The sequence below is a fragment of the Zoogloea sp. GW822-FHT05C07 genome (assembly GCF_058800215.1).
This window is the reverse complement of the sequence record NZ_CM179510.1, coordinates 2246583-2301502: the sequence shown is the minus strand read 5'-3', so window position 1 is coordinate 2301502 and position 54920 is coordinate 2246583. Positions and strand designations below refer to the sequence as shown.

General features: G+C 66.3%; 54 protein-coding genes (2 of these 54 cut by a window edge). 15 read left to right on the top strand and 39 right to left on the bottom strand.

Going from position 1 to position 54920, the window contains the following annotated elements; all coding sequences use genetic code 11:
* On the top strand, window positions 1-317 hold the 3' portion of the coding sequence (locus AC3QL2_RS10840) for a MarR family winged helix-turn-helix transcriptional regulator (protein ID WP_493234399.1). It extends 118 nt beyond the left edge of the window; only the last 317 of its 435 coding nucleotides appear in the window; the start codon falls outside the window, past its left edge; the stop codon is at window positions 315-317.
* Between the two features lie 83 nt (window positions 318-400).
* Here AC3QL2_RS10840 and AC3QL2_RS10835 read toward each other — a convergent pair whose 3' ends face one another.
* The 12 genes from AC3QL2_RS10835 to AC3QL2_RS10780 all read right to left on the bottom strand — a co-directional run bounded on the left by AC3QL2_RS10835 (window position 401) and on the right by AC3QL2_RS10780 (window position 11426).
* Window positions 401-964: a hypoxanthine-guanine phosphoribosyltransferase gene (locus AC3QL2_RS10835; RefSeq protein WP_493234398.1), complete on the bottom strand. Its 564-nt coding sequence runs from the start codon at window positions 962-964 to the stop codon at window positions 401-403.
* 11 nt (window positions 965-975) lie between these two features.
* Entirely contained in the window at window positions 976-1260 is a 285-nt protein-coding gene (locus tag AC3QL2_RS10830) for a YqjK-like family protein (protein WP_493234397.1), read from the bottom strand.
* Window positions 1257-1640, bottom strand: coding sequence for a phage holin family protein (locus tag AC3QL2_RS10825; protein WP_493240387.1), 384 nt, complete (start codon window positions 1638-1640; stop codon window positions 1257-1259). Before AC3QL2_RS10825 ends, AC3QL2_RS10830 begins: the two co-directional genes overlap by 4 nt.
* Window positions 1641-1652: 12 nt before the next feature.
* Complete coding sequence (locus tag AC3QL2_RS10820; RefSeq protein ID WP_493234395.1) at window positions 1653-1961, bottom strand: ElaB/YgaM/YqjD family protein; 309 nt, start codon at window positions 1959-1961, stop codon at window positions 1653-1655.
* A gap of 109 nt (window positions 1962-2070) precedes the next feature.
* Window positions 2071-5154 carry an efflux RND transporter permease subunit gene (locus AC3QL2_RS10815; protein ID WP_493234394.1) on the bottom strand — a complete coding sequence of 1028 codons (3084 nt, stop codon included), beginning with the start codon at window positions 5152-5154 and terminating at the stop codon, window positions 2071-2073.
* Window positions 5155-5164: 10 nt separating this feature from the next.
* Window positions 5165-6301 (bottom strand): efflux RND transporter periplasmic adaptor subunit, encoded by a 1137-nt coding sequence (locus tag AC3QL2_RS10810; protein ID WP_493234393.1) that lies wholly within the window; start codon window positions 6299-6301, stop codon window positions 5165-5167.
* Window positions 6298-7752 (bottom strand): efflux transporter outer membrane subunit, encoded by a 1455-nt coding sequence (locus AC3QL2_RS10805; RefSeq protein WP_493234392.1) that lies wholly within the window; start codon window positions 7750-7752, stop codon window positions 6298-6300. The genes AC3QL2_RS10810 and AC3QL2_RS10805 overlap by 4 nt, the downstream gene beginning before the upstream one ends.
* Window positions 7749-8429 carry a CerR family C-terminal domain-containing protein gene (locus AC3QL2_RS10800; protein ID WP_493234391.1) on the bottom strand — a complete coding sequence of 227 codons (681 nt, stop codon included), beginning with the start codon at window positions 8427-8429 and terminating at the stop codon, window positions 7749-7751. The genes AC3QL2_RS10805 and AC3QL2_RS10800 overlap by 4 nt, the downstream gene beginning before the upstream one ends.
* A 114-nt stretch (window positions 8430-8543) precedes the next feature.
* On the bottom strand, window positions 8544-9704 hold the full coding sequence (locus AC3QL2_RS10795; protein ID WP_493234390.1) for an NAD(P)/FAD-dependent oxidoreductase: 1161 nt from the start codon (window positions 9702-9704) through the stop codon (window positions 8544-8546).
* A gap of 77 nt (window positions 9705-9781) precedes the next feature.
* A complete protein-coding gene (locus AC3QL2_RS10790; protein WP_493234389.1) occupies window positions 9782-9946 on the bottom strand; it encodes a rubredoxin in 165 nt (54 codons plus the stop codon).
* Window positions 9947-10000: 54 nt separating this feature from the next.
* Complete coding sequence (locus AC3QL2_RS10785) at window positions 10001-10486, bottom strand: rubrerythrin family protein (RefSeq protein ID WP_493234388.1); 486 nt, start codon at window positions 10484-10486, stop codon at window positions 10001-10003.
* Between the two features lie 151 nt (window positions 10487-10637).
* Window positions 10638-11426 (bottom strand): exodeoxyribonuclease III, encoded by a 789-nt coding sequence (locus AC3QL2_RS10780; protein WP_493234387.1) that lies wholly within the window; start codon window positions 11424-11426, stop codon window positions 10638-10640.
* Window positions 11427-11460: 34 nt separating this feature from the next.
* Here AC3QL2_RS10780 and pyrE point away from each other — a divergent pair, with 34 nt between their 5' ends.
* The 4 genes from pyrE to AC3QL2_RS10760 are packed head-to-tail and all read left to right on the top strand — an operon-like array spanning window position 11461 to window position 14207.
* Entirely contained in the window at window positions 11461-12108 is a 648-nt protein-coding gene (gene pyrE / locus AC3QL2_RS10775; protein WP_493234386.1) for an orotate phosphoribosyltransferase, read from the top strand.
* Between the two features lie 4 nt (window positions 12109-12112).
* Window positions 12113-12751, top strand: a complete 639-nt coding sequence (locus AC3QL2_RS10770; protein WP_493234385.1) for a hypothetical protein — start codon at window positions 12113-12115, stop codon at window positions 12749-12751.
* Between the two features lie 38 nt (window positions 12752-12789).
* A complete protein-coding gene (locus AC3QL2_RS10765) occupies window positions 12790-13431 on the top strand; it encodes an MBL fold metallo-hydrolase (RefSeq protein ID WP_493234384.1) in 642 nt (213 codons plus the stop codon).
* A gap of 59 nt (window positions 13432-13490) precedes the next feature.
* Window positions 13491-14207, top strand: a complete 717-nt coding sequence (locus AC3QL2_RS10760) for a response regulator transcription factor (protein ID WP_493234383.1) — start codon at window positions 13491-13493, stop codon at window positions 14205-14207.
* 29 nt (window positions 14208-14236) lie between these two features.
* On the opposite strand, the gene mscL is transcribed toward AC3QL2_RS10760, so the two are convergent.
* Window positions 14237-14665, bottom strand: coding sequence for a large conductance mechanosensitive channel protein MscL (gene mscL, locus AC3QL2_RS10755; RefSeq protein WP_493234382.1), 429 nt, complete (start codon window positions 14663-14665; stop codon window positions 14237-14239).
* Window positions 14666-14866: 201 nt separating this feature from the next.
* Here mscL and AC3QL2_RS10750 point away from each other — a divergent pair, with 201 nt between their 5' ends.
* Window positions 14867-17185, top strand: a complete 2319-nt coding sequence (locus AC3QL2_RS10750) for a CHASE2 domain-containing protein (RefSeq protein ID WP_493234381.1) — start codon at window positions 14867-14869, stop codon at window positions 17183-17185.
* A gap of 150 nt (window positions 17186-17335) precedes the next feature.
* Here AC3QL2_RS10750 and AC3QL2_RS10745 read toward each other — a convergent pair whose 3' ends face one another.
* The 6 genes from AC3QL2_RS10745 to AC3QL2_RS10720 all read right to left on the bottom strand — a co-directional run bounded on the left by AC3QL2_RS10745 (window position 17336) and on the right by AC3QL2_RS10720 (window position 21821).
* Entirely contained in the window at window positions 17336-18667 is a 1332-nt protein-coding gene (locus AC3QL2_RS10745) for a diguanylate cyclase domain-containing protein (protein WP_493234380.1), read from the bottom strand.
* Complete coding sequence (locus tag AC3QL2_RS10740; protein WP_493234379.1) at window positions 18664-19311, bottom strand: hypothetical protein; 648 nt, start codon at window positions 19309-19311, stop codon at window positions 18664-18666. The genes AC3QL2_RS10745 and AC3QL2_RS10740 overlap by 4 nt, the downstream gene beginning before the upstream one ends.
* A 4-nt stretch (window positions 19312-19315) precedes the next feature.
* Window positions 19316-19681 (bottom strand): response regulator transcription factor, encoded by a 366-nt coding sequence (locus AC3QL2_RS10735; RefSeq protein WP_493234378.1) that lies wholly within the window; start codon window positions 19679-19681, stop codon window positions 19316-19318.
* Window positions 19682-19807: 126 nt separating this feature from the next.
* Complete coding sequence (locus AC3QL2_RS10730; protein WP_493234377.1) at window positions 19808-21085, bottom strand: DUF2325 domain-containing protein; 1278 nt, start codon at window positions 21083-21085, stop codon at window positions 19808-19810.
* Complete coding sequence (locus AC3QL2_RS10725; RefSeq protein ID WP_493234376.1) at window positions 21069-21311, bottom strand: hypothetical protein; 243 nt, start codon at window positions 21309-21311, stop codon at window positions 21069-21071. Before AC3QL2_RS10725 ends, AC3QL2_RS10730 begins: the two co-directional genes overlap by 17 nt.
* Before the next feature lie 189 nt (window positions 21312-21500).
* On the bottom strand, window positions 21501-21821 hold the full coding sequence (locus AC3QL2_RS10720; RefSeq protein ID WP_493234375.1) for an amine oxidase: 321 nt from the start codon (window positions 21819-21821) through the stop codon (window positions 21501-21503).
* A gap of 332 nt (window positions 21822-22153) precedes the next feature.
* Between AC3QL2_RS10720 and AC3QL2_RS10715 the strand changes: the two genes are divergently transcribed.
* Complete coding sequence (locus AC3QL2_RS10715; RefSeq protein WP_493234374.1) at window positions 22154-22702, top strand: CHRD domain-containing protein; 549 nt, start codon at window positions 22154-22156, stop codon at window positions 22700-22702.
* A 13-nt stretch (window positions 22703-22715) separates the two neighbouring features.
* Here the strand turns inward: AC3QL2_RS10715 and AC3QL2_RS10710 are convergent, their stop codons facing one another.
* The 11 genes from AC3QL2_RS10710 to AC3QL2_RS10660 all read right to left on the bottom strand — a co-directional run bounded on the left by AC3QL2_RS10710 (window position 22716) and on the right by AC3QL2_RS10660 (window position 35498).
* Window positions 22716-24887 carry a primosomal protein N' gene (locus AC3QL2_RS10710; RefSeq protein WP_493234373.1) on the bottom strand — a complete coding sequence of 724 codons (2172 nt, stop codon included), beginning with the start codon at window positions 24885-24887 and terminating at the stop codon, window positions 22716-22718.
* Window positions 24888-25381: 494 nt separating this feature from the next.
* The gene (gene hemE, locus AC3QL2_RS10705; RefSeq protein WP_493234372.1) at window positions 25382-26455 is read right to left on the bottom strand and encodes a uroporphyrinogen decarboxylase; all 1074 of its coding nucleotides are present in this window, start codon (window positions 26453-26455) and stop codon (window positions 25382-25384) included.
* A gap of 201 nt (window positions 26456-26656) precedes the next feature.
* A complete protein-coding gene (locus tag AC3QL2_RS10700; protein WP_481120268.1) occupies window positions 26657-27907 on the bottom strand; it encodes a sigma-54-dependent transcriptional regulator in 1251 nt (416 codons plus the stop codon).
* On the bottom strand, window positions 27900-30026 hold the full coding sequence (locus AC3QL2_RS10695) for a sensor histidine kinase (protein ID WP_493234371.1): 2127 nt from the start codon (window positions 30024-30026) through the stop codon (window positions 27900-27902). The genes AC3QL2_RS10700 and AC3QL2_RS10695 overlap by 8 nt, the downstream gene beginning before the upstream one ends.
* Entirely contained in the window at window positions 30023-30640 is a 618-nt protein-coding gene (locus tag AC3QL2_RS10690) for a DUF4390 domain-containing protein (protein ID WP_493234370.1), read from the bottom strand. The genes AC3QL2_RS10695 and AC3QL2_RS10690 overlap by 4 nt, the downstream gene beginning before the upstream one ends.
* Window positions 30600-31916, bottom strand: a complete 1317-nt coding sequence (gene rsmB / locus AC3QL2_RS10685; RefSeq protein WP_493234369.1) for a 16S rRNA (cytosine(967)-C(5))-methyltransferase RsmB — start codon at window positions 31914-31916, stop codon at window positions 30600-30602. The genes AC3QL2_RS10690 and rsmB overlap by 41 nt, the downstream gene beginning before the upstream one ends.
* A gap of 4 nt (window positions 31917-31920) precedes the next feature.
* Window positions 31921-32781: a spermine/spermidine synthase domain-containing protein gene (locus AC3QL2_RS10680; RefSeq protein ID WP_493234368.1), complete on the bottom strand. Its 861-nt coding sequence runs from the start codon at window positions 32779-32781 to the stop codon at window positions 31921-31923.
* Window positions 32782-32795: 14 nt separating this feature from the next.
* Entirely contained in the window at window positions 32796-33560 is a 765-nt protein-coding gene (locus tag AC3QL2_RS10675; protein WP_493234367.1) for a sulfite exporter TauE/SafE family protein, read from the bottom strand.
* A 30-nt stretch (window positions 33561-33590) separates the two neighbouring features.
* Entirely contained in the window at window positions 33591-34433 is an 843-nt protein-coding gene (locus AC3QL2_RS10670; protein ID WP_493236677.1) for an SIR2 family NAD-dependent protein deacylase, read from the bottom strand.
* The gene (locus tag AC3QL2_RS10665; RefSeq protein ID WP_493234365.1) at window positions 34430-35191 is read right to left on the bottom strand and encodes a methyltransferase domain-containing protein; all 762 of its coding nucleotides are present in this window, start codon (window positions 35189-35191) and stop codon (window positions 34430-34432) included. Before AC3QL2_RS10665 ends, AC3QL2_RS10670 begins: the two co-directional genes overlap by 4 nt.
* A gap of 76 nt (window positions 35192-35267) precedes the next feature.
* A complete protein-coding gene (locus tag AC3QL2_RS10660) occupies window positions 35268-35498 on the bottom strand; it encodes a hypothetical protein (protein WP_493234364.1) in 231 nt (76 codons plus the stop codon).
* A gap of 214 nt (window positions 35499-35712) precedes the next feature.
* Between AC3QL2_RS10660 and AC3QL2_RS10655 the strand changes: the two genes are divergently transcribed.
* Window positions 35713-35913 carry a hypothetical protein gene (locus AC3QL2_RS10655; RefSeq protein ID WP_493234363.1) on the top strand — a complete coding sequence of 67 codons (201 nt, stop codon included), beginning with the start codon at window positions 35713-35715 and terminating at the stop codon, window positions 35911-35913.
* Between the two features lie 91 nt (window positions 35914-36004).
* Here AC3QL2_RS10655 and mnmE read toward each other — a convergent pair whose 3' ends face one another.
* The 5 genes from mnmE to rpmH all read right to left on the bottom strand — a co-directional run bounded on the left by mnmE (window position 36005) and on the right by rpmH (window position 39795).
* Entirely contained in the window at window positions 36005-37351 is a 1347-nt protein-coding gene (gene mnmE / locus AC3QL2_RS10650; protein WP_493234362.1) for a tRNA uridine-5-carboxymethylaminomethyl(34) synthesis GTPase MnmE, read from the bottom strand.
* Window positions 37332-38975 carry a membrane protein insertase YidC gene (yidC, locus tag AC3QL2_RS10645; RefSeq protein ID WP_493234361.1) on the bottom strand — a complete coding sequence of 548 codons (1644 nt, stop codon included), beginning with the start codon at window positions 38973-38975 and terminating at the stop codon, window positions 37332-37334. Before yidC ends, mnmE begins: the two co-directional genes overlap by 20 nt.
* A 46-nt stretch (window positions 38976-39021) precedes the next feature.
* The gene (yidD, locus tag AC3QL2_RS10640; RefSeq protein ID WP_374480490.1) at window positions 39022-39231 is read right to left on the bottom strand and encodes a membrane protein insertion efficiency factor YidD; all 210 of its coding nucleotides are present in this window, start codon (window positions 39229-39231) and stop codon (window positions 39022-39024) included.
* On the bottom strand, window positions 39231-39572 hold the full coding sequence (rnpA, locus tag AC3QL2_RS10635) for a ribonuclease P protein component (protein ID WP_493234360.1): 342 nt from the start codon (window positions 39570-39572) through the stop codon (window positions 39231-39233). The genes yidD and rnpA overlap by 1 nt, the downstream gene beginning before the upstream one ends.
* A gap of 88 nt (window positions 39573-39660) precedes the next feature.
* On the bottom strand, window positions 39661-39795 hold the full coding sequence (rpmH, locus tag AC3QL2_RS10630; RefSeq protein ID WP_079434516.1) for a 50S ribosomal protein L34: 135 nt from the start codon (window positions 39793-39795) through the stop codon (window positions 39661-39663).
* Window positions 39796-40088: 293 nt separating this feature from the next.
* On the opposite strand from rpmH, the gene dnaA reads away from it, so the two are divergent.
* The 3 genes from dnaA to gyrB all read left to right on the top strand — a co-directional run bounded on the left by dnaA (window position 40089) and on the right by gyrB (window position 45287).
* The gene (gene dnaA / locus AC3QL2_RS10625) at window positions 40089-41543 is read left to right on the top strand and encodes a chromosomal replication initiator protein DnaA (RefSeq protein WP_493234359.1); all 1455 of its coding nucleotides are present in this window, start codon (window positions 40089-40091) and stop codon (window positions 41541-41543) included.
* A 77-nt stretch (window positions 41544-41620) separates the two neighbouring features.
* Window positions 41621-42727, top strand: coding sequence for a DNA polymerase III subunit beta (dnaN, locus tag AC3QL2_RS10620; protein ID WP_493234358.1), 1107 nt, complete (start codon window positions 41621-41623; stop codon window positions 42725-42727).
* A gap of 73 nt (window positions 42728-42800) precedes the next feature.
* Window positions 42801-45287, top strand: a complete 2487-nt coding sequence (gene gyrB, locus AC3QL2_RS10615) for a DNA topoisomerase (ATP-hydrolyzing) subunit B (RefSeq protein WP_493234357.1) — start codon at window positions 42801-42803, stop codon at window positions 45285-45287.
* A gap of 235 nt (window positions 45288-45522) precedes the next feature.
* Here gyrB and AC3QL2_RS10610 read toward each other — a convergent pair whose 3' ends face one another.
* Both AC3QL2_RS10610 and AC3QL2_RS10605 read right to left on the bottom strand, forming a co-directional pair.
* Window positions 45523-46284 (bottom strand): hypothetical protein, encoded by a 762-nt coding sequence (locus AC3QL2_RS10610; RefSeq protein ID WP_493234356.1) that lies wholly within the window; start codon window positions 46282-46284, stop codon window positions 45523-45525.
* A gap of 100 nt (window positions 46285-46384) precedes the next feature.
* Window positions 46385-46846, bottom strand: coding sequence for a hypothetical protein (locus tag AC3QL2_RS10605; protein ID WP_493234355.1), 462 nt, complete (start codon window positions 46844-46846; stop codon window positions 46385-46387).
* Window positions 46847-47200: 354 nt separating this feature from the next.
* Here AC3QL2_RS10605 and AC3QL2_RS10600 point away from each other — a divergent pair, with 354 nt between their 5' ends.
* Both AC3QL2_RS10600 and AC3QL2_RS10595 read left to right on the top strand, forming a co-directional pair.
* Window positions 47201-47677 carry a hypothetical protein gene (locus tag AC3QL2_RS10600; RefSeq protein ID WP_493234354.1) on the top strand — a complete coding sequence of 159 codons (477 nt, stop codon included), beginning with the start codon at window positions 47201-47203 and terminating at the stop codon, window positions 47675-47677.
* Window positions 47678-48480: 803 nt separating this feature from the next.
* Window positions 48481-48744 carry a hypothetical protein gene (locus tag AC3QL2_RS10595; RefSeq protein WP_481120224.1) on the top strand — a complete coding sequence of 88 codons (264 nt, stop codon included), beginning with the start codon at window positions 48481-48483 and terminating at the stop codon, window positions 48742-48744.
* Between the two features lie 120 nt (window positions 48745-48864).
* Here AC3QL2_RS10595 and AC3QL2_RS10590 read toward each other — a convergent pair whose 3' ends face one another.
* The gene (locus tag AC3QL2_RS10590; RefSeq protein WP_493234353.1) at window positions 48865-49419 is read right to left on the bottom strand and encodes a dihydrofolate reductase family protein; all 555 of its coding nucleotides are present in this window, start codon (window positions 49417-49419) and stop codon (window positions 48865-48867) included.
* A gap of 91 nt (window positions 49420-49510) precedes the next feature.
* On the opposite strand from AC3QL2_RS10590, the gene AC3QL2_RS10585 reads away from it, so the two are divergent.
* Together AC3QL2_RS10585 and AC3QL2_RS10580 are read left to right on the top strand one after the other, a co-directional pair.
* Window positions 49511-52771, top strand: a complete 3261-nt coding sequence (locus tag AC3QL2_RS10585; RefSeq protein WP_493234352.1) for a DUF2339 domain-containing protein — start codon at window positions 49511-49513, stop codon at window positions 52769-52771.
* A gap of 5 nt (window positions 52772-52776) precedes the next feature.
* Entirely contained in the window at window positions 52777-54252 is a 1476-nt protein-coding gene (locus AC3QL2_RS10580; RefSeq protein WP_493234351.1) for a DUF3999 family protein, read from the top strand.
* 19 nt (window positions 54253-54271) lie between these two features.
* Here the strand turns inward: AC3QL2_RS10580 and AC3QL2_RS10575 are convergent, their stop codons facing one another.
* Window positions 54272-54920, bottom strand: the 3' portion of a protein-coding gene (locus AC3QL2_RS10575; protein ID WP_493234350.1) for a metallophosphoesterase. The gene runs 527 nt beyond the window's last position; 649 of the gene's 1176 nt are visible here — the last part of the coding sequence; its start codon lies beyond the right edge, outside the window; the stop codon is at window positions 54272-54274.

The window sequence follows — 54920 nt, the reverse complement described above, 5'->3', positions numbered from 1 at the left end:
TGCATCACCGCATCTTGTATTTTGTCGGGCGGAATCCGGGGATCGCCGTGAATGCGCTGCTAACCACGCTGGGCGTCAGCAAGCAGGCGCTGCATGCGCCGCTGCGCCAGCTGGTGGACGATGGCCTGGTTGGGACCGCGGCTGCCGACAACGACCGGCGTGTGAAGCGTCTGCAGCTGACCGCCGAAGGGGCGGCGCTGGAGGCGCAGTTGTCGGGAACGCAGATGGAGATGCTGGAGAAGGTCTTCGCCGAGGCCGGCCTGGAGGCCGCCGACGGCTGGCGCCGCGCGATGGCGGCGCTGGTGAAGGGGGGCTGAGGCTGGGTTCCAGAGGAAACGTCGGGCTGCCCTAGGTTTCCTCCTCCCCGCGGGGGCTGGGCGTAGCCCGGCCCCGGGTGCGCTCAGTGGCCCTTCAGCGCGTAGATGCCCGGTGCATTGCGCCAGTAGCCCTTGTAGTCCATGCCGCCGCCGAACAGGAAGCGGTCGGCCACGTCGAGGCCGGTGAAGTCGGCGCGCATGCCGGGGTAGGCCTTGCGGTCGTGGACCTTGTGCACCAGCACCGCCGAATGCACGTCGCGGGCGCCTTCCTGCTTCAGGTAGTCGATGATGGCCGCCAGCGTGTGGCCCTCGTCGAGGATGTCGTCGAGCACCAGCACCGTGCGGTCGCGCAGGTCTTGGGTCGGGCGTACACGCCAGTCGAGCAGCGTGCCCTTCAGCGCGTGGCCGTAGCGGGTGGCGTGCAGGTAGGCCACTTCCAGCGGGAAGGGCAGGCGCGGCAGCAGGCGGCCGGCGAGGATCAGGCCGCCGTTCATCACCACGTAGACCAGCGGGTTCTTGTCCTGCAGGCGGACGGTGATGTCGGCGGCGAGCTGATTGAGGGCGGCGTCCACTTCGGCCGGCGTGCACAGGCAGTCGGCTTCTTCGCGGGCCCGGCGGATTTCCTCAAGGTCGACGGTGGTGGTCATGGCAATGGCAGTTAAGGGATGAGGTTGCGGACGCGGCGCAGCAGCTGCCAGCCGAGCCAGCCGCGGCGGGCCCAGCGGATTGCCGCACGGGGGCGGACGACCAGCGTGAACACCGCGAGGCCGCTCAGCAGCGGGGCGTTGTGGCGGGCCCAGCGCAGGCTGTCGCCGATACGGTCGATGCCGTGCAGTACCGGTGTGAAGGCCTGGGCGTGGTGGATCAGCGCGTCGCGTTGTTCGCTGCAGCGGATCTGCAGGCGCTGCTTGCGCAGCGCGAGTTCGACGAGTTCGGGGTTCATTCTTTCGGCCGCAGGGCTTCCCGGTCCTGGGCCAGTTCGGCCAGGCTGGAGGCGAACAGGCGCGAGCCGGCACGCAGCCGTGTGGCGGCCCGGGTGGCGGCCCACACGCCGGCGGCGAACAGCCCGGTGGTGGCGAGGCCGAGGGCCAGCAGGCGGTGGCTGTCCCACAGCAGCACGGTCAGGAAGGCCAGCAGGAAGACGAAGCCGAAGCCGATGAAGAGCGCGGCGAGCACGGTGTCGAAAAGGAAGCTGCCGGCACGCAGCTTCTCTTCCTTCAGCTCGACGGCGAAGAGTTCGAGCCGGGTCTGGACGGTGGCCAGACCCGAATCGGCGAGTCCCTTCAGGTACTCGCCGAGGCGCGAGGGCGAGGAATCGCTCATGCGCAACCGGGTTTAGCGGCGATTGACCAGCAGGCCCAGCAGGAAGCCGACGCCGGCGGCGACGCCGACGGCCTTCCAGGGGTTGTCATGCACGTAGTCGTCGGTGGCGCGGGCGGCCGCCTTGGTCTTCTGCACGACCGCGGCTTCGAGATCCTGCAGCTTGTACTTGGCGGTGGTGAGGCGGTCGCCGAGGCGGGCGCGGACGTCCGCCACCTTGTCGCCGGCCTGGCCGGCGGTCAGCTTGAGCAGCTCTTCGGTGTCGGCTACCACGGCTTTGAAATCGGAGACGAGTTTGTCCTTGGTCACTTGTGCATCGCTCATGGCTTTTCTCCCAATGATTGGCGGTATCGAAGATCGGTAAGCAGCTTGGAGGGCTTTTGCCGCCACTTGTTCCGGGCTTAGGCTAATCCCAATCGAAGTCCGTGGCAATTCATTCTGGCTGTGCGGCGGGCGCGGAACGGCGCAGGATGCGGGCCAGCCAGCCTTCGAGGTCGTCCACGTAGGTATACACGGCGGGTACCACCAGCAGGCTCAGTAGCGTCGAGCTGATCAGGCCGCCGATCACCGCGGTGGCCATCGGCGCGCGGAAGCTCGGATCGGCGCCGAGGCCGAGGGCGATCGGCAGCATGCCGGCACCCATCGCCAGCGAGGTCATGACGATCGGGCGGGCGCGCTTGCGGCAGGCATCCACCAGCGCGTCGTGGCGGCTGAGCGGCGTGCCGCCGCGGCCGTGGCGGGCCTCGATGGCGTATTCGACGAGCAGGATGGAGTTCTTGGTGACGATGCCCATCAGCATCAGGAGGCCGATCAGCGACGGCATCGAGAAGCTGTTGTGGGTGACCAGCAGCGCCACGAAGGCACCGCCGATGGCCAGCGGCAGCGCGGCCAGGATGGTCACCGGCTGCGTGAAGCCGCCGAACAGCAGCACCAGCACCATGTAGATGCACAGCACGCCGATGCCCATCGCCAGCCCGAAGCTGCCGAACAGTTCCTGCATGACTTCGGTGTCGCCGGAGTCGGCCAGCGTTACGCCGGGCGGCAGCTTGGACAGGCCGGGCAGGGCCAGGGCTTCCTTGTACACCGAGCCGAGTTCGCGCTGGCCGAGTTCCACTTCGAGGGTCACGTTGCGGCTGCGGTCGAGGCGGTTCACCTGGGCCGGGCCGCTGTCCATCGCGATGTCCGCCACGTTGGCGAGGAATACCGGGCCGCTCTTGCCGGGCACCTGCAGGCGGCCGATGGCGGCCAGGTCGGCCCGCTCGCCGTCCGGCAGGCGCACGCGGATCGGCACCTGACGGCGTTCCAGGTTGAGCTTGGCGAGGCCGACGTCGTAGTCGCCGGCGGTGGCGATGCGGATCGTGTCGGCGATGGCTTCGGCGGTGACGCCCAGGTCGGCGGCACGGGCGAAGTCGGGGCGGATCACCACTTCCGGGCGCACCAGGCTGGCGCTGGAGGTGATGTTGCCGATGCCCTGCAGCGTGCGCAGGTCGCGGGTGGCGGCCTGGGCGGCGATGGCCAGCGTGGCCGGGTCGTCGCTCTTCAGCACCAGCAGCATCTTGACGCCCGAGTCGGCCGGCCCGACGGTGACGCGCATGCCGGGCAGCACGGCGAGGCGCTGGCGCATCTCCACTTCGACGGCCTGCTGGTTGCGGTGGCGCTGGGTGCGGTGGCTGAGGGTCACGGTGAGTACCGCCCGGCGCACCTCGGCGGCGGCGCCGGGGTTGAAGCCGTCGCCGGCCGCCCCGCCGCCTACCGAGCTGAGCGCGGCCTTCACGTCGGGCATCACGGCGATGGCTGCGCGGGCCTGTTCGGCAGCGGTCCAGGTTTCCTTCAGCGTGCTGCCGGGCGGGAGTTCCACGTTGACCAGCGTCTGGGCGCGGTCGGCGGGCGGCACGAAGCCGGTCGGCAGTAGCGGGATCAGCATCACCGAGCCGACCAGGAAGGCGATCGCGCCGAGCAGGGTCAGGAAGCGGTGGCGCAGGCACCATTCCATCGCCGTCATGTAGCTGCGCATCAGGCGGCGCTCCGGCACCTCGCCGTGGGCCACGGGCTTCAGGAAGTAGGCCGCCATCATCGGCGTCAGCAGGCGCGCCACCACCAGGGAGGCGAGGATGGCCAGCACTGCGGTCCACCCGAACTGCTTGAAGAACTTGCCGGCGATGCCGGCCATGAAGGCGGTCGGCAGGAATACCGCGACCAGCGCGAAGGTGGTGGCGATGACCGCCATGCCGATCTCGTCGGCGGCCTCCATGGCGGCCTGCAGCGGCGTCTTGCCCATGCGCAGGTGGCGGGCGATGTTTTCGATCTCGACGATCGCATCGTCCACCAGGATGCCGACCACCAGCGCCAGCGATAGCAGCGTGACGGTGTTGAGGGTGAAGCCGAACCAGGCCATGCCGAGGAAGGTCGGGATCACCGACAGGGGCAGGGCCAGCGCGGCGACCAGCGTGGCGCGCCAGTCACGCAGGAACCACCACACCACCAGCACCGCCAGCAGTGCGCCCTCGTAGAGGAGCTGCATCGAGCCGTCGAAGTTTTCCTGCACCGGTGCGACGTTGTTGTAGGCGTGGGCGAAATGCACGCCGGGGTGGGCGGCTTCCAGTTCGGCGATGGCCTTGGCGACGCCGGCGGCGACGGTGATCTCGCTGGCGCCCTTGGTGCGCGAGACTTCGAAGCCGACCACCGGCTGGCCGTCGAAGAGGGCCACGACACGGCGCTCGGCGATGGTGTCGCTGATCTTGGCGATGCGCTCGAGGCGCACGCTGCGCCCCTCGGACAGCGGGATGTCGATGGCGCCCAGGTCGCGGGCGCTGGCCACGGTGGCGATGGTGCGCACGGCCTGTTCGCCGCCGCCCACGTCGCCGCGGCCGCCGGGGGCTTCCTGCTGGGTGCGGCGCAGCTGGCGGGACACGTCGGCGGCGCTGACGCCGAGGGCGGCCATCCGCTCGGCGTCGAGTTCGATGCGTACCTCGCGGCTGACGCCGCCGAGGCGCTTCACCGCGCCGACGCCCTTGACCGCCAGCAGGCGCCGGGTGACCGCGTCGTCCACCAGCCAGCTGAGGGATTCCTCGTCGTGGGTGTCGGCGCGGATCGTCCACGCGCCGAGGGGCCGGCCGGCGGTGACGATCTTGGCCACCACCGGGTCGCGCACGTCGGCGGGCAGGTCGGCGCGTACGCGGCTGACCGCGGCGCGCACCTCGGTCTCGGCCTCGTTGGTGTTCTTCTCGAGCTCGAACTCGATGGCCACCGTGACCTCGCCGTCGAGGATGGTGGTGTGCATGCGCTTGATCTGGGCGAGGGTCGCGATACTGTTCTCGAGCTTGCGGGCGACCTCGGTCTCCAGCGTGCCGGGGGCGGCGCCGGGCAGGCTCGCCTTGACGGTGACCACTGGCAGCTCGATGTCCGGGAAGTCCTGCACGCCGGTGCTCTTGAAGGCCAGCAGGCCGGCCAGGCTGAGCAGGATGAAGAGCAGGATCGCCGGGACCGGGTTGCGGATCGACAGGGCGGAAAAATTCATGGCGTGCCGCTCACTTGCCCGGGGCCTGGGGGGCAGGCGCCGTCACCTGGATCAGGTCGCCGTCGTCGAGGAAGCCGGCACCGCTGGCCACCACCCGCGCGTCGGCGGGCAGGCCGGACAGGATCTCGACGCGTTCGCCGTCGCGGCGGCCGACCTCGACCTTGGTCTGCACGACGCGGTTGCCGTCGCCGATGCGGAACACGTAGTTGAAGCCGTCGCGCAAGGCTATCGCCTGGCGCGGCAGGGTCAGGCCGCGGCTGGCGGCCAGCGCAAACTCGCCGCGGGCGAACATGCCGGCCTTGAACGGGGCCGTGGCGCCCTTGCCGGCGGCGGCCGGCAGATCCACATAGACCAGCGCGTTGCGGCTCTGCACATCGACGGTGGGGGCCAGCGTGCGAACCGTGCCGGTGACCCGTTCGCCGCCGGGGGCGGTGAGCTGCACCGGCTGGCCGACACGGACGCGGGCCAGCTCGGCGGCGGGGACTTCGGCCCGCCATTCGAGGCGCTGCTGGCGGATCAGGCGGAACAGTTCCTGGCCCTGGGGCACCACCGCGCCGAGGGTGGCGCCAGCGGCACGGAAGGAGATCACGCCGTCGTCGCTGGCCACTACGCGGGTGTGGCGCACGCGCAGCTCGGCGCTGGCGAGGCTGGCGCGGGCGGCCTGGCGGCGCGCGTCGGCGGTGGCTTCGGCGGTCAGGTATTGCTGGATCTGCTGCGGGCTGAGGCCGCCGCTGGCTTCCACCGAGCGGGCCCGGGCCGCGTTGGCGCGGGCTTCCTGCAGCGCGGCTTCCGCCTCGGCAAGGCTGGCGCGGGCCTGGGCCTGTTCGGCGAGGGGCACGTCGGCGGCGAATTCGGCGAGCAGTTCGCCGCGCTTGACCGGGCTGCCCACATTGACCTTCACGTCGGCGAGGCGCAGGCCGCCGGATTCGGTGCCGATGGAGGCTTCCTGCCAGGCGGCGACGCTGCCGTTGGCGACCAGGCCGCGGGGCAGCTCGCGGCCTTCGGGGCTGACGATGGTCACCGCGAGGGCCGGCTTGGCCGGCCCGGCGGTGGGCTTAGCGGCCTCGGGCGGCGGGGCCTCGGAGGAGCAGGCGGTGAGGAGGCCGGCCAGCAGGCTGGCGATCAGGGGGGCGCGGAGGGACATCATCGGGCGTCGTCCGGGGAGGGAACTTGGGTAGCTTGGGGGGCGGCCGTGGCGGTGGCAGTCCAGCCGCCGCCGATGGCCCGGTACAGGGCGATCCACGCGGAGGCCCGTTCCTGCTCCCAGCCGGCCACCGTGGTGTCGGCGGCGAGGAGGGTGCGGCGGGCGTCTTCGAGTTCGAGCAGGCTGGCGAAGCCGGCCCGCTGGCGGGCCTCGGTGGCGCCGTAGGCCTGGCGGTAGCCGTCGGCGGCGCGGCGCACGTCGGCCTCGCGGGTGGCGGCGGCGTCGAGGCGCACGAGGGCTTGTTCGACTTCGCTGACCGCTGTGCGCACGGTCTGGCGGTAGGCCGCTTCAGCGGCGGCGTAGTCGGCGCGGGCGGCCTCCACATTGGCGGCGACGCGGCCGCCGTCGAACAGCGGCATGGCCAGCGTGGGGCTGATCGACCAGGTGGTGGCAGACATGTGCTGGCCGTTGGTGTTGAGGCGCAGCGGGGTGAAGAAACCGGCCAGGGTCAGGCGCGGATAGCGCTCGGCGGCAGCGCTGCCGATGGCCGCGCTGGCGGCGGCGAGATCCCGTTCGGCGGCGGCCACGTCGGGGCGTTGGGCGAGCAGGCGGGCCGGTAGTGCATCGATGGCGAAGGCGGCCGGCGTCGGAAAGCGTCCGCTGGCGTTGGTGAGGCGTTGGCGCAGCGCGGTCTCGTCGAGCCCGGTGAGAGCCACCAGTGCTTTGATCTGGCGATCGCGGGCGGCGCGCAGGTCGGCCACCGTGGCGGCGCGGTCGGCGGCGCTGGCGCTGGCCAGGGCCACGTCGGCGGGGGCGTTGAAGCCGGCGCTGCCGAGCTTGCGGGTGAGCTCCGCGGTGGCGGAGCGGGAGGCGGCGTCGGCTTCGGCCTGAGCCAGGCGACGTTCCTGATAGCGCAGTTGCAGGTAGGCGTCGGCGGTTTCGGCGGCCACCGACACGCGGGCGGCGTGCCAGCGGGCGGCGCTGGCCGCGAGGCGGGCTTCGGCGCCCTGCTGGTCGCGGGCCAGACCGCCGAACAGGTCGATCTCCCAGTTGGCCATCACGGAGGCCTGGCGGGTGGTCTGGAAGGTGGTGGGGGCGCCGAAGGTGAAGGCGGCGCGCTTGGCGGCGAGGCTGCCATCGATGGTGGGCAGGCCGGCAACGTCGGCCGCCACTGCCGATGCGCGGGCCTGGGCGATGCGCGCGCGGGCCTGGGCGAGGCTGGCGCTTTCCCGCTCGGCGGCGTCGATCAGCTCGGGCAGCAGCGGGTCGTCGAGGCGCCGCCACCAATCGGTGAGTTCGGCGAGCTGGCCGTTGTGGGGCTGCGGCGCGTGCCAGCCGGCGGGGGCGGGGATGGCGGGGGCCTGGTAGTCGGGGCCGACGCGCGGCAGCACGCCGCAGGCGGACAGGCCGAGCAGTGCCAGCAGCGCGGCGGCGGTGTCTTGGCGCAGGCTCATGTGCCGCTCCCGGCCTGGCGGCGCTGCTGTTCGCTGGCGACCATCGCCAGGGCGTAGCCGGCGAGCCGGTCGGCGAGGGTGTCGACGGCTGCAGCATCGGCCAGCAGCGTGGCGCTGACCCGCTCGATCAGGTCACGCGCGACGTAGTAGGGCAGCGCCAGGCCGATGATGGAGTGGGCCAGGCGCTGGATGTCGGCGTCCACGCCGGAGAGGCCGAAGTGGCGGGCCAGCAGCTCGGCGAGGCTGGTGTAGACGGCGGCCAGTTCCGCGTCGTGCTCCTGCCCGAGGACGCCGCTGGGGTCGATCAGCTCGCGGAAATGCAGGCGTATCACGAGATGCACCGGCGCGCCGTTCTTCAGCGGGATCAGGAAGTTGCGGAAGAACTCGGCGAAGAGGGCTTCCAGCGGCAGGCCGGCGGCGTCGCCGAGGGGCGACGCGGACTTGGCGTTGGCGTCGGCGCACAGGGATTCGCTGAACACGGCCCGGTAGAGGCCGGCCTTGTCGCCGAAGTAGTAGTTGATGGCGGCGAGGTTGGCGCCGGCGGCGTCGGCGATCTCGCGGGTCGAGGTCTGCTGGTAGCCCTTGGCGGCGAACAGCGGCAGCGCGGCTTCCAGCAGGCGGCGGCGGGCCAGGATGCCGTCGGCGCGGGTCGGCTGGTGGGCGGAGGTGGCGGTCATGGCGCACACGCGCCGGAAGTCATGTCCGCTTCCGGCGCTAAGTTAATCAATCGACTGAATTTAGTCGATCGACATGAAGCGGTCAACTCCCTGGCGTCGACAGAGCGGCGCCCGTCAGCCCAGTGTGGGGGGCAACTGGGCGTTGAGTGCCTGCTTGCCGGCGGTTGCGCTGCCGAGCACCGCGAAGCCGCGCAGGCTGCCATCCGGGGCGACGAAGCGGGCCGTCAGGCCATCGGCGTCGCCGTCTACCTGCCATGTGCCGTCGCTGCCGGCGGCGGGCGGGGCGACGACCGTCGGGGCCGCCGGCGTCTTCACCAGCACCGGCATCGGCGGGTAGCGTACGTCGGTCGGCGTGCCGGCGAGGGTCTGGGCCAGCGCGCGGACCTGCTGCATGATCGGCATCACGAAGGGCAGGCTGAGGCCTTCCACCTCGGCGCAGTCGCCGATCGCGTAGACATGCGGCGCACTGGTGGCCAGGCGACGGCCTACGACGATGCCGCGCTGCGTGGCGAGCCCCGCAGCGGCGGCGAGGCCGGTGCGCGGGCGCAGGCCGACCGCCGACAGCACGAGGTCCACATCGAGTTGGCTGCCGTCGTCGAGTTCGAGGCGATAGCCGTCCGCGTGGCGGGCGACGTTGCGTGCCGCGCAGCCCATGCGGAAGCGAACGCCGGCGGCTTCGAGGTGCGCCTGGAACCACCGGCCGGCGGCTTCCGGCAGCAGGCGGCCGAGGGGCCATGGGGCGGGATCGAACACCGTCGGCACGATGCTGCGGGCCAGCAGGTCGTTGGCGAACTCGCAGCCGATCAGGCCGCCGCCGAGGATGGCGATGCGCTGCACGCCGTCGAGGCGGGCGCTGAAGCGGGCGAAGTCGTCCAGGTCATTCACCGACAGCACGTCGTCGACGCCGTCACCAGCGAGGGGCAGGCGGATCGGGTCGGCACCGACGGCCAGCACGAGGTCCCGGTAGGCCAGTTGCTCGCTATTGGCGAAGGTGACCTGCCGGGCCGCCGTGTCGATGGACGCAACCTGGGTGTGGGCGAGGATCCGGGCGCCGAGTTCTTCTGCCATCCGGTCGGCACTCTTCATCACCAACGACTCGGCGGTCTTGCCGCCGGCCAGCGCGTTGGACAGCATCGGCTTGGAATAGAAGGGCGCCGCATCGCGGCTGACCAGTACCAGCGGGACGGTCTTGTCGAGCTTGCGGATCTCGCGGGCCAGGTTGTAGCCGGCGAGGCCGGTGCCGAGGATGAGGATGGGCAAGTCAGGGTGGGACATCGGTAGGTCCTCGCGGAATGGGCTGGCGGGGGCGGCGCGGTGGGGAACGGGAAGGCGCGCCGCCCGGATGGGCATGGTCAGATCTCGACCATCTCGAAGTCCGACTTGGCCACGCCGCAGTCGGGGCAGGCCCAGTCGTCGGGGATGTCGGCCCAGCGGGTACCGGGGGCGATGCCTTCATCGGGGAGGCCGGCGGTTTCGTCGTAGATGAAGCCGCAAACGATGCACTGGAAGGTTTTCATGGCGTGTTTTCCTTTCTGGTCTGAATGCTGGGATTGAATGGGGTCGGGTTGCGTTCAGGCGCCGATCTTGTCGAGAGCGGCCTGGTAATGGGCGGCGTGGCGTTCCTCGACCTTGGCGAGGGCGGCGAAGCGCTTGGCGGCCTTTTCGAGCACCGCGCGGAACTGTTCCGCGTGTTCCTTCGACTCGGTGATCTGCTCGTCGATCTCCCGCACTGCGGCGTCGTTGCCTTCGGCGACCGCGGTGTGGCGGAAGGCCGGGTACATTTCGGTGTACTCGTAGGTCTCGCCTTCGATGGCGAACTGCAAGGCGCGGGCCGGGCTCATCCGGGCCTTCGGGTAGAGGAGGTCGAGGTGGCCGAAGGCGTGCATCACTTCCTGGTCGGCGGTGGCTTCGAAGGCCCTGGCGGTGTCCTCATCGCCCATTTCGCGGCACAACTTGGCGAAATAGCGGTACTTGATGTGGGCCATCGATTCGCCGGCGAAGGCGGCTTCGAGATTCTGGATGGTGGCCGAGGCGGGATTGTGGAAGGGGTTTGCCATGATGGTTCTCCTGATGGTTGTCGTGTCGATCGGGATTCGATGGAGACCATGGTACGGCGGCGGGAAAAATACTTTAAATTGATTGTTTAAAGAGTTTTGATAATTAAATACTATTTATGAGTGCTGCCGCCCCGCAGGGGGGCGGCGAGCTTCAGCCGGCGAAGGACAGGTCGTAGTCGACGGTCAGCGGCGCGTGGTCGCTGAAGCGCTCGTCCTTGTAAACCGCGCTGCGCACCGCGCGGGCACCGAGTTCCGGCGTGGCGATCTGGTAGTCGAGACGCCAGCCGACGTTCTTGGCCCAGGCCTGGCCACGGTTGGACCACCAGGTGTAGCAGGCGTCGGTGGCCTCGGGATGGAGGCGCCGGTAGGTGTCCACCCAGCCCTGTTCGTCGAACAGGCGGCTCAGCCAGGCCCGCTCTTCGGGCAGGAAGCCGGAGTTCTTCTGGTTGGAGCGCCAGTTCTTGAGGTCGATGGCCTGGTGGGCGATGTTCCAGTCGCCGCAGATCACCACGTCACGCCCGCTGGCCCGCAGTTCGGCCATGTGCGGCAGGAACAGGTCCATGAAACGGAACTTGGCGGCCTGGCGTTCCTCGGAGCTGGAGCCGGACGGCAGGTACAGGGAGACGACCGACAGATTGCCGAAGTCGGCCTGCAGGTAACGGCCCTCCAGGTCGAACTCCTCGTGGCCGAGACCCTCGACGATGCGGTCGGGCGCGTGGCGGGTGTAGATGCCGACGCCGCTGTAGCCTTTCTTGGCGGCGCAGTGAAAGTAGCCCGTCATGTCGGTTGGAGTGCTCATTTCGGGCGTAAGATCCGGCAGCTGTGCCTTCAACTCCTGTACACATACGACATCGGCATTCTGCTTGCCGAGCCAAGTGAGGAAGCCTTTCACGCTGGCGGAACGGATGCCATTGAGGTTGGCAGTAACGACGCGTAACATTTTGATCGATTTGGTCCATTTTTTTGGAAACGCCGTGGATTTTAGCCGTGATTTCATCGCCCTCTCCTGCGACAAGGGCGTACTGAGGTTTGGAGAGTTCGTCACCAAGGCAGGGCGTCTCTCCCCCTATTTCTTCAATGCCGGCCTGTTCAACGACGGCGCGTCCTTCGGCAAGCTGTGCGACTTCTATGCGCAGACCCTGCTGGCGGCGCAGCTGCCCTGCGACATGCTGTTCGGACCGGCCTACAAGGGCATTCCGCTGGTGGCCGGCACCGCGATGCGGATGGCCGAGCGTGGCCACAACCTGCCGTTCTGCTTCAACCGCAAGGAAGCCAAGGACCACGGCGAAGGCGGCACGCTGGTCGGTGCCCCGCTGACCGGCCGCGTGGCGATCCTCGACGACGTGATCTCGGCCGGTACCTCGGTGCGTGAATCGGTGGAGATCATCCGTGCCCACGGCGCCACGCCGTCGGCGGTGGTCATCGCCCTCGACCGCATGGAGCGCGGCACCGGCACGCTGTCGGCGGTGCAGGAAGTGCGCGACGCCTACGGGATTCCGGTGCTGGCGGTGGCCAACCTGACCGACCTGATCGGCTACCTGACCGATAGCCCTGCGCTGAACGCCAACCTGGAAGCCGTCCAGCGCTATCGCGACACCTATGGCGTGAGCGGAGAAAACTGACCCCATGCGACGGCTGGCTCTGCTGTGTGCGCTGTTGGCGACGTTGCCGGCGGGGGCGCAATCGCCCCCGCGGACGGTCTATTGCTGCTCGGACAATGGTCACCAGGTGTGTGGTGACGTGTTGCCGCCCCAGTGCTATGGCAAGAGCTACCGTGAAATGGGCCCGCAGGGCACCGTGCGCCGTCTGGTGGAGGCGCCGCTGACGCCCGAGCAGCTGGCCCGCAAGGAGGCCGAGGACCGTGCCCGCCGGGCCGAACAGCTCCGTTTGCGGGCTGAGCAGCGCCGCAACCAGTCGCTGCTCGAAACCTATTCCAGCGTCGCCGACATCGATGCGCGGCGCAATCGCGCGATCCAGGGCGTGGAGCTGGAACTCAAGCAGGCCGAGGCCGCCCGTGCCCAGTTGATGCAGAAGCGCGCCGGGCTGACCCGTGAGGCGGAGTTCTACCAGAAGCGCGGGTTGCCCCCCAGCCTGGCGGCCGCGCTGCGGGAGTCCGACAGCGAACTGGCCGCGCAGGGCGTGGTGATCGACTCGAAGAAGCGGGACATCGAGGCTATCCGTACCCGTTACGAGCAGGATCGCAGCCGCTATATCGCGCTGACCGAAGCATCGCGCCAGCTGGTGGCGCCGTCGTCACCCCGCTGAGTGCGAAGTCCCGTCCTTTCATCCTGATCCCGACCCCCATGCTCCGATACAAGATCGTTCCCGTTACGCCCTTCGAACAGAACTGCTCCGTGCTGTGGTGCGATGCGACGCATAAGGCGGCCGTCGTCGATCCGGGAGGGGACGTGGAGCGGATCACCGCCGCCCTCGAGCAGTTGGGCGTGACGGTGGAGAAGATCCTGCTGACCCACGGCCACATCGATCATGCCGGCGGCACCGCCGAACTGACCCGGCGCCTGGCCGTGCCGGTGGAGGGGCCCGAGCAGGAAGAGCGTTTCTGGATCGATGCGTTGCCGCAGCAGAGCAAGATGTTCGGCTTTCCACAGGTGGAGACCTTTGAGCCGGATCGCTGGCTGGCCGACGGGGACACCGTGACGGTGGGCCAGGAAACCCTGGACGTGCTGCATTGCCCCGGCCATACGCCGGGCCACGTGGTGTTCTTCAGCCCGACGGCGCGCCTGGCGGTGGTTGGCGACGTGCTGTTCGCCGGCTCGATCGGGCGCACCGACTTTCCGCGCGGCAACCATGCCGACCTCGTGAAGTCCATCCGCGGCAAGCTGTGGCCGCTGGGCAACGACGTCTCCTTCATCCCCGGCCATGGACCGATGTCCACCTTTGGCGAGGAACGCGATACCAACCCTTACGTGGGCGACTACGCCTGAGCGTCAGGCGATCCCGGATTACTGGCGACGAGCTTCAATTTCAGAAAAGGTAGGTCTGCGTGCGATTTGCGATTATCGAGGACGATCCAGCCCAGATGGAGGTGCTGACTGCCTGGCTCAAGGAGGCCGGACACGACGTGCATGGTTTTGCGCTGGCCCGTGAGTTCATGCGTGTGGCGAGTCGCGAGAGTTTCGACCTGTTGCTGGTGGACTGGATGCTGCCTGACCTGACCGGCGAGCAGGTGCTGCGCTGGCTGCGTGTCGAGCGCAGCAACGATACGCCGGCGATCTTCATCACCTCGCGGGATGCGGAAGAGGATATCGCCAATGCCTTCAGCGCCGGTGCCGACGACTACGTGGTCAAGCCGCCGCGGCGCATCGAGCTGCTGTCGCGCATCGAGGCGGTGTTGCGGCGCGCCCAGCCCAAGAGCCCCAACCAGACGCTGACGGTGGGTCTCTACCACTTCGACCTGGCCAAAAAGACCCTCGGTATCGACGGGGCCGGCGTGGATCTCACTGACAAGGAGTTCGAGCTGGCTGCCTTCCTGTTCCGCAATCTCGGCCGCCTGCTGTCCCGCGGGCACTTGCTCGAAGCCGTGTGGGGGCGCAACCCGTCCCTGGCGACGCGCACCGTGGATACCCACATCAGCCGGGTGCGCAGCAAGCTCAACCTGCGACCGGAAAACGGCTTCCGCCTGACCCCCACCTACAATTTCGGCTACCGCCTCGAGCGGATCGACCCGTCCGAACCGTCCGCCCTCGTCTCGCCCGACTGAGGGCGGGACGAGGGGCCGCGGCGCGCCTGCTACTTCTTCAGCGCGTCGCGGATCTCCCGCAGCAGCTTCACATCTTCCGGTTCCGGCGGCGGCTCTGCAGTGGCCGGTCCGGCAACCGGCTCATCGCGCTTCAGCTTGTTGATGGCCTTGATCGCCACGAAGATCGCCAGGGCGACGATCAGGAAGTCGATCACCGAGTTGATGAACACGCCGTACTTGAACAGCGGCGCACCGGCCTTCTCGGCGGCTTCCATCGATTCGTAGGTCTTGTCGCTGAGGTTGAGGTAGAAGTGCTTGAAGTCCATGCCACCCAGCAGTTTGCCGAGGACGGGCATCAGCATGTCCTTGACGAGGGAGTCGACGATCTTCTGGAAGGCGCCGCCGATGATCACACCGACAGCCAGGTCGACGACGTTGCCCTTGACGGCAAATTCCTTGAATTCCTCGATGAAGCTCATGGCTGCTCCTTTGTTGATGAGTCGATGAAAGCGCTGGCTTATCGATAAGGCGACCCGATAAGTGCAAGAAATGCGCAAATTTGACAATACCGCATGCCGCTCGGTCTAGATTTCTGCATGAAGATCGAGTTTGGGAAGTATTGCACTTCGAGTAAAACAATAACCTAATATAGTGGCCGCATTTCAATCAAGAGACGCGACTTGAAAAGCGTTGCCGCTTCCCTGCACCGGCCCACCCTTGAGTGGCTGGCGGTGACGTTCCTCTGCGCCGCGCTGGCTGTACTGTCGGCGTGCGAGGGCTGGTTGTGGCGTATCGATCAGACTCTCTATGACGATGCGCTTTCCAGCTGGTTGCGACCGCCGAGTTCCGACCTGGTGATCATCGCCATCGACGATGCCAGCCTGGCAAGTGTCGGGCGCTGGCCATGGTCGCGCCGTCTGTACGCCAGACTGATCGAGCAGGCGCGTTCGGCAGGGGCGGCCGGGGTTGTCCTGGATTTGCCGCTGGAAACGGCGAGCCGTGACGATCCGGAAGGGGACCGCCTGCTGGCGCGGGCGATGCGGGATTTCGGGCGGGTCGTGCTGCCCGTACACCAGGTGGGTTCCGGTATGGGTGAGGAGTTGCCCTTGCCGCTGTTTGCCAATGCGGCCGCCTCCGTCGGGCACGATCAGCTGGAGTTCGACCCGGACGGCATCGTGCGCAGCCTGTACCTGTGGGGTGGCTTCGGCGCGGCACGCAATCCCCATCTCGCGCTGGCCCTGCTGCGCCTGGTCGAGCCGGAAGCGGCGCGGCATTACCGGGAACCGCCCCTCGCCGACGGGCTCGACAACGTGTTGTGGCAGCGCGCCGACTGGCTACACATCCGCTTCGCGGGGCCGCCGGGCAGCTACACCCATCATTCCTTCCGCGCCGTGCTCAATGGCGACGTGCCGGACCCGGCGCTACGCGGCAAGATCCTGTTTGTCGGCTTGACAGCCACCGGCCTCGGCGAGGCGGTACCGACGCCGACTTCCGGCCTGCTCCGGCAGATGCAGGGCATCGAGGTACAGGCCAACGTCTTCGACGCGCTGCGCCGTGGCGCCACCGTGACGACCCTCTCCCCGTGGGCGGCGGCGGCCGTGGCGGCGGTACTCGTGGTGCTGCTGATGCTGTTCCTGCTGCATGCCGGGCCCAGTGCCGGCCTGATTGCCACTTTTCTGCTCGGTGGTTGGGCGGTGGTGCTGGCCTTCATCGGGCTTCACGTGGGGGGCTGGTGGTTCGGCCCGGCGCCGGCGGTGCTCGGTTGTGCGCTGGCCTATCCCTTGTGGAGCTGGCGGCGGCTGGAGTCGGCACAGCGCTACCTGGATGCGGAGCTGATTGCGCTGGAGCGCGAGGGCACGCCTTTCGGGGAGCCGCTGAAAGCGCTGGGTGCGCACAGCGCGGATCCGCTGGAGCGGCGCATCGGCATCGTCCGGCAGGTTGCCCAGCACCAGCGCGATGTGCGCCGTTTCATGGCGGCAACGCTCGAACATCTACCCATCGGCGTGGTCGTCATCGACTCGTATGACCGCGTGATCCTGCACAACGGCCAGGCGCGCGTGCTGCTCCATGCCAGCCGCGGCGAAGCGCTGCTCGAGGCGTTGCGGGCGCTGCCGTGGCCGGCCTATCTGCCGATGCGCGACGGTCTGCCCGACCTGGGGGGGGGCAAAGGTACTCGCCAGTTTGAATTGAGCAGTGGTGAGCGGCATTGCCTGCTGGTATCGGTGGCTGATTTGGTCCTCGAGTCGGGCGCGCCGCCGGGGCGGGTCATCGGCCTGGCTGATGTGACGGTGATGCACGAGGCGCGCCGCAGCCGCGAGGACACCATGCATTTCCTGTCCCATGACCTGCGGGCGCCGCTGGCGTCCATCCTGACCCTCATCGAGGGGTGTCATCCCTCGCAGGAACAGCAGGCGGCGCAGGTTCCGCGCATTGCCCGCTATGCCCGCTCGGCGCTCGACCTGGCCGACGGCCTGTTCCGCCTGGTGCGTGCGGAGGGGTCGGATCCCAGGGACTTTGTCGAACTCGACCTGGCCGGCCTAGTGGATTCGGCTGCCGATGAAGTGTGGCCCCAGGCCCACGCCCGGGGCATCCGCGTGGAAGTGGATACCCATGCCGCGGATAGTGAGGAGGCGGTTGTGCGCGGGGATTTCTCCCTGCTGCGGCGGGCGGTGATCAACCTGCTGACCAATGCGATCAAGTACGGTGCGCCGAACAGCAGCGTGTGCGTAAGCCTGCAGGCCGACGGCGGTGACTGGCTGATCCGCGTCTGCGACCAGGGGGCTGGGATTCCTCGTGAAGCGCTACCGCGCCTGTTCCGGCGCTTCAGTCGCATTGGTGGCGATGGGCCGGCGCAACCATCCGGGGTCGGCCTGGGCCTGCTGATCGTCAAGACGGTGGCCGAGCGCCATGGTGGCACGGTGATGGTGGACAGCACGCCAGGGCAGGGCAGTACCTTTGAAATGCGCCTGCCGCTGCGGGTCCCATTGTCGACGTCGTAGCCCGTCTGAGCAGGTGGTTGTGCCGGGGGATTGCGGTGGCGTGGCACCCCATGGCGTGAATTCGGTCCTGCGCGTTGCGGATTCGTAGTGGGAACTCGATCTGGCCCTGATCTGCCGGCGCAGGATGCCTTGCGTGATTACGGCGCCGTCTCAACGCCGGGGATCGCTGTGACGCCGCTTGGCGCTGTACATGCTCTTGTCGGAGTGGGTCAGCAGCGTGGCGGGATCGCGGCCGTGATCGGGATAGATGGCCAGGCCGATGGAGCAGCAGATGCGTACGTGGCAGTGGCCGAGGTTGATCGGCAGGGCCACGACCCGGGTGATCTTGGCGATGACGCCGTCGAGTGCCCGGCGATCGTGGGCGCCATTGAGCAGCACTGCGAATTCGTCGCCGCCGTAGCGGGCAACCCTATCTTCGTTGCGTAGCGTGCGACGCAGGCGGCTGGCGATGGTCTTCAGCACGGTGTCGCCGGCCTGGTGCCCGTGGGTGTCGTTGATCTGCTTGAAGTCGTCGAGGTCGATGAACAGCACCGCGACGCGCTCGCCGCTTGCGGCGGCGCCGGTGATGGCGGCGCACAGGTGGCGGTCGAAGCGGTCCCGGTTGAGCAGGGCGGTCAGGCTGTCGTGGTTGGCGCGGAATTCGTTGAGCGTGGCCCGTTCGTGGAATTCCGTGACGTCCACCATGGTGCCGATGAATCCGCTGATGCGTCCGAGTTCGTCGCGCAGCGGGCCCGCCTCGGCGCGCATGCGGCGCCGGCTGCCGTCGTCGGGGCGGATGAAGACGAATTCTTCGGCGAAGCGGGTCGCCGATGCGACGGCCAGGCGCCAGCTATCCCGTACCCGCGCTTGTTCGCTGCGCGGCAGCAGGTCGAGCCACGGGGTGTCGGTGACTTCGTGCAGGCTGCGGCCAAGAATCTGTTCGCAGCGTTCGTTGAGGAAGGTGCAGCGGGCGTAGCTGTCGGCCTCGAACAGGCCGGCCGGTGCCTGGCGGGCCAGTTCGCGGAAGCGCATCTCGCTGTGCTGGAGTTCAACCTGGGCGCGGGACAGGCGCTGGAGGTCGCTGCGCAGCTGGCGCGCCTGCTGTTTGAGGAGCGCTTCGCGGCGGACGGTTTCGGTGACGTCGCGGATCTGCAGCAGGCAGTGGCGGACACCGTCCACGTCCACCGGAATCACGTCGATGGCCTGCTTGACCCGTTCGTCCTGCCTGTTGCCGGGCGGAAAGAGCGGCAGCGGCATCGGATGCAACGCATGGGACAGGCGGGCTGACCAGCCGAAATCCAGGGTCTCACGGATGACCAGGGCCAGCCGTGGATCGATCGGAGCGCCGAAGGCCTCGGCCAGCGGGAGCTGGGCGACCCGGGCGGCGTCGAGGCCGCTGCGCTGTTCGATCCAGCGGTTCCACAGGCAGATGCGTCCCTCCCTGTTCAACAGGATCAGGCCGATGTCGACGCAGTCGGCGAGGAGGGAGTGGAAGCCGGTCATGGCGCGGGGGGGGGATCGTCGTGGCCGGGGAGGCGGAACAGGCGGCGGATCTGCCCCATGAAGCTGGTGATCGACGGCACGTCCATGATGAACAGCACGAAGCCTGACAGGTTGTGGGCCGCCATGTTCATCGAGATGCGGGCCACCAGGATCACGCTGTCGGCGTCCCGGTCGTCGAGCAGGGTGGCGGCGCTGCGCGACTGCACGCTCGGCAGCGAGCCGATCATTTCGGTGCCGAAGAGGTTGGCCAGGCTGGCCATGCAGCTGTTGATGATGATGTTGCCGATCTCGGCGAGGGCGTCCTGCTCGAGTTCGGTGATGTGCTGGACCGGCGTGTCGTCGCCGAGCATGCGGCGCACGATCTCGAGGCTGCCGTGTTCGGGGAACAGCAGCAGTGCGTCGGTCTGGAAGCCGTCGGCGGCGTTGAAGCGCTGGTTGATGCGGCACAGGCGGTCATTGCCGCTGTCGGGCCGGCCCTGGGTCAGGCGTTCGGTGAGGGCGTCACGGGACAGGATTTCGATGGTCGGCACCGACAGCTCAATCTCTTCGTGCACGATCGCCGAAAAGGTGGCCGCTGCCTCGCCGAGGGACAGGTTGAAGGCCTCGGTGAGTGCGTCGAGTTCGAGCTCGGTGAAGGCGTGCATTGCTTCAGTCCAGCAACTGCAGAATGTCGTTGATGACAGCTTCGCCGATCGGTTTGCGGAAGAAGCGGACGCCCAGTCCGGCTGCCCGCCGCTGAATGGCCTCCTGGACGTTGGCGGTGAGGAGGGCGAGGGTCATCTCCGGGTGGGAGGCGCGGATCTTCTCGGCCAGTTCGAGCCCCGAGATGCCGGGCATGTTCATGTCGAGTACGGCGAGGTCGGGCCGGGCCGTGGCCAGGATTTCGAGGGCGGCCTCGCCGTTGCCGGCCTCGAGCAGGTTCAGGTCGGGTCGCTGGCTGCGCATGACCGACGCGCAGAGCATCCGGGATGCGCGGCTGTCGTCGACGAGCAGGATCGTTGCAGGGGAGGGCATGGCGTCGCTCCGGTGGATGTCCTTGATTGCTAACGGAGGGCGGCATATGAACTTGAGTGAAGTTATTCACAGGGAATGAGTGCGCTGGAACCATGCTGCGCCGCCCACCACCCCTGCGGCTGATGCTCAGCCGGGCTCGCCGGTCAGGCTGTATTCGCCGCGCCCGATACGGGCCATCGCCACCGCGAAGCCGGAGATGCCGCTGCCCCGGTAGAACAGGCAGGGTTTGCCGACCCGTTTGCAGTGGGCCTTCACGTGGTAGTAGGCATTGTGGCTGACGTGATCGGTGGGGCACATCACCGCGTCGGCGCTGCGGATCAGCTCCGGCAGGCGTGACAGGGATTCCTCCTGGCCGCCGTCGTGGTGGATCAGCGTGATGCCCAGGCGCTCGGCGAGCTGGCGGTATTGGGCCAGCAGTGCGGCGCGGCCGCCCACGTACAGCACGCAGCGTGCGCCCAGGGCGTGTTCGCAGGCGGCACAGGCGTCGCAGGAGGACGCCGGTTCCATGGCCCGCAGCAGGTGTTCCAGTGCGTCCCGCTCGGCCAGCGCGGTGTCCCGTTCGGCGGCGATGCGCTGGGCGTCCTCGCGGATGTCCTTCAGGTTGCGCTCCAGTTCCCAGACCCGTCCCGAAGCGGTCAGCAGCTTGTCGTGGGAAGCCTGCATGGCCAGCAGGCGCTGGCCCATCTCGACGACGACCTGGCCGGATTCGAAGCGTTGCAGGCGCTTCTGCAGGGTGTCGATCTCGCTGCGCAGCGCATCCCGTTCGGCGCGCTCGGCTTCGGCGGCGGCGAGCTGGCGGCGCAGGGCTGCGAGTTCCCGTTTGAGGCCGCCTTTCAGTTCGGTGTTCTCTTTTTCCAGATGGACGAGGCGACGCGTGTCGGCGGCGAGGCCGGCGCCGACCTGGTGGGACAGCATGTGGATGTCGGCGTAGGCCTGTTGCAGCGTGGTCTGGGAGGCGCTCCTGTGGGTGCACAAGGCCCACAGGGGACCGGCGATGTCGCCGCGCTGCTGGCATTCGTGCCACAGGGCCAGCAGGTCCTTGTCGTCCTTGAGCTTGCCGAAGCGATCCATCCACAGCGCGTACTTGCGGTCCAGATGGCGCTGCATGGCTTCGGCAGCCGGGTTGCGGCTGCGGCACTGGGCGACGGCTTCCACGTGCAGCGCGAAATCGTCACCGGGGCGGGCGGCGAAGTGGAAGCGCTTGGCGAAGCGCTGCAGCTCGTCGATGGACAGGCAGGTGCCGATCAGCGGGCAGTGGTGCTTGTCGTCCAGGTCCCACAGCTTGGGACGCTTGCGGCCCGCGGTGACGCCGCCAGGCGCTTCGATGGCCACCAGGGCGTTGGCGTATTCGGCCCGCAGCAGGCTTTGCAGGCTCGGAGGCTGGTTTTCAGGGGCGAGGCACATGGCGCGCTCCCGTATCTGCGTCTTCCAGGCGATGGGCCGCGCGTTCGCACAGATCGCGGAAGCCCGGGTCCAGGTTCGGCTGGTCGGCCAGGCGGCTGAGCAGGTCGGCTGCGCGTCTGGCGGCGTGGTGGCAGCCGGTTTCATCGAAACGGAGGAGTTGGGCGAGGGTTCCGGCCCATATGCTGGGCGATTCGACCGTGGTTGCCGACAGGGCTGGAGCGTTCATCGATTCATCCATATGAGCTAATGAGAATAGATCTCAATTTAGTGCTGTTGGATTGAAAAGTAAACGAGAATTATTATCAAATGATTGCAGGCGATGTTCCAGGTTGCAGATGCCCCGGACAAAAGACCGTGGGGCGTGATCCGGATAACCGGACCACGCCCCACGAGAGCGGGTATCAGTACGGGCAGCTTACTTGGCAGCGGCGGGCGCGTCAGCGGCCTTGGTTTCCGCCTTGGCATCAGCCTTTGCCGTGTGCTTGGCGTGCTTCATGTGCTTCTCATGCTTTTCGTGCTTGGCACCTTCGGTCTTGGCCGGCTCGGCAGCCTTCGTCGTCTCGGTCTTCATCATGTCGCCAGCCTTGGGAGCTTCAGCCTTCGGCGCTTCGGTCTTCTTTTCGGCAGCGGCGGTGGCAGCAGCAGCGGGCTTGGCCGGGGTTGCGGCGGGCGCCTGCGCGAAGGAGGCGGAAGCGAAACCGGCGGCGATGGCGATGGCGATGATCTTGTTCAGCATTTGCGTTCTCCTGGATGACTGGGTCGTTTGTTCCGGGGCGGCGTAATTGCCTGCCCTTGTAGCGAATAACGCCTGCCATCGCCGGTGGTTGTCAGGGGAAATGTAAGCCCTTGTTCATTTGTAACAGGGGTGTTGCACGCATTTCGCAGGGCTTGCCGTCGACGTCAACTTTTGGGGTGCCCACCCCTGTGCTAAAAAAAATGCACCTGCGATGGTGTTGCCATCCTCGAAGGCATGCGTCGTGGATGTCCGGGATCTTTGACCGTTTCACTCAATGGGGAGGGAGAGCCGTGCGACTTAGACGAGCTGGAATGCGGTGGGGGGCGGCTGTGATGCTGGCCATGTCGTCATCGGTGGCGGGGGCTGCGGTATTGAGTTACTCGACTTCGCTCAGCGGTGCGGCGGAGGCGGTGCCGAATGCGTCGCCGGCCACGGGCACGGCGATGATCGTGCTCGATACGGTGCTGCACACCATGCAGGTGGATGTGGTGTTTTCCGGTCTGCTGGGGCCGACGACGGCTGCCCATATCCACTGCTGCGCCTTGCCGACGGGGGGCGTGGCGACGAGTGTGCCGACCTTTACCGGCTTCCCGTCAGGCGTCACATCCGGCAGTTACAGCCACCTGTTCGATCTGACGCTCGCTTCCAGCTGGAATCCGGTCTTCGTCGCCAACCAAGGCGGCATCCAGGCCGCCGAGGCAGCCCTGCTGGACGGTCTGAGCGATGGGCTGGCTTATTTGAACGTGCACAGCCAGGTATTTCCCGGCGGGGAGATCCGGGGGTTTCTGCAGGCGGTGCCCGAACCCGCATCCTTGTCCTTGCTCGGCGCGGCTGCGGGGATGATGGCGCTGGTACGCAGAAGGCGGATGGCGGTTGGCTAGCGGGTCTGCCCGTTCAGACTTCGGCGGGGTCCACGTCCAGGTGCCAGCGCAGTTCCCTGGGGGGGCGGAGGGCCCACAGCTGGCGGCTCCATTCGGTGAGGAAGGCCTGCAACGCCGGGCGGGTTTGCGCTTCGACCAGCAGCTGGGCGCGCTCCCGGCGGGCGAGGCGGACCATGCGCATCGGCACCGGATCGAAAACATGCACGCCGAAAGCCTGGGACAAGGGCTCGGCGGCGGCGCGGGCGGCCTTCAGCCAGTCGATGGCGGTGGCTAGTTCGGTGGCGTTGGCGCACAGCAGTGCGTTGGCCGCAAAGGGCGGAAAGCGGGCCTGCTTGCGCTCTTCGAGCTGCAGAGCGGCATAGCGGGCGAAGTCGTGGGCGGCGAGGCAGTGGTACAGAGGATGGTCAGGGTACTGGGTCTGCACCATCACTTCGCCGGGCAGTTCGCCGCGCCCGGCCCGGCCGCCGACCTGCATGAGCTGCTGGAACAGGCGTTCGGGGGCCCGGAAATCGGCGGCGAACAGCGACGAATCGGCGTTCAGCACGCCGACGAAGGTCAGCTTGGGGAAGTCGTGTCCCTTGGCCATCATCTGGGTGCCGACCAGGATGTCGGCCTCGCCGCGGCCGATCTGGTCGAGCAGCGCGTCCCACTGGCTGCGGGTGCGTGCGGCATCCCGGTCGACGCGCAGGATCCGGGCATCGGGGAAGCGCTCGCCGAGGGTTTCCTCGAGGCGTTGGGTGCCGCGCCCGAAAGGCTGGATGTCCTGGTCGCCGCAGTCGGGGCAGGCCAGCGGGATGGCGCTCTCGAAGCTGCAGTGGTGGCAGCGCAGGCGCCGGTCGGCCAGGTGCAGGACCATGTTGGCCGTGCAGTGCGGACAGCGGCTGACCCAGCCGCAGGACGGGCACGAGAGTACCGGCGCGTAGCCGCGGCGGTTGAGGAAGATCAGGCTCTGCTCGCCGCGCTGCAGGCGCGCGTCGATGGCCCGCAGCAGGTGTTCGGAGACGCCGTGCTGGAGCTTCTCGCGGCGGACGTCCACCGGGCGCACCCGCGGCAGCGTGGCGGCGACGGCGCGATTGGCCAGTTCGATGCGCCGGTAGCGGCCGCTGTCGGCGGCGTGCCAGCTCTCCAGGGACGGCGTGGCGGAGCCGAGGACGATCGGCACGCTGCGCTGGCGGGCGCGCCAGATGGCCAGGTCGCGGGCGTTGTAGCGCACGCCTTCGTGCTGCTTGTAGCTGGCGTCGTGTTCCTCGTCCACCACGATCAGCCCGAGACGGGGCAGCGGCGTGAACACCGACAGACGGGTGCCGAGGACGATTTCCGCACGCCCCTCCATGGCCTGCACGAAGCCTTGGGAGCGGGCGCCTTCGGCCAGCGCGGAATGCAGGCTGACCACCCGTGCGGCGGGGAATCGGCCGGCCACGCGCCCTTCCAGCTGCGGGGTGAGGGCGATTTCGGGAACCAGGATCAGTGCCTGCCCGCCCTGGGCGATGACTTGCTGGACGAGCCGCAGGTAGACCTCGGTCTTGCCGCTGCCGGTGACGCCGGCCAGAAGGAAGGTCTGGAAGCGGCCGAAGTTCGCCGACATCCCATCGACGGCCGCCTGCTGTTCCGCTGTGAGGGTCGGTGCGCTGGCCATCGCCGCTGGGTCGGCGGCTGCGGAAGGGGTAAGCCAGCCCCGTTTGAGGGCGTCGGTCACTGCCGGGTTGGCGCAGTTCCCTTCACGCAGTTGGGACTTGCGGCGCGGACCATGGGTAGCCAGATCGTGCAAAAGGGCTAGTGCACGGCTTTGCCGTTTGGTGTTGGTGATGGCCTCCCGGCCCGCGTCGGTCAGATCGAGTAGGGGGTCGGCTTCGTTGCCGCTGACGGCGTCCGCCCGGCGCAGGCGCGGGGGCAGGGCCATCGCGACGACTTCGCCGAGGGGATGCTGATAGTAGCGGGCGGCGAATTCGACCATCTCCAGCCAGTCTGCGGGTAGAGCGGGCGCCTCGCGCTGGATGGCGATGACGGGCTTCAGCTGATCCGGTGACAACTCAGTCGTTTCCGGAAGTGCGACGATCAGCCCGGTCTTCTCGCCCCGCCCGAAGGGGACGCGTACGCAGCGTCCCAGGTCGGCAGGGGATAGATCTTCGGCGATGTAGTCGAAGCTGCGGGGGAGGGGGACCGGCAGGGCGACGCGGACGATCACGGTGGGCTAAGGTGTGGAATGGTGACTGTTCTGGGAAAGTACCCGTAAATCAGCGTATTGCAACGTTTTTTTGAGATGGCGGATGGGCAAAGGGCCTGAACTCGTTGGCGTCGAATACGTATTTTTTCTTGTCCACAAAATCTGTGGATAACTTTGTGGGGAAAACCGGAAAATCACCCTTATAGCCACCCGCCATATGCTTTCCATTTTTCGGACGTGAATCTGGCACGGATAATATTCCATTTAAAAACAGTCTCTTGGAACGACCAAAAAGTCAGTTAGGAATTCATGTCAGAAAAATTACGGGAGGTGTGAAGCTGTGCACAAGTCAAGGGGTAAGTCGAAAATTTAGTGCTTGACGGGGCCGCTTTCCCGTCCGGGCGCCAGAGGGCACCGGGATGCTCCTGGAGGCTCAGGGGCGCAGGCGGAATCCGGGGGCCGGCAGTAAAAAGGCCGGCAAGCTGCCGGCCTTCACATGACTGCGCTGCGGAGCCTCAGGCGGCGTTCGCCTTGAGTTCACGGCTATAGCTGTGCACGGTGTTGACCAGCACTTCGACGTTTTCCGGCGGGGTGAACTGGGAAATCCCGTGGCCCAGGTTGAAGACATGGCCGTGGTGGGGGCCGAAGGCGTCGAGCACCTTCTTCGCTTCGGCGGCGACGGCTTCGGGGGTGCCGAACAGCACGGCCGGGTCGAGGTTGCCCTGCAGCGCAACCTTGTCGCCGACCAGGCGGCGGGCCGCGCCGATGTCCACGGTCCAGTCGAGGCCAACCGCGTCGGCGCCACTGTCGGCGATGTCGGCCAGCCACAGGCCACCGCCCTTGGTGAACACGATGCATGGCACCTTCTCACCATCCTTTTCGCGGGTGAGGCCGGCGACGATCTTGCGGATGTAGGCGAGGGAGAATTCCTTGTAGGCGCCGTGGGCGAGCACGCCACCCCAGGAGTCGAAGATCATCACGGCCTGGGCGCCGGCTTCGATCTGCGCATTGAGGTAGGCGATGACGGACTGGGCGGTGACGTCCAGGATGTGGTGCATCAGGTCGGGGCGGCTGTAGAGCAGGGCCTTGACCTTGCGGTAGTCGTCCGAGCCGCCGCCCTCCACCATGTAGCAGGCGAGCGTCCAGGGGCTGCCGGAGAAGCCGATCAGCGGCACAGAATCGCCAAGCGCGCGACGAATCTCGGCGACGGCATCCATCACGTAGCCGAGTTCGATGTTGGGATCGGGCACTGCAAGGTTGCGGATCTCCCATTCTTCCTTCAGCGGCCGCTCGAACTTCGGTCCTTCGCCTTCCGCGAAGTAGAGGCCGAGGCCCATCGCGTCGGGCACGGTGAGGATGTCGGAGAACAGGATCGCCGCGTCGAGGTTGTAGCGGGTGAGGGGTTGCAGCGTGACTTCGCAGGCCAGGCTGGGGTTCTTGCACAGGTCGAGGAAGCTGCCGGCGCGTTTGCGGGTTTCGCGGTACTCGGGCAGGTAGCGGCCGGCCTGGCGCATCAGCCAGAGAGGGGTGTAGTCGGTGGGCTGGCGCAGCAGGGCGCGCAGGAAGGTGTCGTTCTTCGGACGGCTCACGGTAATTCCTCGACGGGGACCGCACGGGGCGGCAAAGGCGGGATTATCCGCCATTTGTCGCTCCCGCGTGGATGGGGCAGATCAAGAAGGATTGAGGGTCGCTCGTGTCAAGGGTGACCGTGAGCCGAGGACCTGTCGAGCGTGTCCGCCGTCTCTTTGGCGGGCCGCAAACGTCAGGGATGTGGGGCCGTGGGCATGCGCTCAGGCGCTGCCTTCCTCATGCTTGCGGCCGACGCTGATGCCGAGTTGCTTGAGCTTGCGGTAGAGGTGGGTGCGTTCGAGGCCGGTCTTTTCCGCCAGGCGGGTCATGTTGCCGCCGTCCAGTTGCAAGTGGTGTTCGAAGTAGAGGCGCTCGAAGATCTCACGGGCTTCGCGCAGCGGAAGATCGAGGGGCAGGCCGAGGGCGGCGGTTGGCGTCTTGACCAGCAGGTGGGCGACGTCGTCCATGCCGATCTCTTCCTCCAGCGTGCCGAGGGACAGGGATTTGATGGCCGCCTTCAGTTCGCCGTAGCCGCCCGGCCAGGCCTGGTTGCGCAGCGCGTTGAGGGCGGCGGAGGAGAGGCGGCGGGGCGGCACTTCGCCGGCCTCGACCAGATGCAGCAAGACCTGGCTGGCGATCTCGGGGATCTCGTCGCGGATCTCGCCGAGGGCAGGTGGGGCCAGGGACACTTCGAACAGGCGGGTCAGTACGCGCTCTTCCCAGCCGTGCTCGGTCAGTTCGTCCGGGCGATGCTCGGTGGCGACCACCAGGGTCTGGCCGTGGCGTTCCAGGCGATCCATCGCGAAGACCAGGTTCTTCTGCTGGGGGCGCGACAGGTAGATCAGTTCCGGGACGTAGAGCAGGCCGTTGCGGGCTCCTTCGAGGATGTTCAGTTCGAGGGGAGCGCTGTTCAGGGACAGGTCCAGCCACGGCGCGCCGACCCGCTGCAGCGTGCGTGCGCACAGCTCGGCGAGGCTGCCGGGGCCGACCCGCAGCAGGATGATCCGCGATTTGTCAGCCATCTGCTCCAGGCGCTTGCGCAGGTCGCGCAGCGGGGCGGAGCGGGCGAAGGCCGCGAGGCCCAGCGGACTCGGTGCATGGGCCGGCTTGATGCGGGCCAAGCCGCGTTTGACGGCGGCGAGCAGCTTCTGCAGCGCGATAGGCTTTTCGAGGAATTCCATCGCGCCGATGCGCGTGGCTTCGACGGCGGTGTCGATGGTGCCGTGGCCGGACATCATCACCACCGGCATCGTCAGCTGGCCATTGGCCGACCATTCCTTGAGCAGGCTGACGCCATCGGTGTCGGGCATCCAGATGTCGAGCAGGACCAGGTCAGGGCGGGCGGCGTTGCGGGCGGCCCGGGCGGTGGCGGCGTTTTCGGCGAGGATGATGTCGTGACCTTCGTCGCGCAGGATCTCGGACAGGAGTTCGCGGATACCGACTTCGTCGTCAACGATGAGGATTTTAGCCATGGACACTGGACTCAGAATGGGGGGCACAGCGCAGGCGGATGCGGATTTCCGCTCCACCGGCTTCTCGATTGGCGAGACGGATCTCTCCCTCGTGCTCGTCGATGATCTTCTGGACGATGGCGAGGCCGAGGCCGGTACCGCGGGTTTTCGTTGTTACATAGGGCTCGAAGGCTCGGGACAGGATCTCGGGCGGGAAGCCCGGTCCGTTGTCGCGCAGGATCAAGTCTACCCGGCGCGAATCGGATCGGGTCAACAGCTGGATTTCCGGCTGTGGCTGCTCGGCAAGCGCGTCCTCGGCATTTTGCAGCAGGTTGTGGATGACCTGGCGGATCTGCGTGACGTCGCCGAGCACACGGGGTAGATCGGCCGCAAGTTCGGCATGGATCATCACCGGCGAGCCTTCGTAGAGGACCAGCACCTCGCGCACCAGCGCGTTCAGGTCCACCGGCGTCATCACCGGGCTGGGCAGGCGGGCGTAGTCGCGGAAGGCGTTGACCAGGTTTTTCATCGCCTCCACCTGGTTCACGATGGTGGTGGTGGAGCGCTCCAGCATCTGCCGGCCTTCGTCGTCGAGGCGGTCGGCCAGCTTGAACTGCAGGCGCTCGGCCGACAGCTGGATCGGGGTCAGGGGGTTCTTGATCTCGTGGGCCAGGCGCCGGGCCACCTCAGCCCAGGCGGCGGTGCGCTGGGCGGTGATGAGGTGGGTGATGTCGTCGAACACCACCACCCAGCCGCCGCCGGTATCGTCGGGCAGGCGGGTGCCGTGCAGCAGCACGGTCTGGGTGCTGCCGTCCGGATTGGAGAATTCGATCTGCCGGTTCCAGTCGGCCTCGGAGCCGTGGAAGCCGTCCAGTAGCGCATCCCGGAAAGTGCCGTGACCTTCCCATTCGTCCAGGCGCAGGCGCTCGTAGCCGTCGAGCGGGTCGTTGAGGATGGTCATCGCGCCGTGGTTGGCCGCACGCAGGTGACCGTCCGGTGAGAAGGCCAGCACGCCGGCGGAGAGGTTGGCGAGCACGCCTTCCAGATAGGCCCGGTTGCGTTCGACGGCGGCCCGGTGCTTGTCGGCCTGTTCGCGGGCGTCTTCCAGCTGGCGGGTCATCTGGTTGAAGGACTGGGTCAGCACGCCGAGTTCGTCGCGGGCCGGCAAGGCCTGGCGCGGGCTGAAGTCGCCGGCGGCCACCGCCTGGGTACCTTCGGCGAGGATGAACAGCGGCGCTGCGAGGCGGCGGGTCAGCACGAAGGCGACGGCGACGGCGGCGAACAGGGCCAGCAGTAGGGTCAGCGTGAGGGTCAGCGTGTAGATACGCTTCAGGCCGTTGCGGGCGAGGGACAGCTCCTGGTAGTCCCGGTGCACCGTCTCGACGCTCTCGGCGTGCATCGCGAAGGAGCGCGGCACTTCCTGGGTGACCTGCAGCAGCTGGGGCTCGGTGAAGCGCCGCGATGGGATCGGCACGATTACGCGCAGCACCAGCCCTTCGGTGGCATTGCCTTCTGCCGCCCGGTAGCCGCGGGTCTGGCGGGCCTGGCGCAGCTGGGCGGCACTGGGCTGCTCGGGCATCAGTGTGTCGAGCTGGATGTCAGCGGTGGCGATGATCTTGCCGCTCGGTGAGAACACCGTTGCGGATTCGATGCCGGCTCTCTCCCGCAACTGGTTGAGCAGCGGCGGGCGGATCGGTGCAGCGGATTCGAGCTCGAGGGCCACTTGGTCGGCCTTGTTGGCGAGCTGGTCGAGGAGGATCTCGAGGGTCGTGCGGCCGAGCTGGAGGCCGCTTTCGAGGGCTGCGTCCACCCGCACGTTGAACCACGACTCGATGCTCTTCACCGCGAACTGCAGGGACACCGCGTAGACCAGCGCACCGGGTACGACCGCCATCGCCGCGAAGATGGCCATCAGGCGCAGCTTGAGGCGGGAGCCGAAGCGGCGGGCACGGTGTTCCTGCCACAGGCTGCGCAGCTGCACGAAGACCAGGCTGGCCAGCCCGAGGGCGATGATGCCGTTGAGTCCGAGCAGCAGGGTGTAGTTGCGGGCGAACAGCGGCGTGTTGGCGCTGGCGGTGGCAAGCAGGAAGAGCAGGATGCCGCCGACGGCTGCTGCGACGACGAGGGCAGTCGATCTCATTTCGACTCCCGGGTGACGACGAAGGTCCACCGGTACCAGTCGGTCGCCACGCTCCAGTCCTTCCGTCCGAAGGCGCTGACCTGTAGCGGCTTGGGCAGCTCGCCGACATCCAGGCGGAAGCGCAACGCGGCGTTATAGCTCTTGCCGACCTTCAGGACGTTGCGATCGGCGATGCCCCAGTTGCGGATGCGCAGCATGGTCCGCATGGCTTCCTCGAGGCTGCCGAAGTTCTGGTGCAGGGCGCCGGTGGTCAGGCGGTACTGACGGGTCAGGGACTGATAGGAAAGGCGATAGGTCAGGGTCTTGCTGGCGATCTCTTCGTCCATCCAGTACCAGCGTGACGCGCTCAGTTCGAACTCGGCGATGAAGTACAGGGAGACGCCCCGCGCCACCACGTCGGTGAGGAGCGGGGTGAGCTCGGCGTTGATGTCGGCGTTGAGGACGTAGAGATCGTCGCTGGGCAGCAGGGCGGCGCTGCGGATGTCCGCATCGTTGGCATGCGCCGGCGCCGCTTCGAGTGCGAGCAGTGCGCCGACGGTGATACCGAGGGTGTGGAGCAGGAAGCGGCGGCGCTCAGGCGATTTTCTCGAGCAGGGCGTAGAAGAATCCGTCATGTTCGGAGCTGGGCAGGTATTGGCAGTCGAGCTGGCCGTTTACGGGCAGCCGGCGGCAATCGGGATGACGGGCAGTGAAGCCCGCCATCTGCTCACGGTTTTCTTCGGCAAATACTGAGCAGGTGGCGTAGAGCATTTTGCCACCCGGGGCGAGGACCTGCCACAGGGCATCGACGATCTCGGCCTGCTGTGCCGCGAAGTGGGCAATGTCGCTGGCGCGACGCAGCCACTTGATGTCCGGGTTGCGGCGTACCACGCCGGAGGCGGAGCAGGGCACGTCGGCCAGGATGCGGTCGAAGGGGCGGCCGTCCCACCAACTGGCCAGGTCGCGGCAATCACTGTGCTTCACGGTGGCGGCGAGACCGAGGCGCTGCAGGTTCTCGGTAATGCGGCGGGCCCGCAGCGGATCGGCGTCGAGGGCGGTGAGCTCCGCATCGGCGATCTCGAGGATATGGGCGGTCTTGCCGCCGGGGGCGGCGCAGGCGTCGAGGACGCGCTGTCCATCGTCCACATCCAGGTACTGGGCGGCGAACTGGGCGCCTGCATCCTGTACGCTGATGCAGCCTTCGGCGAAGCCGGGCACACGGGCAACGGGGACCGGGCGCTCCAGCAGCAGGGCGCCGTTGGTGAGCTGACGTACTGGCAACTCCGCTTCGGCGAAACTGGCCAGGGTGTCCTCGAGATTGCTGCGCAGCACGTTGATGCGCAGGGCCATAGGAGGATGGGTGTTGCCGGCGCGCAGGATGTCGCGCCACTCGGCGGGGTACTGGGCCTTCAGGCGGCGGATCCACCAGGGCGGGTGGCGGTGCTCGGCGACCATGTCCGCGTCGGCGGCCTTGTTCAAGGCGTCCATCTGCCGCAGCGCATTGCGCAGCACACCGTTCACGACCCCCTTGAACTTGCCGTCGATGCAGGTGGCAGCGGCGCCGACCGCTTGGTTGACGACGGTGTGGGCGGTGTCGGCACGGCTGTCCAGGCGATACAGCGCCACACGCAGAATGGACTGGATCGGCTCAGGTAGCGGCTTTTGCAGCAGGCTGTCGAGGATGAAATCCTGGCGTCCGTAATCCCGCAGCGTCCCGTAGGTGAGGTCGAGCACTGCTCCCCGCACGCCGGCCGGCGTTTGCGCACGGGCAGCCCACAGGGCGGCCAGGCTGTCGGTGAGGGTGGTTCCGGCGACGACGTCGGCGATCAGCTGGGCTGAGGTGAGGATGGCGTAGCCCAGGCTGTCTTCCGGCAGAGATATGGGCGGCGTGGAGGCAAAAGCGTGGGGCATGGGTTCAGGCGAACAATTGGCGAAAGTGGTTGGGCAGGGCCTGGCAGGCGTGGTGCAGGTCCGGATTGTAGTGGCGCAGACCGGTGATGCCGCGCTCGCCGAGGCGTGCGTTCAGTATCGCAGGGTCCGGGTCTGTCCTTGTGTCGGTGGCAGCGCGGGCCAGCAGCCATGGGCCGCCGTAGGACGGGACGCTGATGAGCGTGGGGCGCAGCTCGGCAAACACGCCGCGCATGCGTTGCCATAGGGCCGCAGTCTGCGCTGGTTGATAAAAGGGTGATCCCAACTGGACGTGGATGATACCGCCAGCGTTCAGGCTGGCCGCACACAGGCGCATGAATTCTTCGTGATGCAGATGCGCGCAGGCTGGATCGTCGCTGGCCGTGAGATCGAAAAGGATGAGATCGAAGCGCTCGCCCCGCGCATGGCGTTGGCGCAGGCTGGCGGCGGCGTCGCCGATCTGAAGGTGAACGCGGGCTGAGTCGAAGGCCTGGGCGGGGAGGGTGGGGATGAGCTGCCCGACAAGATGCACGACTTCCGCGTCGAGCTCGGCGACGACGATCCGTTCAAGGCTGGGGTGCTTGAGCAGTTCGCGGGCCGTGGCACCGTCGCCGCCGCCGAGGATCAGGGCGCTACGCGGGGCCGGGTGAGCTAGCGCCGGGATATGGGCCAGGCTTTCGTGGATGATGAATTCGTCGGCCTCGCAGGCCATCAGATCGCCGTCCAGACGGTACAGACGTCCGAAGGTGGCGGACTGCTCGATGGCGATGTGCTGGAACGGACTGCGCGCCTCCAGCAGATGGAGTGTGGGTTCGATGGAGAGGGCGGCGTCGGACGCCAGGGGGACATGGAAGGGCGGATGTTTCACGTGAAACAGCTCCTTCAGGCCAGGAAAGTGTCGTAGCTGAAACGCAGGATCAGCACGATGACGACGAGAAGGAAAGCCTTGCGGACGAAGATCGCTCCATGGCGCAGCGCGAGCGCGGTGCCGAGCCGGGAGCCGAGCAGGTTGCAGACACCCATGATGGCTGCCACTTGCCAGAACACTTCGCCGTGGGAAACGAACACGGCGATGGCCGCCAGATTGGTCGCTACGTTGATGATCTTGGCAGATACCGAGGCGTGCAGAAAATCCATCCCCAGGAAACGGATGAACAGGAAGATCAGAAAACTGCCGGTGCCTGGGCCGAAGAACCCATCGTAAAAACCCACCGCCGCGCCGATGGCGAGTGCTAGCCGTTGTTCATGGGACGCGTCGGCGAGGCGCTGGTGATGGGTGCCGAAATCCTTGCGGATGAAGGTATAGATCGCGACGGCAGTCAGCAGGATGAGGATCAGTGGACGCAGGGCGGCGGGCGGAAAGAGCACGACGGTCCGGGCGCCGAGCCAGGAGCCGATGGCCGCGGCAATCGCAGCCGGCCCAGCGGCCCGCCAGGGGATCGTCAGTCGTCGGCTGTATTGAACGGCAGCGCTGGTGGTGCCCAGCACGCTGGCCAGCTTGTTGGTGCCGAACAGCGTGCCGGGGCTTGCCTGTGGAAAGGTCGAGAAGAGAAGCGGAATCTGGATCAGACCACCGCCTCCGACGACGGCATCGACGGTACCGGCAAAGAAGGCACCGACAGCCAGGAGTGAAAGCGTCAGATTCATGGGGCGTGTTTCACGTGGAACAAGGGCTGCTCAGGCGAAGAAATGCTGGGCGTTCAGTGCTGCGTGGATGCCGGTGAGGGCGGCCAGGGCACCCTGCGGAAGACTGACGCCGCGCCCGGGGATGTCTGGTTCCGTTGGATTGATGCGTACCAGGGGCTCGCCGAGCGTCTCGCTGAACCAGCGGACCGTGGGGACGTGATTGCCGGCTCCGATCTCGACGATGACCGGCTTGCGCACACCTCGCAGCCAGGCTTCCAGGTGGCGGTGCTGGGTGTCGCTGCATCGGCTCAGCCAGTCACCATCCCCGAACATCAGGATGTTGGGACGCAGGAGGTTATTGCAGTGCGAACAGCGCGGCAACGGTGAGAGGAGCCGGCAGGTTCTGTCGTCCACCTCCGGGGTGAAGTTGTCTGCCGGACCAATCCAGCCTTCGCACCCATCTACACATTGAAGGTGATGGATGGAGCCGTGCACCTCGCAGATTCTGTCTTCGTTGTACCCGGCCTGCTGGAACTGGCCGTCCACGTTCGAGGTGAACACGAAGGCACCCTTGGGCAATCGACCGGCGATCTCGCGCAGGATCGTGAAGCCGCGATGGGGGCGGGTGCTGCGATAGAGATTCAGACGGTGGCCGTAGAAGCCCCAGGCAAGCATGGGGTCACGTCGGAAGGCCGCCGGGTTGGCGATCTCCTCGAACGCGATGCGCGCCTCGGCGAGGGCCGGGTAGGCGCGCCAGAGTCCGCTGTTGCCACGGAAGTCGGGGAGCCCCGAATCCACGCCCATGCCTGCCCCGGCCCCGACGATCAGTCCGTCTGCGGCCGCAATCAGGCGTGCTGCCTCGGCATGCAGGGCGCGGTGTTCCATGTCGCTCATCGCTGGGCGACGATGAAGATCCGGCGGAACGGGAAGAGGGTGGTGCCGTTCTCGTCGGCTGGGTAGGCGTCGGCGAGCAAGGTGCCCAACTCACCGAAGAAGGCTTCGCGGGTCGCCTCGTCCATCGGCGCGACGTAGGGCAGCAGGGTGGTACCACGCAGCCAGTCGAGAATCGGGCTGGCCCCGTGCAAGGCCTGCCAGTAGGTTGTCTCCCACAGGGACAGGCGGGTGCTGCGTGGGGCGAGCAGGCGGTGGTAATCCTCCATGCCGAGGATGCTTCCCATGCGCCCGTCGCCGACCTTGCCAGACCAGGTCGGCGACGCGGCCAGCTCGCGGATCAGGCGATGGGATGGCGCGTCAAAGTTGCCGGGCATCTGCACGGCCAGCACGCCGCCGGGTGACAACCTGTCGAGCAGGCGAGGGAAGAGTGTTTCGTGCTGACTAACCCAATGCAGGGCGGCATTGGAGAACAGCACGTCCGGCGCATCCTCTGAATCCCACTGCTCGACGCCCGTCAGTTCGAAGCGGGCACTCGGCAGCGCATTGCGTGCCCGCGCCAGCATCTCGGGGGAACTATCGAGGCCGACCAATTCCGCGTTTGGCCAACGCTCCGCGAGCAGACGGGTGACATTGCCGGCGCCGCAGCCGAGGTCGACGACGCGGGCGGGGCGAATTGGCGGGATGTGTCCAAGCAGGTCGAGCGCGGGGCGCAGGCGCTCGTCGGAAAACTGCAGATAACGGTCCGGCTCCCAGGTCATCGTCGTGTCTCCTGTGTGCTTGTGATGGAATGCGGCTCGATGCGGGCAAGGATAAGGCCGGCCCGCGCGGCAGTGTTCATACGTCGGGCTTGATGCAGTGGGCGCCCTTGGCGGCTTGATAGGTCTGGTCCACCTGCTTGCTGTCGGATGCGCCGCCGATCTTGCGGGCGTACTCGGCACACTCCGGACGTGCCGCGATCAGCTCGCTGGTGGCCTTCACCTTGTCGGCGAGGGAAAGGGGCGCCTCGCCTGAGCAGGCCGCCAGAACCGTGGCGAGCAGGGAGATGCAGAGAGCTGGAGTGCGCATGGCGAAGGTCCTGAAGGTGAAGGGCTGTGTGCGTCGGATGCGGCCGATCGATGTTCGTTCGATCTTGAGGAGTGCGCATCAACCGGATGGCGAATGCTGAGAATTATGTCGCATTTGAAGGTCCCGGCCGATGCCTGGTCGAGAACTAGTTATCACAGGTTTTGGCGCACCGCGCCGATGCTTGTAGTGAGGGGTACACAGACGGGTGAGGGAAATGGAAAAGCTGCTGATCTCCCGCGGAAGAAACTGGAGTGGGTTGGAACGCCGCTCCGGCAAGGACCGGCGACAAAGGGAAGGGCGATCCCCCACTGGCTACGAACGTCGTCATCAGGTGGAGCAACGGGAAATCGAGGTTACCGAGTGGTACCTCTCCGAACCGGAATGGGAAATCCTGCAAAAGGTGTGGCTGCACTGATGGATGGTGCCAGCCCGTGTTGCGATTGAATTGATTCGTCTGACCGCTATCCGACGATCCTGCCCACAAACGGGCTCCACGTCTGGCCCGCTTACTTTCCAATACAGAAGCGCGAGAAGATGACCCCGAGCAGGTCGTCGGGCGTGAACTCGCCGGTAATCTCGTTGATGGCCTCCTGGGCGAGGCGAAGCTCCTCGGCCATCAGTTCGAGAGCCAGGCGATTTTCCAGTGCGACCTGGGTGTGAGCGAGGGCGGTGCGTAGCGCCACCAGATGGCGCTCGCGGGCCAGGATGACGTCCTCCCCGTGACGATGCCAGCCAGCCACGCGCAGCAGTTCGCCGCGCAGCAGGTCGATGCCCTGGCCGGCCTTGGCGGACAGGAAGAGCTGGACGCCTTCCGGGCCTTCGAGCCGCTCGGGCTGGCGCTCCACCAAGTCGACCTTGTTGAAGACGGTGATCCGTTCGACGCCGGCCGGCAGGCGTGCGTCGATGGCTGCATCGGCGTCGGTCACGCCATTGCGTACGTCCACCAACCGTACGACGACGTCGGCTCGTTCGATTTCCTGCCAGGTGCGGGCGATGCCGATCTTCTCGACTTCGTCGTTCGTGTCGCGCAGGCCGGCAGTGTCGGTGATGTGAAGCGGGATGCCTTCGATCTGGATCGTCTCGCGCAGCGCGTCGCGGGTGGTGCCGGCAATGTCGGTGACGATCGCGCGCTCTTCGCCGGCGAGGCGGTTCAGCAGGCTGGATTTGCCGACGTTGGGCTGGCCGACCAGCACCACGTGCAGGCCATTGCGCAGCAGGCTGCCCTGGGCGGCGCGGTCGAGGATGGCTGAAAGTTCATCGACGATGGTGGCGACGCGTTCGAAGGCTCGTGCCTCGATGAGGAAGTCCACGTCCTCGTCCGGGAAGTCCAACGTGGCTTCCACCAGCATGCGCAGGTCGATGAGGCGATCGCACAGACCGTGGACTTCCTGCGAGAAGCTGCCGGTCAGCGAGCGGACGGCAGAACGGGCGGCGGCAGCGGTGGAGGCTTCGATGAGATCGGCGACGCTTTCCGCTTGGGCGAGATCGAGCTTGCCGTTGAGGAAGGCGCGGCGGGTGAATTCGCCGGGCTCGGCCAGACGGGCGCCGAGTTCCAGGCAACGGGCCAGCAGCATCTGCATGACCACCGGGCCGCCGTGGCCCTGTAATTCGATGACGTCTTCGCCGGTGAAGGAGTGGGGCGCCGGGAAGTAGAGGAGGAGGCCTTCGTCGATCAGTTGCCCGCTGCCGTCACGGAAGCGGGCGAACTGGGCGACCCGGGCTTGCGGCTCGCGGCCGGAGAAGGTGGCCACGAGCGCGGAGAGCTTCGGCCCGGAGATCCGGACCACGCCGATGCCACCGCGCCCGGGCGCGGTGGCGATCGCCGCGATGGTGTCACTCGGCGGTTTTGCCACCGGCCGCGATCATCCGGTTGATCTGCCATTGCTGGGCGATCGACAGGGAGTTGTTCACCACCCAGTACAGCACGAGGCCGGCCGGGAACCACAGGAACATGAAGGTGAACAGGATCGGCATCAGCATCATCACCTTGGCCTGGATCGGATCGGGCGGCGCCGGGTTGAGACGGGTCTGGATCAGGCTGGTGGCGCCCATGATGAGCGGCAGGATGTAGAACGGATCCTTCACGGACAGATCGTGGATCCAGCCCAGCCACGGCGCGCCGCGCATCTCGACGACGCCGAGCAGCACCCAGTAGAGGGCGATGAAGACCGGGATCTGGATCAGGATGGGCAGGCAGCCGCCGAGGGGATTGACCTTCTCGCGCTTGTAGAGGTCCATCATGGCCTGCTGCAGTTTCATCTTGTCGTCGCCGTACTGCTCCTTGAGGCGCTGCAGGCGCGGGCCGAGGGTCTTCATCTTGGCCATCGACTTGTAGCTGGCGGCGGACAGTGGGAAGAACAGCGCCTTCAGCCCGATGGTCACCAGGATGATGGCCCAGCCCCAGTTGCCGGTGAGCTTGTGCAGCGATTGCAGAACCCAGAACAGCGGCGCGGCGATGATGGTCAGCCAGCCGTAGTCCACCACCAGGTCGAAGCCCTTGGCGAACTGGTCGAGGCGGCTCTGTTCCTGCGGGCCGGCATACAGCGGCACCGACAGCTTGCCGGTCTGGCCCGGGGCGATGCTGGCCACCGGCACGATGACGCCGGCGGAGTACAGGTCAGGGCTAATCTGGCTGGCGAAGAACTCGCGCTCACCTTCCTTCGGCGCCCAGCCGGCGACGAAGTAGTGCTGGACCATCGCGGCCCAGCCGTCGGCGGCCTTGGTGACGAACTTGGCCTTCTTGTTGGCGATGTCCTCGAACTTCACCTTCTGGTACTTCTCGGCTTCGGTATAGAACGCCGGGCCGGTGAAGGTCTGCACCCCGAAGCCGCCGGGCTGCTCGGCCGGCTTGCCGTCACGAGTGAACTGGAAGTAGGCGTGCGGTGTCAGCGGTGCGGCGCTGCCGTTGGCGATCTCGTAGCTCACCTCGGCGGCGTAGCTGCCGCGGTGGAAGGTGATCAGCTTGCTGACCTTCACGCCATCGGCGGTCGGCGCTGCATCGAGGCGCAGCGTGACGGCATCTTCGCCGTCCTTCAGCGCGACGTTTTTGCTGCTCAGCGTGAACAGGGTCTTGTGGTTCGGCAGACCGTTGCCGATCAGGCCGGTCTGGGCCGCGTAGTTGTGCTTCTCGCCGTTGTCGAAGAGCACATAGTTGCGGTTGTGGTCTTCGGTGGCCCTGTGCTGGGTCAGTTCCAGCCGGATGATGTCGCCGCCCTGGGCGGAGACTTCTGCCACCAGCAGGTCGGTGCGCACGGTGGCGATCTCGGCGGGCGCAGGGGCTGCGGCGGCGGCCTGGCCGGGCACGGCAGTGGCGCCGGGGGCCGCAGTGGCGGTGGGCGTCGGCACGCCGGAGGCTGCGCCGCTGTCGGCTGCGGCTACAGGCGGAACCTTGGGCTGGTTGTGCTTCTGCCAGCCGTCCCACAGCATGACCAGCGAGAACGAGAAGACGAGAAGGAGGATCAGGCGACGGTTGTCCATCGGTGTCAGTGTCAGGAAGGGGTTGAGGCGGACCGGAGGCGGTGGATCAGGGCACGGGGTCGAAGCCGCCACCACTGAATGGATGGCAACGGCACACCCGGCGTGCGGCGAGCCACGAGCCCTTCAGGGCTCCATGACGTTCCACGGCCTCCACGGCGTACTCCGAACAGGACGGAACGAAGCGGCAGTTGCGTCCCAGCATCGGGCTGATGGCGTAGCGATAGACCTGCAGCAGGGCCAGCACGGCGCGTTTCATCACTTCGCCTTGTTCTCGCGGCCTGCCTTGGGCAAACGCGCGAACAGGGCGAGCATGTCTTCGCGCATCGTGCGTCTCGTTACGTCGCCAACCTTAGCCGACAATCGTAACACCAGATCGTAGTCCGGCAAGCTTGCGTGGGCATGACGGAACACGTCGCGGCCGATCCGCTTCACCAGATTGCGCAACACGGCGCGCTTGGCGAGCTTCTTGGCGACAACGAGACCAAGGCGGGCGCCCCCGACTTCGTTCGGACAGTAGTGCAGTGCGAAGTACTTTCCGCGAAGCACGCGCCGAAAAGCAAAAACGGATGAGAACTCATCCGTTTTGTGCAGTCGCAAGGACGAGCCGAAGCCGAATCCTGCCGGGGGTGTCGCTTCCTCTGCCGCGCGATCCTCGCTGCCGACAGGGGAAGTGGCCTCTGCGGCCTTAGACGGCGAGGCGATGACGGCCCTTGGCGCGGCGAGCGGCGATGACCTTGCGGCCGCCACGGGTGGCCATGCGAACCAGGAAGCCGTGGGTGCGCTTGCGACGGACGACGGAAGGTTGGTAAGTACGTTTCATTTTTCGTGCCCGAAAAGTTGAGTCAAACGCGCAATTTGATACGTTAACCCACTGTTTGTCAAGCACGTTTTGATGCCCCCGCGCAAGCCCCTGCCGGCTGGGCGTGGCGATGGAGTGCGCTGCCCGGCCGTTCGTCTGTACAAGCTGTGGATAAGTCTACGCCGGGAGGGTACAATACGCGTTTGGCCGGACCCCCATGCGCGCATGTCCGGCTGCCCCGATCCTAGGTCGGAGCGCCCCGTATAACGAGAATCCGCGCGCATTCCGCTGCTTACCAAACCCACCCGTAGATCGTGCCCGAAGCCTCATCGTCGTCCCAATGCGCCGCGTTCTGGACGCATTGCCTGAGCTGCCTGGAGCAGGAATTGCCCGCCCAGCAGTTCAAGACCTGGATCCTTCCCCTGCGCGTCGAAGAACTGAGCGACGACGGGGTGGGGCTGCGTCTGGTCGCTCCTTCCAACTTCCATCGCCAGTGGCTGCGTGACCGCTACCTGCGGCGCATCGAAGAGCTGGGCGAGGAGTACTTCGGCGGCCTGCCGACCATCGAGATCAGCCTGGCGCCCGCGGGTGGCCTGCGTCGCCCCATGCCGGCCGCTGCGCCCGTTACCGCCGCCCCGGCGGCTCCGGCTGCTGCGCCCTCTCCGGCCGCGCCTGCCATCGCCACGCCGGCGGGCCTGCGTCCGGCCGCCCCGGAGGCCGGCACTTCTGCCGAAGTCGTCAACTACGACAAGTCGCGCCTCAACCCCGATTTCACCTTCGACACGCTGGTCACCGGCCGCGCCAACGACCTGGCCCGCGCCGCCGCCCTGCAGGTGGCCCAGAACCCCGGCGTGTCCTACAACCCGCTGTTCATCTACGGCGGCGTCGGTCTCGGCAAGACCCACTTGATCCACGCGCTGGGCAACTACGTCTTCAAGCACGACCCGAAGAAGGTCATCCGCTACGTGCACGCCGAGGACTACTACGCCGACGTGGTGCGCGCCTACCAGCAAAAATCCTTCGACGTCTTCAAGCGCTACTACCGCTCGCTGGACGTGTTGATCATCGACGACATCCAGTTCTTCAACAACAAGAACCGGACGCAGGAAGAGTTCTTCCACGCCTTCAACGCCCTCACCGAGGCCAAGAAGCAGATCATCATCACCAGCGACACCTACCCCAAGGACGTCCAGGGGCTGGAAGACCGCCTGATCTCGCGCTTCGACTGGGGCCTGACGGTGCAGATCGAGCCGCCCGAGCTCGAGATGCGCGTTGCCATTCTCAAGAAGAAGGCCGAAGCCGAGCGCATCGACCTCAACGAGGACGTTGCCTTCCTGATCGCCAAGAACCTGCGCTCCAACGTGCGCGAGCTCGAAGGCGCTCTCAAGAAGGTGCTCGCCTTCGCCCGCTTCCACGGCCGCGACGTCAGCCTCGAAGTGGCCAAGGAAGCCCTCAAGGACCTGCTCAACGCGCACAACCGGCAGCTCACCGCGGAGTTCATCCAGAAGACGGTCGCCGATTACTACAAGATCAAGGTCGCCGACATGCACTCCAAGAAGCGCACCCGCGTCATTGCGCGGCCGCGCCAGGTAGCCATGTTCCTTGCCAAGGACCTCACCCCGATGAGCCTGCCGGCCATCGGCGAAGCCTTCGGCGGCCGAGACCACACCACCGTGCTGCACGCCTGCCGCACCATTGCCGAGCTGCGCCTCGGCGACACCCAGCTCAACCACGACCTCCACGTGCTGACCCAGGTGTTGCGTGGTTGAAGCCTGCAACCATTACGATCTGCGGACTGGCGCCCCGGCGCCCCGCCCCCTGAAAAACGATTCGGAGACCTGAGTCCATGCTGCTCTTCACTGCGCCCCGCGACGCCCTTCTCGCCCCGCTGCAATCGGTATCCGGCATCGTCGAGAAGCGTCACACCCTGCCGATCCTCTCGAACGTGCTGATCGAGAAGAAGGGTGAGTCCCTCACCCTCCTCGCCACCGACATCGAAATCCAGATCCGCAACAGCACCACCGCGGCCGATGGCGCCGACGACGTGGCGATCACCGTCGGTGCCCGCAAGCTGCAGGACATCCTGCGCGCCCTGCCCGACACCGCCGACGTCAGCCTCACGCTGGACGACAAGCGCATCACCCTCAAGGCCGGCAAGAGCCGCTTCCAGCTGCAGACCCTGCCCGCCGCCGACTACCCGCGCCTGGCCCCGCCGGAAGGCGAAGGCGTGCACTTCACCACCACCCAGAGGGCTTTCAAGAAGCAGCTGGCGCTGGTGCAGTACGCCATGGCCCAGCAGGACATCCGCTACTACCTCAACGGCCTGCTGCTGGTCGTGTCCGGCGACGTGCTGCGCATGGTTGCCACCGATGGCCACCGCCTGGCCTACGCCGCCTCGCCGCTGGTTGGCGATTTCGCCCGTACCGACGTGATCCTGCCGCGCAAGACCGTCGTCGAACTGGCCCGCCAGCTGTCCGACTCCGACGAAGCCCTCGAGATCACCATCGTCGGCAACCAGATCGTCTTCCGCTTCGGCCACATCGAGCTCATCTCCAAGCTCATCGACGGCAAGTTCCCCGACTACGAGCGCGTCATCCCGCAAGGCCACCCCAAGCTGGTCAAGGCCAGCCGCCTGGCCCTGCTGCAGTCCCTGCAGCGTGCCGCCATTCTCACCAACGAGAAGTTCCGCGGTGTGCGCCTGATGCTCTCCGAAGGCAGCCTCAAGCTGGTGTCCACCAACGCCGAACAGGAAGAAGCGCTGGAAGAACTCGAAGTCGACTACGCCGGCGACAGCCTCGACATCGGCTTCAACGTCACCTACCTGCTCGACGTGCTGACCAACGTCGCCGCCAACGAGATCGAGATCCGCTTCAACGACGGCAACGCCAGCGCCCTCTTCGGCCTCGCCGACAACACCGACTTCAAGTACGTAGTCATGCCGATGCGGATCTGATCCGTCGAGTCACCATCCGACTGCGAGCCCCCGCCAGGGGGCGTCCTGCTGTACCCGCTGAACCGAGAACGCCATGTCCGATACGCCGCAACAACCCGCACCCGCCGACAACTACGACGAATCCAGCATCCAGCAGCTCGAAGGGCTGGAGGCCGTGCGCAAGCGGCCGGGCATGTACATCGGCGACACCTCCGACGGCACCGGTCTGCACCACATGGTCTTCGAAGTCGTCGATAACGCCATCGACGAAGCCCTCGCCGGCCACTGTGACGACATCGTCATCACCATCCACGCCGACAACTCCATCTCCGTCACCGACAACGGCCGCGGCATCCCGACCGGCGTCAAGATGGACGACAAGCACGAGCCCAAGCGCTCCGCCGCCGAAATCGTCATGTGCGTGCTGCACGCCGGCGGCAAGTTCAACCAGAACAGCTACAAGGTGTCCGGCGGTCTGCACGGCGTCGGCGTGTCCTGCGTCAACGCCCTCTCCAAGTGGCTGCGCCTCACCGTCGCCCGCGACGGCCACAAGCACTTCATGGAATTCAACCGCGGCCACGCCGTGGACCGCGTCATCGAAGTCGTCGACGGCGTCGAGACCAGCCCGCTGAAGATCATCGGCGACACCACCAAGCGCGGCACCAAGGTGCACTACCTCGCCGACGAAGAGATCTTCGGCACCGTCGAATACCACTACGAAATCCTCGCCAAGCGCCTGCGCGAACTGTCCTTCCTCAACAACGGCGTCAAGATCCGCCTGGTGGACCAGCGCAGCGGCAAGGAAGAAGACTTCGCCTTCGCTGGCGGCGTCTCCGGCTTCGTCGAATACATCAACCGCGCCAAGTCCGTGCTGCACCCCAGCGTCTTCCACTCCAGCGGCGAATCCATCCAGAACGGCGTGCCCATCACCGTCGAAGTCGCCATGCAGTGGAACGACAGCTACGCCGAACAGGTGCTGTGCTTCACCAACAACATCCCGCAGGCCGACGGCGGCACCCACCTCACCGGCCTGCGCGCCGCGATGACCCGCGTCATCAACAAGTACATCGAAGAACACGAGATCGCCAAGAAGGCCAAGGTGGACATCTCCGGCGACGACATGCGCGAAGGCCTCGCCTGCGTGCTCTCCGTCAAGATGCCCGACCCCAAGTTCGCCTCCCAGACCAAGATGAAGCTGGTCTCCGGCGAAGCCCGCCCGGCCGTCGAAGAAGTCGTCGCCCAAAAGCTCGCCGACTTCCTGCTCGAGCGCCCCGCCGACGCCAAGACCATCTGCGGCAAGATCGTCGAAGCCTCCCGCGCCCGCGAAGCCGCTCGCCGCGCCCGTGAAATGACCCGCCGCAAGGGCGTCCTCGACGGCATCGGCCTGCCCGGCAAGCTCGCCGACTGCCAGGAAAAAGACCCCGCCCTGTGCGAAATCTACATCGTCGAGGGTGACTCCGCAGGCGGCTCCGCCAAGCAAGGCCGCGACCGTAAATTCCAGGCCATCCTGCCGCTGCGCGGCAAGGTGCTCAACGTCGAACGCGCCCGCTTCGACAAGCTCATCAGCTCCGAGCAGATCACCACCCTGATCACCGCCCTCGGCACCAGCATCGGCCCCGAAGACTTCAAGCCCGAAAAGCTGCGCTATCACCGCATCATCCTGATGACCGACGCGGACGTGGACGGCGCGCACATCCGCACCCTGCTGCTCACCTTCTTCTACCGCCAGATGCGCGAACTCGTCGAGCGCGGCCACATCTACATCGCCCAGCCGCCGCTCTACAAGATCAAGCACGGCAAGAACGAGATGTACATCAAGGACGACAACGAGCTCAACGCCCACCTGCTCAAGCTGGGCCTGGAAGGTGCCGCCCTCACCCCGAGCGAGGGTGCCGATCCCATCCACTCCGAAGCCCTCGGCGGCCTCGCCCGCACCTACCTGCTGGCCGAAGCCGTCATCCGCCGCCTCGCCGACTGGATCGACTCCTCCGTCCTGCACGCCCTGCTCGCCAACGACCTGCCCCTGTCGCTCGACGACGAAGCCGCCGCCCGCGACTCCGCCGCCCGCCTGCAGGCCGCCGTCGGCTCCGCCGTCGGCTCCGCCGTCACCATCGAGGCCCGCCACGACGAAACCAGCGAAGCCTGGACGCTCCAAATCGCCCGCATGCACCACGGCAACCGCAAGCTCAGCCGCATCGATGGCGACTTCCTCAACGCCGGCGACTACCGCACCATCCGCCAGGCCACCGAGTCCATCTCCGGCCTCATCGGCACCGGCGCCGTCATGCGCCGCGGTGAAAAGCAGCAAGCCGTCACCAGCTTCGCCGACGCCATCCGCTGGATGCTGGGCGAAGTCGAACGCGGCATCTCCAAGCAGCGCTACAAAGGCCTTGGCGAAATGAACCCCGAGCAGCTGTGGGAAACCACCATGGACCCCGCCGTCCGCCGCCTGCTCCGCGTCCAGATCGACGACGCCATCGCCGCCGACGAGATCTTCACCACGCTGATGGGCGACAACGTAGAACCCCGCCGGGCGTTCATCGAAGAGAACGCGCTGTATGCGCGGAATATCGATGTGTAACCGGACATCGGCCCGGCACTGACGACGTATCAGAAAGAGGCCTGCGGGCCTCTTTCTGCTTTCTGGAGTGCCCTTTCAAAGGGGTGCGGGGAGCAACTGTCAAGGAGTCCTTGACAGTTCAGTTCACATGAAGATCTCAGGAGCAGCGCCAGTCATTGCCGCATGAAACGCTGTCATCTAAAGTTTGAGTTGGCTTCAGTCGCTACATGTTGATGGCTTTTGGCCAAGATGCTGATTAGGCATCACTCAGGGATGGTGGGGTGTGGCCATTGGCTGACTCATATGCTTCAAGGAACTTATATAGCTCATCGACGAGCGTTGTATCGCCAAAGGCCTTTGCTACGATTACGGTGGCCATGAGACCTCGATAAATATAATTCTCAGCCTCTTGTGCGAATTCAGTAACTCGTGGTGTCCCTCGCATTCCGGCGAGGTGGAAGGTTGGTGGGACGCCGCCATACATGTCCATTATGTTCTCGGAGGCTGCATGGACGTATCCAGAGTACGCGGTACCAATGCTCTCTCCGGCGGTTAATGTTTGTGACAAGTTAACTTCCTGCCCAAGCGTATTCATTGTGTGGGCACGAATTTTCTTACGTGGAACCATATTAGGTTTCTGAATTTCTAGGCTTCCCTCGCGACGTGAAAAGACGGCTTCGGCATAGAACGCCTTAAGATATTGTTCGTGTCGCTCAGTTCTTGCGCCATCCGTTTCCGCTGTGGCCAAAAAGAAGATGTCCTCCTGAATTTCATCCAGAGTCCTAAAGAGGACACCAACCTCTTGAACGTAACCATAGTGGAGTAGGACTGCAACGGCATTCAGGCCGCTGATACTCCGCGCGAGTTTCTGGATCAGCGCCTCATGGATCCCCTTGTTTGCATATCGGAAGGCGAACGAGTCGCCGTGAGGTACGCGCAGTGGCGGTAACAGGGCATGCTCCATTTGGCGAAATGCCCTAGTCATCTCGATAACGGCTTCTGCTTGTAGTCGGGGCATTTTGTGGTGTCTAACGTAGAGCTACCCGGCACTGCGCAGATATATCGCGCACCGTCTGACGGCCCAAGAGAGTGTGACTGAACATAATGTCATGTCAGGTCTAATGTTGAAGCTGGAGATAGGGTGAGAATTTTTCATGGAGTATCTCGTATTGAGCAGCAAACCATTTCTTGATGTCAGCTTGCGCATAGACATTTCTCGAACGCTCTTCACTGACCGGAACCCCCTGAAGTTCAGCATCAAGAGTTTGAAGATTGAGTGCCTTTAAATAGAGTTGTTCATTAAGGTACACCGCAATTGATGCGTCGAATAGCCACGTGGCTTCGCGGGTGGAAAGCAAGAATTTGGATAATTCTTCATCCTTTGCTTTTCCGCTGATCAGAATTGACCCGATAAGGTTTCTTGCAGCCTCAAATACAGAATAGCGTCTATCAAAAAGATCAAGTTTCAGTTTGTTTTGTGCAAGGCGCCATTGCCGATATGCGATTAGGGCGCCAAGAATTGCTACTGTCGGTGTGAGTAGCGCTGAAAGGTAAGCGGTCCAATGTGGATCTGGGCACATGAGAGGCCTCATTTTGTATGAGCGCGACTACTTTGCTCGCTTGCAGAAGTTTTCCATATTCGGGATGAATTTCCATGTCGGTGAAATGTTGTCATCAAGTTCTTCTTCCCCGTCCTCAGGCTAAGGTGACAAACAGATGAATGGACTGGCGCATGGGGCAATCTTGAAGGAGAGAGTCTGTAAAGGATATTTCCACGAGTCCCGCATGAAAGCTGTGGCCTCCTTCACTCCCTGCACGGCGTCCAGTGGAGTCAAAACAATCCAATTGACATTTTCTACCCCCCTCTCCCAGAATCCCCTTCGCACAATTTCGTGCCAATGTCATGAATCGGCAAGCCGAGAAGGAGCGAGAGGATGACCCAGAACGTGATTTCACTGCCGCTGTCTGCGGAGCAGATCGACCTGGTCCAGAAAGCCCTGGAGGTGCTGGAGCAGCAGTTGGCGGGTTTGATTTCCCTGTCGGTGGATCAGCGGCGGGAGCTGAGCAAGATGGGGCCGAAGTCGGAGATGTTCGCGCGCAAGGCGTATGACGTGATCGCCCAGTCTCCGGAGATTCTGCCGGGGACCTTCGATCTGAAGGAGTTTGGCGCGGACATCCAGGCGCTGGATCGCCTGCGTCCGGTGCTGGCCCGTCTGACCGCGCTGACTCAGCGCGGGGAGGACACCGAGATGGCGCTGGGCAGCGACATCTACGCTGCGGCCTTGGAGGCTTACCGTTTTGCTAAGCTCGCGGGCAAGGGCACGGCACTGGATGAACTCCGCGCTCAGGCGTCGACGCGTTTCAAGGGGCAGAGTCGGCGTCGCGATGACGCGGGTGCCGTTCCGGCCTGATGGTCCTCGGTCGCAGGGGAGTGCGCGAGGCCTGGATTGAGACCCGTGTTGCTCTGAGCTTCACGGGTTTCAATTTTTGGTGAGCCAGCTTCCTTCGGACATGAACGGGCTTCAATCAGGGGTGAGCCAGTTCATGTTGCAGCCTTGAGCGCTTCGCTCTGAGGGAAGTGGGCTTCAATCGCGGGATCAAAAGTTCAGCTCCGACGGAAGCGGGCTTCAATCACGGGATCAAATGCTCAGCTCCGAGGGAAGCGAGTTCAAATCCCGGCATCAAGCGTTCGGCTCCGCGCATCGAAGGTTCAAGTCGGAGAGGCGAGAGTCTGTCCAGGTCTGGCGTGTTTTATCCGGTTTTATCTTGTTCAGGATAAAACCGGATAGTTGGGGCGGATCGCCAGTTGGCCGGGATCGCCGCAAATCTTGACCCCCGCTGTAACTCAGGCCGATACTTCACTCGTTACCTAAACAATGGTGACCGGGATTGGAACCCCGGATCGACATAGGCCGATACGATCAGGCCGCGCTGTGCGCGGTTTTTTCTATTGGTGCATGGCTGCGTCCATCCTATGGCGGGCCGTGCGGGGCAGCCGTGAGGCTGGCCGGTTCCTATGTCCCGGTAGTTCCAACCCCGTACGGTTCCGCCGCCCTCATTGGAACGAGAGCGCGGAAATCCATATCGCAGACATAGGAGTTATCACCATGCACCACCGCGAAATGGGCCCAGTTGCCCGAACCCTGCTTTACCGTCTCCGTCCGAGCAGTGTCATGCCCGCATGTCATCCGATCGTCATCGGAAGGAGTATCGCATGAGCACTCCGATGGAGTTTCCCGCAACAGCTGATCCGCTTTACCTGCTCAACGACGAAGTTGGAAATTTGGCGCTCACCGACCAGCTTTCCGCCCGTCAGGCCCAGCTCCAGGCTTTGCTTGCCGTGACTTTCGGCAGTTCGGGCGACGCCTTTCGGCGTCTCAGTCCCACTTACCAAGACAATTACCTGTGGGCCTGCGCGATGATCGCGGAGGAGGTGCAGGAATTGTTCGAGGCCTTGCGGGCGCGGGGGCGTGCTTAGAGGATCAGCCGGGTCAGGGGGCAGGTGTTTCTTGCCGTTGCGTATGTCGTGCTGGTTGGCGTCGTAACGGCACACTTGCTCCATAAAGGGCTGGGACGCTCTATCAAAATGGGACTTCCCCTATTTCCCAATCTCATACCGCAGTTCCACCATGCTGGTCCCCATCTGGCGAACTGACATCAGCCGCAGCGTGGGGCTCAGGATGCGGCGTGGAAAGACCGGTTTCCCCTTGCCGAGGGTCACGGAGCCGATCTGGATGATGATTTCATCGAGCAGTCCGGCGTCATGAAACTGCCCCGCCAGGTCTCCGCCGCCGACGATCCAGATGTTCTTCGGCCCGGCAGCGGCGCGCATCTGCTGGTGCACCTCGCGCACGTCGCCTTTGACGAAGCGGATGTCCGAACCTTCAATGACGGGGAGCTGGCGGGTGGTGAATACCCAGACAGGCTGGGTGTAAGGCCAGGGTGATCCGGTTTCGGCGGCCACCTGGTCGGCGTTGCGGAGCATCCATTCATAGGTGGAGGACCCCATGGTCAGCGCGCCCACTTCCGCGATGAAGGCGGGATAGCTGGACGCATTCAGATCGCCAAGGGGAAACAGCCATTCCAGCGAGTCATCCTCGGTGGCGATGAAGCCATCGAGACTGGAGGCGGTGTAGTACTGGGTCTTCGTCATTCCGATCACCTCTTGCCAAAGGCGTTGTGCACACGGCGAAAATTACTCCCATGTGATAATCCGGCACACCCCTCCTGCACGGAAGATCCGCATGGAATCCCTGCTCGTCCTGCTGGCGTTTGCCTTTGTCATCGCGCCCATCGTGCTGCTGTTCCTGGTGATCGGTGCCCGGCGCCGGCTGGGGGACCTGGAGCAAAAGGTCCTGCTGCAGGAGGAGCGGATCCAGCAGCTTTATCGTCAGGCCAGTGCCGCCCGGACGGCTGAGCCGCCAGAGGTTCCCACCGTCCGGCCAGCCGAAGTGTCCGTGGCTCCGACGCCCGGCGCCGCCCCGGCGGCGGTCCCTGCCGAAATCGATGATGGCCCGGTGTTCGTGCCGGTGCTGCCGGACCGGGAGCCGGCCCCGCTTGCGGAGGCCGTGGCCGATTACGAGCCGGAGCCGGCCACGATGCCCGGCACCGTGGAGACGCCCGCCGAGCCCGTCCGGCCCGCTCCGCCGCCGGAGGCTTACGAACCGGCACCGCCACCGGCCTGGCTGCTGGCCGCCAAGGCCTGGCTGTTCGGCGGCAATCTGGTGGCCAAGGTCGGCCTGCTGATTCTCTTCTTCGGCGTCAGCTTCCTGCTCAAGTACGCCGCGGCGCGGGTTTCGGTGCCGATCGAGCTGCGTCTGGCCGGCATCGTGGTCGCCGACATCGCCCTGCTGCTGTGGGGCTGGCGCATCCGCGCAAGCCGCGCGTCGATCAGCCTGCCGGTGCAGGGGGCGGCCCTCGGCATCCTGATGCTGGTGACCTTCGGCGCCTTCCGCCTGTATGACCTGATTCCGGGTGGCCTGGCCTTCGCGCTGCTGTTCGTCCTGACCTTGTTCACCTGCCTGCTGGCGGTTCTGCAGGATGCGGTCTGGCTGGCGGTGTTCGGCATCGTCGGCGGCTTTGCGGCGCCGATCCTGACCTCCACCGGGCAGGGCAGCCATATCGGCCTGTTCTCGTATTACGCGCTGCTCAACGCCGGGGTTCTGGCCATCGCGCTCAAGCGTTCGTGGCGGCTGCTCAACCTGCTGGGCTTCGCCTTCACCTTCCTGATCGGCACGGCCTGGGGCGTGCTGCGCTACCGGCCGGAAGACTATCTCTCGGCCCAGGGCTTCCTGATCCTGTTCTTCGTCTTCTACGTCGCCATCGCCATCCTCTACGCCGGCCGCCAGGCGCCGCGCCTCAAGCACTATGTGGACGGCACGCTGGTCTTCGGCACGCCGCTGCTGGCCTTCGGCCTGCAATACGGCCTCGTCCGCGACACGCCCTTCGGGCTGGCCTTCTCGGCGCTGGCGCTGGGGCTGTTCTACACCGGCCTTACTTTGGCCCTGTGGCGCCGCCGCGGCGATACGCTGAAGCTGCTGGTCGAATCCTTCCTGGCCCTCGGCATCGTGTTCGGCACCCTGGCCATTCCGTTTGCCCTCGATGGTCGCTGGACCTCGGCCGCCTGGGCGCTGGAAGGCGCCGGCATCGTGTGGGTCGGCCTGCGCCAGAAGCAGACGCTGGCCTGGGTGTTCGGCGTGCTGGTGCAGGTCGGCGCCTGGGTGTCCTACGTGGGATCGGTCAGCGGCCTGCAGCCGGACGTCGCCACCCAGTCCAATCTGTGGCTCGGCTTCCTGCTGCTGGCGGGTACCGGCTTCGTCATGGCGATGAATTTCCGCAAGGAAAGCCTTGCCGACGCCGGCGAAGGGGCGTCCGTCCCGATCGCCGCCACGCTGGCTACCTTCTTCCTCTTCTTTGCCGCGCTGTGGCTGCTGGCCGGCGCCTGGTCGGAGATCTTCCTGCACGGCGGGGCGCACGCGCATACCTTGTATGTGCTGAGCGCCATGGCCGTGGCCGCCATCCTCGGCGTGATCGCCGGGCGCCTGGAATGGCCCATCGCGCGTTATTTCGCGCTGGTTCCGCAGGTGCTGGCCGGTCTGGCCCTTTTCTGGTTGCTGGATTTCGACTTCACCGTTGCGGGGCCGCTTGTCAGCGACAATCTTTTCGACACCGGCTTCCTCGGCGGCCTGCTGCTTGCGCTGGGCGCGGGGGTCAGCAGCCGGGCCTTCCTGCGCCAGCCGGAAGGCCGCTATCGCCTGCATTCCCGCATCCTGCTCGGCTGGGCCGCCTACTGGTGGTTTGCCTGGGTGCTGGGCAGCCTCAACGGCTGGGGGGAGCAGGTTCTCGCCAGCCATAATCTGTTCCGCGAGACCGCCTGGCCGCCCGTCCACCCCCTCTATGGCCTCTTCCTGGCGCTGGCCGCGCCGCTCTTTGCCCGCCTGGCCACGCGCTGGCAATGGGGCGAGCTGCGCTGGCTTGCCGCCGCCGTGTGGCCGGGCCTGCTCCACGCCACGCTGCGGATTCTCGAGCAGCTCGGCAACCATCTCGCCATCCCCCCAAGGCCGGTGTGGCTGGCCTTTGTCGCGCTGTGGGCGGCCAGCGAATGGCTGCTGCGGGATGCCGGCCAGGCCGGCTGGCTGCTGCCGGCACGCCAGCCCCGGCTGTTGCGGGTGTTGCACGCCCTCCGTACGGTCGGTCCGTGGCTCATCCTGTGGCCGCTCGGGCACCATCTGGTCATCCTGGGCCTGCAGGCCGATTCGCCGGAACAGGCCGAACTCCTCGCTGCCGGTGGCTGGTTCACCGCCGGCAGTTGGGCGCGCTACCTGCCGGCCTGGGCGATGATGGCCTACGTGGCGCTGCTGATCCCCCGCGCCCGCAGCGAGCGCTGGCCGACCGCTCCCATCGCCGACTGGTACCGGAGCGTGCTCATCCCGCTGGGTACGTTGTGGTCCGTCGGGGTTGCCGTGATCTGGAACTTCACGCAGAACGGCCTGATGGCGCCCTTGCCCTACCTGCCGCTGCTCAACCCCCTCGACCTCACCACCGGCTACGCCGCGCTGCTCGCCGTGGCCAGCTGGCGGCTCACCGCGCCCGGCGGCGAACGCCGGCTGCCGGACTGGCTGCCACAGCTTGCGGCCGGCGCCGCTTACGTGTGGTTCAACCTGATGCTGCTGCGCAGCGCCGCCCACTTCCTCGACATCCCTTACCAGAGCGAAGCGCTGTTCCGCTCGCAATTCGTTCAGGCCATGCTGTCGCTGGTCTGGAGCGCCACGGCGCTGGTGCTGATGCGCTTCGCCGCCCGGCGCCTGCTGCGCAAGCCCTGGATGGCGGGCGCCGGGCTGCTGGGGCTGGTCATCCTCAAGCTGTTCCTGGTGGACCTCTCCAACATCGGTGGCATCGAGCGTATCGTGTCCTTCCTCGGCGTCGGCGTCCTGATGCTGGCCATCGGGTATCTGGCCCCATTTCCCACCGAACCCACCGACAAGAAACCGTCCGTCGCGCAATGACTGCCATGTACCCACCGCGAGTCCTGGACTTTTCCGCTGTGCTGCTGGCGGCCAGCCTCGCCGCCCCGGCCGTGGCGGCGTCCACCGCGGCCGCGGTGAAGTCTGACACCCCGGCGGACTACGCCTTCGCGCTGCCCCTGCAGGTCAACGGCAAGCAGGGCGTGGTCAGCCTGCGCCTGCCGCAGACTGTCTATCTCAAGGCCAGAACGGCCGAACTCGATGATTTGCGGGTTTTTGATGCGCAGGGCGTGGTCCAGCCGCATGCCTTGTATCGCCCGCCGGAGGAACAGCCGGCCCGGCGCGGCGTTCTGGCGGCGAGCATTTTTCCGGTCCGTGGTGGGGCGTCTACGACTGCCGGCAGGGCGCCGATCGATATCGACATCCAGACCCGCTCCGATGGCAGTGTGCAGTCGGTGCAGGCGCGGACCGGCCGCGTGCCGGACCGTGACCGTGCCGCGATCAGCCAGCTGATCCTGGATTTCGGTCCGGCGGCCAAGGGCGACGACAACGATCCGCTGCGCATCGAAGCCTTGCGCTTCCAGGCCCCCAGCGGGCAGGGCAGCTACAGCGCCGAGGTCTGGCTGGAAACCAGCGACGACCTCAAGCAATGGCACACCGCCGGCGTCGCCGAACTGAGCTGGCTGCGCAACGACGGCGCCCAGACCCTGGCCAGCGACCGCCTCGAATTGAGTCCGCAGTCCTTCCGCTACGCGCGCCTGAGCTGGCAGCGCGGCGAGCCGATCCTGTTTCCGGGCATCACGGCGGAAACGGTCACGCCGCAAAGCAGCGAGCCGGCCCGCGAAACCCTGTGGATCAAGCCCGTGGCCGGCAGGCAGGCCGGCGATCTGGTTTATGCGGCGGGAATTGCGCTGCCGGTGGAGCAGTTCAGCCTAGGGCTGCAGGAGGCGAACATCGTCTATCCGATGGCCCTCGGCGCCTACGTCGAGCGCCCCAGCCGCCAGGCCGGCAAAACCACCGAGTGGGTTTTTCAGCCGCGCTCCCAGGCCACCTTCTACCGGATCACCCAGGACGGCCAGACCCGCCGCTCGGGCGCCGTGGGTATCGGCCTTGGCCTCGGCCATCAGCAGGAATGGGTGATCCGGCCCCTGAATGCCGCGGCGACCGCTCAACCCGAGCTCGGGCTGTCGTGGCTGCCCGCGACGCTGATCTTCCTGGCCGGCGGCACACCGCCCTATACCCTCAGCTTCGGTCGCAGCGATGCGACCCCGCTCAACCGGACGCTCGACCAGGTGGCCCCTGGATTCACCCCGGTCGAACTCCGGCAACTGGAGCAGGCGCAAGTCGGCGAGCTGCAGGTTGGCCGCAGCGATGCCGCCGCAGCCAGCGCCGCCAGTCAGGCCGCCGCAGCGGCCCGGCAGCGCACTTACATCCTGTGGGGCGTGCTGCTGCTCGGCGTCGCCATCCTCGGCGGAATGGTCTGGCGGCTGGTCCGGCAGATGAATGCGGGCAAGGGAAGTTGAGGCGGGTAGGGCAGGCCGATCAAGCCGCCACCAGCCGCAGCACGGTGATCTCCGACGGTGCGCCGAAGCGTTTCGGCGGCCCCCAGTAGCCGGTGCCGCGACTGGTGTAGACCTGCAATCCACCGTGCCGGTGCAGTCCGGCGGTGAAGGGCTGCTGCAGGGGCACGAAGAAATTCCACGGCCAAAACTGGCCGCCGTGGGTGTGGCCGGACAGCTGCAGGTCGAAGCCGGCGGCGTCTGCCGCGGCGGCCGAGCGGGGCTGGTGGGCGAGGAGGATGCGCGGCAGATCGGGCGGGCTGCCGGCCAGTGCCGCCTGCGGATCGCTGGCCTGCGCGGCGTCGAAGGCGCCGGCGGAATAATCGGTCACACCGGCCAGCACGAAGCGGGCGCCGCGGTGATTGATGACCACGTGGCGGTTGTGCAGCCCGCGCAGGCCGATGCGCTCGAACTCGCGGATCCAGGCTGCGGCGCCGGAATAGTATTCGTGGTTGCCGGTCACGAAATAGCTGCCATGCCGGCTCAGCAGGCCGCCCAGCGGTGCGGTGTCGGCGCGCAGTTGGTCGACGCTGCCGTCGACCACGTCGCCGGTGATGGCGACGAGGTCGGCATCGAGCTCATTGACGCGGTTCACGATGGCCTGCACGTAGTCGCGCTTGATCGTCGGCCCG

Excerpts from the sequence above, each read along its gene's own strand:
- AC3QL2_RS10835 (WP_493234398.1), bottom strand. The coding sequence starts at position 964 with ATGACCACCACCGTCGACCTTGAGGAAATCCGCCGGGCCCGCGAAGAA.
- AC3QL2_RS10830 (WP_493234397.1), bottom strand. The coding sequence starts at position 1,260 with ATGAACCCCGAACTCGTCGAACTCGCGCTGCGCAAGCAGCGCCTGCAG.
- AC3QL2_RS10825 (WP_493240387.1), bottom strand. The coding sequence starts at position 1,640 with ATGAGCGATTCCTCGCCCTCGCGCCTCGGCGAGTACCTGAAGGGACTC.
- AC3QL2_RS10820 (WP_493234395.1), bottom strand. The coding sequence starts at position 1,961 with ATGAGCGATGCACAAGTGACCAAGGACAAACTCGTCTCCGATTTCAAA.
- AC3QL2_RS10815 (WP_493234394.1), bottom strand. The coding sequence starts at position 5,154 with ATGAATTTTTCCGCCCTGTCGATCCGCAACCCGGTCCCGGCGATCCTG.
- AC3QL2_RS10810 (WP_493234393.1), bottom strand. The coding sequence starts at position 6,301 with ATGATGTCCCTCCGCGCCCCCCTGATCGCCAGCCTGCTGGCCGGCCTC.
- AC3QL2_RS10805 (WP_493234392.1), bottom strand. The coding sequence starts at position 7,752 with ATGAGCCTGCGCCAAGACACCGCCGCCGCGCTGCTGGCACTGCTCGGC.
- AC3QL2_RS10800 (WP_493234391.1), bottom strand. The coding sequence starts at position 8,429 with ATGACCGCCACCTCCGCCCACCAGCCGACCCGCGCCGACGGCATCCTG.
- AC3QL2_RS10795 (WP_493234390.1), bottom strand. The coding sequence starts at position 9,704 with ATGTCCCACCCTGACTTGCCCATCCTCATCCTCGGCACCGGCCTCGCC.
- AC3QL2_RS10790 (WP_493234389.1), bottom strand. The coding sequence starts at position 9,946 with ATGAAAACCTTCCAGTGCATCGTTTGCGGCTTCATCTACGACGAAACC.
- AC3QL2_RS10785 (WP_493234388.1), bottom strand. The coding sequence starts at position 10,486 with ATGGCAAACCCCTTCCACAATCCCGCCTCGGCCACCATCCAGAATCTC.
- AC3QL2_RS10780 (WP_493234387.1), bottom strand. The coding sequence starts at position 11,426 with ATGTTACGCGTCGTTACTGCCAACCTCAATGGCATCCGTTCCGCCAGC.
- AC3QL2_RS10770 (WP_493234385.1), top strand. The coding sequence starts at position 12,113 with ATGCGACGGCTGGCTCTGCTGTGTGCGCTGTTGGCGACGTTGCCGGCG.
- AC3QL2_RS10765 (WP_493234384.1), top strand. The coding sequence starts at position 12,790 with ATGCTCCGATACAAGATCGTTCCCGTTACGCCCTTCGAACAGAACTGC.
- mscL (WP_493234382.1), bottom strand. The coding sequence starts at position 14,665 with ATGAGCTTCATCGAGGAATTCAAGGAATTTGCCGTCAAGGGCAACGTC.
- AC3QL2_RS10745 (WP_493234380.1), bottom strand. The coding sequence starts at position 18,667 with ATGACCGGCTTCCACTCCCTCCTCGCCGACTGCGTCGACATCGGCCTG.
- AC3QL2_RS10740 (WP_493234379.1), bottom strand. The coding sequence starts at position 19,311 with ATGCACGCCTTCACCGAGCTCGAACTCGACGCACTCACCGAGGCCTTC.
- AC3QL2_RS10735 (WP_493234378.1), bottom strand. The coding sequence starts at position 19,681 with ATGCCCTCCCCTGCAACGATCCTGCTCGTCGACGACAGCCGCGCATCC.
- AC3QL2_RS10730 (WP_493234377.1), bottom strand. The coding sequence starts at position 21,085 with ATGTGCCTCGCCCCTGAAAACCAGCCTCCGAGCCTGCAAAGCCTGCTG.
- AC3QL2_RS10725 (WP_493234376.1), bottom strand. The coding sequence starts at position 21,311 with ATGAACGCTCCAGCCCTGTCGGCAACCACGGTCGAATCGCCCAGCATA.
- AC3QL2_RS10720 (WP_493234375.1), bottom strand. The coding sequence starts at position 21,821 with ATGCTGAACAAGATCATCGCCATCGCCATCGCCGCCGGTTTCGCTTCC.
- AC3QL2_RS10715 (WP_493234374.1), top strand. The coding sequence starts at position 22,154 with ATGCTGGCCATGTCGTCATCGGTGGCGGGGGCTGCGGTATTGAGTTAC.
- AC3QL2_RS10700 (WP_481120268.1), bottom strand. The coding sequence starts at position 27,907 with ATGGCTAAAATCCTCATCGTTGACGACGAAGTCGGTATCCGCGAACTC.
- AC3QL2_RS10695 (WP_493234371.1), bottom strand. The coding sequence starts at position 30,026 with ATGAGATCGACTGCCCTCGTCGTCGCAGCAGCCGTCGGCGGCATCCTG.
- AC3QL2_RS10690 (WP_493234370.1), bottom strand. The coding sequence starts at position 30,640 with ATGACGGATTCTTCTACGCCCTGCTCGAGAAAATCGCCTGAGCGCCGC.
- rsmB (WP_493234369.1), bottom strand. The coding sequence starts at position 31,916 with ATGCCCCACGCTTTTGCCTCCACGCCGCCCATATCTCTGCCGGAAGAC.
- AC3QL2_RS10675 (WP_493234367.1), bottom strand. The coding sequence starts at position 33,560 with ATGAATCTGACGCTTTCACTCCTGGCTGTCGGTGCCTTCTTTGCCGGT.
- AC3QL2_RS10670 (WP_493236677.1), bottom strand. The coding sequence starts at position 34,433 with ATGAGCGACATGGAACACCGCGCCCTGCATGCCGAGGCAGCACGCCTG.
- AC3QL2_RS10665 (WP_493234365.1), bottom strand. The coding sequence starts at position 35,191 with ATGACCTGGGAGCCGGACCGTTATCTGCAGTTTTCCGACGAGCGCCTG.
- AC3QL2_RS10660 (WP_493234364.1), bottom strand. The coding sequence starts at position 35,498 with ATGCGCACTCCAGCTCTCTGCATCTCCCTGCTCGCCACGGTTCTGGCG.
- AC3QL2_RS10655 (WP_493234363.1), top strand. The coding sequence starts at position 35,713 with ATGGAAAAGCTGCTGATCTCCCGCGGAAGAAACTGGAGTGGGTTGGAA.
- yidC (WP_493234361.1), bottom strand. The coding sequence starts at position 38,975 with ATGGACAACCGTCGCCTGATCCTCCTTCTCGTCTTCTCGTTCTCGCTG.
- yidD (WP_374480490.1), bottom strand. The coding sequence starts at position 39,231 with ATGAAACGCGCCGTGCTGGCCCTGCTGCAGGTCTATCGCTACGCCATC.
- rpmH (WP_079434516.1), bottom strand. The coding sequence starts at position 39,795 with ATGAAACGTACTTACCAACCTTCCGTCGTCCGTCGCAAGCGCACCCAC.
- dnaN (WP_493234358.1), top strand. The coding sequence starts at position 41,621 with ATGCTGCTCTTCACTGCGCCCCGCGACGCCCTTCTCGCCCCGCTGCAA.
- gyrB (WP_493234357.1), top strand. The coding sequence starts at position 42,801 with ATGTCCGATACGCCGCAACAACCCGCACCCGCCGACAACTACGACGAA.
- AC3QL2_RS10610 (WP_493234356.1), bottom strand. The coding sequence starts at position 46,284 with ATGCCCCGACTACAAGCAGAAGCCGTTATCGAGATGACTAGGGCATTT.
- AC3QL2_RS10605 (WP_493234355.1), bottom strand. The coding sequence starts at position 46,846 with ATGTGCCCAGATCCACATTGGACCGCTTACCTTTCAGCGCTACTCACA.
- AC3QL2_RS10600 (WP_493234354.1), top strand. The coding sequence starts at position 47,201 with ATGACCCAGAACGTGATTTCACTGCCGCTGTCTGCGGAGCAGATCGAC.
- AC3QL2_RS10595 (WP_481120224.1), top strand. The coding sequence starts at position 48,481 with ATGAGCACTCCGATGGAGTTTCCCGCAACAGCTGATCCGCTTTACCTG.
- AC3QL2_RS10590 (WP_493234353.1), bottom strand. The coding sequence starts at position 49,419 with ATGACGAAGACCCAGTACTACACCGCCTCCAGTCTCGATGGCTTCATC.
- AC3QL2_RS10585 (WP_493234352.1), top strand. The coding sequence starts at position 49,511 with ATGGAATCCCTGCTCGTCCTGCTGGCGTTTGCCTTTGTCATCGCGCCC.
- AC3QL2_RS10580 (WP_493234351.1), top strand. The coding sequence starts at position 52,777 with ATGTACCCACCGCGAGTCCTGGACTTTTCCGCTGTGCTGCTGGCGGCC.